We start from the raw sequence: 57,671 nt of genomic DNA, 5'->3' as shown, positions 1-57,671 counted from the left end.
GGCGCCCACGGCACCCACGTTGGCGGCATCGCCGCAGGCAGTCGTGACGGCGGGCCGATGCACGGCGTGGCGTTCGGTGCGCAGATCATCAGCGCCGACAACGGTGACCCGGGCCCGGAAGACGGCATCGTTCGCGGTAACGACGGCGCGGTGTACAAGGCCGGCTGGGACGCATTGATCGCCAGCGGCGCGCGGATCATCAACAACAGTTGGGGCATCGGCATCACCGACCGGTTCGACCTCGGTGGCCGAGATCCGGCTTACCCGCATTTCACCGTCAATGACGCGCAGCTGCAGTTCAACGAAATCCGCACACTGCTCGGCACCAAACCGGGCGGCGCCTACGACGGCGCGATTGCCGCCGCACGTAGCGGCATCGTGACGATCTTCGCCGCCGGCAACGACTACAACCTCAACAATCCGGACGCCATCGCCGGCCTCGGCTATTTCGTCCCGGACATCGCGCCGAACTGGATCACTGTTGCCGCGTTGCAGAAAAACCCGGACCTGGCCAGCGCCAACCCGTACATCATGAGTACGTTCTCGTCGCGCTGCGGCTACACCGCGAGTTTCTGCGTCTCGGCGCCGGGCACGAAGATCTTCAGCGCGATCATCGAAGGCACCAACGCCGACAACCTGACCACCGGTTACAAAAACTACAACGGCACCTCGATGGCCGCGCCGCATGTGGCCGGCTCCATGGCGGTGCTGATGGAACGCTTCCCGTACATGAGCGGTGATCAAGTCGCCACGGTCTTGCGCACCACCGCCACCGACCTCGGAGCACCGGGCATCGACGCCTTGTACGGCTGGGGCATGATCAACTTGCGCAAGGGCATCGACGGCCCGTCGATGTTCGTCACCGAGCAGGACATCCCGGCCGAATTCCGCATCGACGGCGCGTATGGCTCCGGGCAGTTTGTCGCGGATCTGCCGGGCATCGGCGCGATCATCGATCAGGGCAAACCGACCGAACGCGTGTGCACCGACATCACCTGCGGCCTCGACACCTGGCGCAACGACATCTCCGGTCACGGCGGTTTGACCAAGCAAGGCCTCGGCACGCTGGTGCTGACCGGCAACAACACTTACAGCGGCCCGACCCTGGTCAATCAGGGCCGACTGGCCATCAACGGTTCGCTGCAATCGGCGGTGACGGTGAATGACGGCGGTATCCTCGGCGGCAACGGCAACATCGGCACGCTGTCGGTGAACAGCGGCGGTACGGTGGCGCCGGGTAACTCCATCGGCACCATGAACGTGGCCGGTGACGTGACCTTTGCACCGGGTTCGACCTACGCGGTAGAGCTGTCGCCGACCAGCAGCGATCAGATCATCGCCACGGGTAAAGCAGTCATCGAAGGCGCGACGGTGAGCATGTCGCTGGAAAACAGCCCGACACTGTTGACCACCAACCAAGTGCAAAGCCTGCTCGGCACGCGCTACAACATCCTGCAAGCGGCGGGCGGCATCGAAGGGCGCTTCGGTCAGGTGTTGCCGGATTACGCGTTCCTCGGCGGCACGCTGGCGTACTCGGCGGATGGTATCCAGTTGGCGGTCGGGCGCAACGAGGCTTCGTTCGCCAGCGTCGGCCTGACGCCCAACCAGCGCGCCGTCGGTGCGGCGGCTGAACGTCTGGGCGCCGGCAATGCGCTGTTCGAAACCCTGTTACTGTCGCCGAATGCGGCGTCGGCGCAGCAAGCGTTCCAGCAACTGTCCGGCGAGATCCATCCGGCCATTGGCACGATGCTGATCAACGACAGCCGTTACCTGCGCGAAGCCGTGGGCGAGCGTCTGCGTGAGCGTGACCTGTTCAACGCTGGCGCACCGACTGACGACCGTAGCAATGCGTGGGTCAAGGTCTTGGGTTCGTGGGGCAAGAGCGATGGCGGGCATGACAACGCCGACTCCAACAGCTCCATTGGCGGCCTGCTGGCCGGTGTCGACGGCTTGATCGCTGAAGATACCCGTCTCGGTTTCGTTACCGGTTATAGCGACAGCTCGTTGAGCATGGGCAGCGGCACGCATTCGTCGGCTTCGGTCGACAGCTATCACTTGGGTGCGTACCTGGGGCATCAGATCGATGCGCTGCGTCTGACCGTCGGTGGCGCCTATAGCTGGCACCGTGTCGACGTCAAACGTGACCTGCAGTTCGGGGACGTCAGCGGTAAACAAAAGACCAAGCACGATGCCGCAACCACTCAAGTGTTCACCGAAGCCGCCTATGATCTGGGGCTGCAACCGATGAACCTGGAGCCGTTCGCCAACCTGTCCTACGTGCACCTCAATACCGAAAGCTTCACCGAGAAGGGTGACGCCGCGGCATTGAAGGGCGGTGAGGACAACCGCGATGTGGTGTTGTCGACCCTCGGTGTGCGCGCCAAGCGTTCGTTCGCCTTGTCGGATCAGCATCAGCTGGAACTGGGCGCGAGCCTCGGCTGGCAGCACAACCTGAACAACGTCGATGCTGACAGCCACCTGGCGTTTGCCAATGGCAACAGCGCGTTCACCGTGCAGGGCGTGTCGATGGATCGCGATGCAGCGGTGGTCGGTGTGCGGGCAGGTCTGGCGCTCAACCGCGATGTGCGGGTGAACCTGGATTACAACGGCCTGATCGGCTCGAACGAGAAGGACCACGGTGTGGGTCTAACCCTCGACTGGCAGTTCTAAAGCGTACCGGCAGCTCTGCACAGAGCTGCCGGTTTCTGAAGGAAGAGAGAGCACAACATGGGACTGTTCGATTATAAAAATACCGATGGCAAAGCGTTGTACAGCGACGCCATCGCGCTGACGCTGTATGCCTACACGCCGACCGGCAAGCCTCTGCCGGCCACCGCTTGGGCGCCGCTCACGGCGACGGCGCTGGGCTATCAGGGCAAGGTCGGGCCGCAGGGCACGTTCTTCGGCGAGAAGGACGGCTTCACCAGTGCCGAGGCCGAAGTGCTCGGTAAATACGACGCCGCCGGCAGGCTGATCGGCATCGGCGTTGCTTTTCGTGGCACCGGCGGGCTGGGTTACAGCGACACTTTCGGTGACCTGAAAAACAACCTGCTGGCCGCCATCGGGCCGTCGGATTACGCGAGCAACTACGCGAAGAATGCCTTCGACAATTTGCTCAAGGCAGTCGCGGCATTCGCCATTGCCAACGGCATCGCCGCCAAGGACGTGCTGCTTAGCGGCCACAGCCTCGGCGGGCTCGGCGTCAACAGCGTGGCCGAGTTGAGCGCGAGCAACTGGGGCGGCTTCTTCAAGGATGCCAACTACATCACCTTCGCCTCGCCAACCCAAAGCAGCACGGGCAATAACGTGCTGAACATCGGTTTCGAGAACGATCCGGTGTTCCGCGTACTCGATGGCACCACGTTCAGCACTGCTTCGATGGGCAAGCACGACAAGCCGCACGATTCGACCACCGACAACATCGTCAACTTCAACGATAACTACGCGTCCACCGCGCAGAACCTGGTGCCGTTCAGCATCGTCAATCCGCTGAACTGGTCGGCCCACAGCTCGTTGGGCTATGCCGATGGCTTGAATCGAGTCATCGATTCGAAGTTCTACAACCTGACGCATAAAGACTCGACGATCATCGTCTCCAATCTGGAAGAGGCTTCTCGCGGCAAGACCTGGGTCGAAGACCTCGGCCGCAGCGGCGAGCCGCACACCGGCAGCACCTTCATCATCGGCACCCAGAGCAACGACTGGCTCAAGGGCGGGGCGGGCAACGACTTCCTTGAAGGCCTCGGCGGCGATGACCGTTTCCGTGATGACGGCGGCTACAACATCCTGCTCGGTGGCCAGGGCCACAACACCTTCGAACTGCAGAAACCGTTGCAGAACTTCAGCTTCGCCAACGACGGTGACGGCACGCTGTACGTGCGCGACGCCTACGGCGGTATCAGCATGACCCGCGACATCGGCGCGCTGGTGAGCAAGGAGTCGGGTTCGTGGTGGGGCAGCAAGGAAATCACTTGGAGCGTCACGGCCAAAGGCTTGACCAATGGCAACGAACTGACCCAGTACAACCACTCGCTCAGCGGCGATGGCTACGGCAATGCCCTGCACGCCACCGCTGACGGTGACTGGCTGTTCGGCCTCGGTGGCGACGACAAACTGATCAGCGACAAGGGCCACGTAACCTTCGTCGGTGGCGCCGGCAATGACCTGATGAGCGCAGTGGGTGGCAACAACACCTTCCTGTTCAGCGGCGCGTTCGGTTTCGATGCCATTAATGGTTATCAGGGCAACGACAAACTGGTGTTCATGGGCGTTGAAGGCGCGGGGCAGGGCTACGACTACAAGCAGCACGCGGCGCAGGCCGGCAACGATACCGTGCTGAAGATTGGCGACTATGCCGTGACCCTGATCGGGGTGGGAGTGGCTAACATGTCGGACTCGGCGTTCGTTTTCGCCTAAACAGTAATCCTGTAGGAGCTGTCGAGTGAAACGAGGCTGCGATCTTTTGATCTTGCTTTTAAGAGCAAAGTCAAAAGATCGAAGCCTTCGGCAGCTCCTGCAAATGTCGCGTTAAAGAAGTGTTGTATCGAAATGCTCCGGGGCGTCCCCGTGGGGCGCCCTGGCTGTGAGCTATCTCTAACAATTCCAACAAGAGAGAGGCAATAGCAATGGGTGTGTATGACTACAAGAACTTCGGCACAGCCGATTCCAAGGCGTTGTTCAGCGATGCCATGGCGATCACGCTGTATTCCTACCACAACCTCGATAACGGCTTTGCCGCCGGTTATCAGCACAACGGTTTCGGCCTCGGCCTGCCTGCCACGCTGGTCACGGCGCTGCTCGGCGGTACCGATTCCCAGGGGGTGATCCCCGGCATTCCGTGGAACCCCGACTCGGAAAAGCTCGCCCTCGACGCCGTGAAAAAGGCCGGCTGGACGCCGATCACTGCCTCGCAACTGGGCTACGACGGCAAAACCGATGCTCGCGGAACCTTCTTCGGCGAGAAGGCCGGTTACACCACCGCCCAAGTGGAAATCCTCGGCAAGTACGACGCCCAGGGCCATCTCACGGAAATCGGTATTGCCTTTCGCGGCACCAGCGGTCCACGGGAAAACCTGATCATCGACTCCATCGGCGACGTGATCAACGACCTGCTCGCCGCCTTCGGTCCCAAGGATTACGCCAAGAACTACGTCGGCGAAGCCTTCGGCAATCTGCTCAATGATGTGGTGGCGTTCGCCAAGGCCAACGGCCTCAGCGGCAAGGACGTGCTGGTCAGCGGCCACAGCCTCGGTGGTTTGGCGGTCAACAGCATGGCCGACTTGAGCAGCGGCAAGTGGGGCGGTTTCTTCGCCGATTCCAACTACATCGCCTACGCCTCGCCCACCCAGAGCAGCACCGACAAAGTGCTCAACGTCGGCTACGAAAACGACCCGGTGTTCCGCGCCCTCGACGGCTCGACCTTCACCGGTGCTTCGATCGGCGTGCACGATGCGTCCAAAGTATCGGCTACCGACAACATCGTCAGCTTCAACGATCACTACGCCTCGACCGCGTGGAATCTGCTGCCGTACTCGATCCTCAATATTCCCACCTGGATCTCGCACTTGCCGACCGCGTATGGCGACGGCATGAACCGGGTGATCGAATCAAAATTCTACGACCTGACCAGCCGCGACTCGACGATCATCGTCGCCAACCTCTCGGACCCGGCGCGGGCCAACACTTGGGTACAAGACCTCAACCGCAACGCCGAAACCCACAAGGGCAGCACGTTCATCATCGGCAGCGATGCCAATGACCTGATCCAGGGTGGCAGCGGCAACGATTACCTGGAAGGCCGCGCCGGCAACGACACCTTCCGTGACGGCGGCGGCTACAACGTCATCCTTGGCGGGCAGGGCAGCAATACCCTCGACTTGCAAAGCGCGGTGAAGAACTTCGACTTCGCCAATGACGGCGCCGGCAATCTATACATCCGCGATGCCAACGGCGGGATCAGCATCACCCGCGACATCGGCAGCATTGTCACCAAGGAACCGGGCTTTCTTTGGGGGTTGTTCAAGGACGACGTGACCCACAGCGTCACGGCCAGCGGTTTGAAGGTCGGCAACAACGTCACCGCGTACGAATCCAGTGTCAAAGGCACTGGCGGCGCCGATACGTTGAAGGCGCATGCCGGTGGCGACTGGTTGTTCGGCCTGGACGGCAACGATCACCTGATTGGCGGCGCGGGCAATGACGTGTTCGTCGGCGGCACCGGCAACGACCTGATGGAGTCGGGGGGCGGGGCGGATACGTTCCTGTTCAACGGCGCGTTCGGCCAGGACCGGGTGGTCGGCTATACCTCCAATGACAAACTGGTGTTTCTTGGCGTGCAGGGTGTTTTGCCGGCGGAGGACTTCCGCGCCCATGCCGCCTCTGTCGGGCAGGATACGGTGCTGACGTTTGGCAACGATTCGGTGACGCTGGTGGGGGTATCGCTCAATAGCTTGAGTGCTGACGGCGTTGTGATCGCCTGAGGTTGATGGGGCGCCGGTAAGGGCCTCTTCGCCAGCAGGCTGGCTCCCACACTGGATCTGTGTCGTTTATAAATCCCCTGTGGGAGCGAGCCTGCTCGCGAAGAACGATAACTCGGTTTCAAAAGTGACTCGACAGCCACTCCCTGACTCAAACCCCTGCAAAAACAGGAAATGCGGCCTAAAGCCAGCACGTGCACACACGTTCTATAGCTAGCCGCCATTGAGTACAGGAGATTCAAACGTGAAAGGTTTCAAGGGGTATGTCGGCTTCGTCGCACTGGCGCTGTGTTCGGCCAATGCTTGTGCCGATCTGCCTCAAAGCTCGATTCTGAGCCGTTACGGCGTCACCACCGATCAACTACCGAGCCCGCCGGAAAGCGAGACGGTTGAACCGGTCGAAGAGAAGAGCCGTTTTCAGATTCAACCCGAACAACCGTTCGTGACTCTGCGCTTGGGTGACGGCAAGCAGCCGCAAACCACCGGTAATCTGAGCATTGATCGCATGGCGCAGCAGGATCTGGAACGCTGCCGGCGCGTGCAGGGTGAAGTAGTCAAGCGGGGTGGTAAGTACATGCCTTGCGACGGCAGCCTCCCGGGCATGCCTGCTTTCGAATAGCACGAAATTCCTGTGTAGGAGCTGCCGAAGGCTGCGATCTTTTGACGTTGATTTTCAAGATCCGGATCAAAAGATCGCAGCCTTCGGCAACTCCTACACAGTGCACAGGGTGTCAGTCTTCTTCGCGAACGGTCGCCACTTCATCAGCGCGGACCTTCACCTTGGCCCCGGAAATGTCTTCGAACTCATAGAAACCGTCCTTGGTTTTGGTCTTCGGCATGTCTTTGGTCAGATACTGGGTGCCGTTCTGCAGAGTGACCACCGTCGGGGTCGAGCAACCAGCCAGTGCCAGCGCGGCAACGACGGCGAAAGGGATGCCCAGCGACTTGATTTTCATACCCACCTCTAAATCCTCATTCGATGTGATGCCGAGCATTGTCGGCCTTCTAACGCGGTTGGTGCCATCCCCGGGACAAAAGTTCGATGGCCCGGCGAAAAAATGCCATTGATCATTTTCCGTTTGCACCGGGCGGGGCACAGCTGGTATCTGTACGCATAACCAGTATTTGTTCGCCATGGCCCAGAATTCCCGTGACTGCCAATCCCCTTGACGACCCGTTTTATTACCTCAACAACTTCCGGCAAGTGCTTGATTGGCTTGAGCTTCGCTATGCCGATGTGATGAGTGAAACGGAACACACGTTCATTCGCGACTTCAAGGCCTTGCCCCGAGCGTCGCAGGGTTTGCTGGTGCGGATGGTCATGCGCAAGGGCGTGCATTTTCGTGCCGGCAAACTCAATTACGCTGAAATCGGTGACATCGCCGAGGCCGCGCAGCCGTTGCTGGGGCACGGCTGGATCGACGAACACGCGCCGCTGGCCCTCGCCGAATTGTTCGACGTGTTGCTCAAGGCCGAGATCCTGCAAGCGTTTGCAACCTTCATCGAGCAGCCCAAGGGCCGCAAGGATGACTGGCTTCCGCTGCTGCTTGAGCAGTTCAACGACCCTCGCAGCCTGCGCGACTGGGCGCCGCTGCTCGATGATCGCTTGTTCAGCCTGACCATCATGGACCTGTGCGATCGCTTGCGGCTGATGTTCTTCGGCAACCTGTATCAGGACTGGTCGGAATTCGTCCTCGCCGACCTTGGCATCTTCACTTATGAAAAAGTCGAATTCTGCGCCGACTCGCGGGGCCTGCGCAGTCGCGAAGACGTCGACGCCTGCCTGTTCCTGCACAATTGCCAATTGCGTTTCGAGGCCGGCGAGCCGCTGGCAACCATCGTCGAGCAGGTCAGCGCCTTGCACTTCGACAACCCGTGGCTGCAACGCCGGCGTGGCAAGGTGTTGTTCCAGATCGGCCAGTATTGCGAGCGCATCGGCGAATTTGCCCTGGCCCTGAGCATTTACCGCGACTGCGCCTATCCCGGCGCCCGCTTGCGCATGATCCGTGTGCTGGAGCGCAGCGGCGAATACCCATTGGCGCTGGAACTCGCCACGCTGGCCGAGCAGGCGCCGGAAAGCGCTGCCGAGCAGCAGGGCCTGCAACGGATTCTGCCAAGGGTGCGGCGCAAACTTGGTGGCCCGCCACTCAAGCGCACAGCGGCAAAACCGGTCGAGCGGCTGGACCTGCAATTGCCGCGCAGCGATCCCGCGTTGTCCGTGGAGTATTACGTGCAGGCGCATCTGCACGATGACGATGGCCCGGTGCATTACGTGGAAAACAGCCTGATCAACTCGCTGTTCGGCCTGCTGTGCTGGCCGGCGATTTTTGCGCCGTTGCCCGGCGCGTTCTTCCACCCGTTCCAGCGTGGCCCGGTGGACCTGCTCAATGAAGACTTCCAGCAACGCCGCGCCGAGCTGTTTCAGGCGTGCCTGAGCGAACTCGACGACGGTCGCTATGCCGCGACCATTCGCCAGCGCTTTGTCGACAAATGGGGCATTCAGTCGCCGTTCGTGTTCTGGGGCGCCATGAATGAACAACTGCTGGAGCAGGCGTTGGCCTGTCTGCCCGCCGAACATCTCAAACACTGGTTCAACCGTTTGCTACTCGACATCAAGGCCAACCGCGCCGGCATGCCCGACCTGATCCAGTTCTGGCCGCAGCACAAAACCTACCGGATGATTGAAGTGAAAGGCCCCGGCGATCGCCTGCAGGACAATCAATTGCGCTGGCTGGAGTTCTGCCACCAACACCAGATGCCGGTGGCGGTGTGTTATGTGCAATGGGCGGAGCAGAGCGCTTGAGCTACAGCATCGCGGTGCGCGCACTGTGTGAGTTCACCGCCAAGACCGGCGACCTCGACCTGCGCTTCACTCCATCACCCACGGCCCTGGAAGGCATCGCCGGTCACCGCACCGTGGCCTCGCGGCGCAGCGAGAAATATCAAAGCGAAGTGGCGCTGGAAGGCGAATTCCGGCAATTGAAGGTCAAGGGCAGGGCGGATGGCTACGACCCGGCGCAGACCTGCCTGGAAGAAGTCAAAACGTACCGTGGCGACCTGAGCAAGCAACCGGCCAATCATCGCCAGTTGCACTGGGCGCAGGCGAAGATCTACGGCTGGTTGATGTGCCGCAAACTCGAACTCGAGCAGATCAATCTGGCGCTGGTGTACTTCGATATCGTCAGCGAGAAGGAAACCTGCCTGGTCGAGGCCCACAGCGCCGACAGCCTCCAGGCCTTTTTCGAGCAGCAATGCACGCTGTTCCTGCAATGGGCCGAACAGGAAATGGCCCATCGCGAGGCGCGCAATCTGGCCGCGCAACAACTGGCGTTTCCCCATGCGGACTTTCGTCCCGGCCAGCGGCACTTGGCGGAATCAGTGTTCAAGGCCGTCAGCACTGGCCGTTGCCTGATGGCTCAGGCCCCCACCGGCATTGGCAAAACCCTCGGCACGCTGTTCCCGATGCTCAAAGCGCTGGCGCCGCAGCAACTGGACAAGGTGTTCTTCCTCACCGCCAAAACGCCGGGGCGCAAATTGGCGCTGGATGCCAGTCAGGTGTTGTTCGATCAGTCACCAGCCTTGCCCTTGCGCGTGCTGGAAATGGTCGCCCGGGACAAGGCCTGCGAACACCCGGACAAAGCCTGTCACGGCGAATCCTGCCCGTTGGCCCAAGGCTTTTATGATCGCTTGCCCGCCGCGCGGGAAGCGGCCAGTCGAATCCGCCTGCTCGATCAAGCCGCCATGCGCGAGGTCGCTGCGCAACACGCGGTGTGCCCGTATTACCTGAGTCAGGAGATGGCCCGTTGGGTGGACGTGGTGATCGCCGACTACAACTATTACTTCGACTTCAGCGCGTTACTGTTCGGTCTGGCCCAGCTCAATCAATGGAAAGTCGCGGTACTGGCGGACGAGGCGCACAACCTTGTCGAGCGCGGGCGGCAGATGTACAGCGCCAGTCTTGATCAGTTCACCCTGGGCAGCGTGCGCAAAACCGCGCCGGCACCGCTGAAAAACCCGTTGCAACGAATCAACCGTGAATGGAACGCGCTGCATGCGCCGCAACTGGCGGCGTATCAGGCTTACGACAAGGCCCCGGAAAAACTTCTGCACGCGATCTCGCTGTGCTGCGCGGCCATTGGTGATTACCTCAATGACCATCCGCAGGGTCTCGACAGCGCCTTGCAGAACTTCTACTTCGACCTGCTGCAGTTCGCCCGGGTGGCGGAGCTGTACGACGAGCATTACCTGTTCGATATCAGCAAGCGCGACCTCGACCGCAAAAAGCCGCTGTCGCAATTGTGCCTGCGCAACGTGGTGCCGGCCGCGTTCATTGGCCCGCGCCTGAAAGCGGCGCGCAGCAGCGTGCTGTTTTCCGCGACCCTCAGCCCGCGCCACTATTACGCGGATTTGCTCGGCACGCCCGCCGACACCGTGTGGATCGACGTCGAATCGCCGTTTTGCGCCGAGCAGTTGCAGGTGCAGATCGTCAGCCGCATCTCGACACGCTTCAACCATCGTCAGGCCTCGCTGGAGCCGATCGTCGAATTGATCGCGCGGCAGTTCAGCGAACGTCCGGGCAACTACCTGGCGTTTTTCAGCAGCTTCGATTATCTGCAGCAAGTGGCGTCGTTACTGGCTGAGCGTCACCCGCACATTACCCTGTGGCAGCAATCGCGCGGGATGCTCGAAGGGGCGCGGCAGGCCTTTCTCGATCAGTTCACTGCCCACAGTCAGGGCGTCGGCTTTGCCGTATTGGGCGGTGCGTTCGGCGAAGGCATCGATTTACCCGGTGCGCGGCTGATCGGCGCGTTCATTGCCACGCTGGGGCTGGCGCAATTCAATCCGGTCAATGAACAACTCAAAAACCGCATGGCGGCCATTTTCGGCGCCGGTTACGACTACACCTACCTGTACCCCGGCGTACAGAAAGTGGTGCAGGCCGCCGGACGAGTCATCCGGACCCGCGAGGACCGCGGCGTGGTCATGCTGATTGACGACCGCTTTGCCGAGAGCCGGATCAAACAGCTGCTGCCGCGCTGGTGGGCGATCAAGCATGAGATGGCCGCTTCCCAATTCGCTGGATTGCCGCATACTTCTGCTCATGACAATGGCTGGTGAGTGTGATGAGCGAGAAAAACAAGACCGCGGCGATCGAAGAGATGCGTTTTCGTCTATTGATCGATGCGGTGGTCGACTATGCGATCTACATGATCGATCCCGACGGCATCATCACCAGTTGGAACTCCGGCGCCAAACGCTTCAAGGGCTACGAAGAAGCGGAAATCCTCGGCGAACATTTTTCCCGCTTCTATACCGCTGATGATCGCGCCGCCGGCCTGCCGCAACGCGCGCTCGATACCGCGATCCGTGAAGGACGTTTCGAAGGCGAGGGCTGGCGGGTGCGCAAGGACGGCACCAATTTCTGGTCACACGTGGTGATCGATCCGATCATTGATCCCAGCGGCAAGTTGCTCGGTTACGCCAAGATCACCCGCGACCTGACCGACCGCAAGATGGCCGAGGAAACCCTCAAGCAAAGCGAACAGCAGTTCCGCTTGCTGGTGCAGGGCGTCACCGATTATGCGATCTACATGCTCAGCCCCGAAGGCCGGGTCAGCAACTGGAACCAGGGCGCTCAGCGGATCAAGGGCTATCTGCCGGAAGAAATCATCGGCCAGCACTTTTCGATCTTCTATACCCCTGAAGACCGCGAACTCGGCGAGCCGCAACGGGCGCTGGAAATCGCCACCCGCGAAGGCCGCTTCGAGAACAAGAGCTGGCGGATGCGTAAGGATGGCACGCGCTTTCTCGCTCACGTGGTGGTCGATGCGATTCGTGGCGACACCGGCACATTGCTCGGTTTTGCCAAGATCACCCGCGACATTACCGAAGCCCATCAGGCACAGCAGGCGCTGGAGAAAACCCGTGAAGCGCTGTTCCAGGCGCAGAAGATGCAGGCCATCGGCCAACTCAGCGGCGGCGTCGCCCATGACTTCAATAATCTGCTGACAGTGATTCTCGGTAACCTGGAGATCGTGCACAAACGAGTGGGCGACGATCCGAAAATCAGCCGCCTGCTGGAAAACGCCACCCAGGGCGCCTTGCGCGGCGTGTCGCTGACCCAGCGTATGCTGGCGTTCGCCCGCCGTCAGGAGCTGAAGACCGAATCGGTGGATATCGCGCAATTGGTTCAGGGCATCACCGGTTTGCTGCGCAGCTCCCTCGGGCCGGGCATCCGTGTCGACACGCAGTTTCCCGACGATCTCGAACCGGTGCTGGCGGACACCAATCAGTTGGAACTGGCCTTGCTCAATCTGGCGACCAACGCCCGCGACGCGATGCCCGACGGCGGTACGGTAAGCATCACCGCTGAACCGCAAGTGGTGCTTGAGCTGGGGCATTCGGACCTGCTGGCGGGGCGTTACGTCTGCCTCAGCGTCATCGACACCGGGGAGGGCATGGATGAGCACACACTGGCGTCGGCCAGGGATCCGTTTTTCACCACCAAAGGTCTTGGCAAGGGCACCGGGCTGGGTTTGTCGATGGTCCACGGCTTTATGGAACAACTCGGTGGGCGTTTCGTCCTCAAAAGCGAAAAGGCTCAGGGCACCACGGCAGAACTGTGGATTCCGGTGGCTGGCGAGGGTACGGTCAGCAAGCCGTTGCAGCCATACGCCGAGCCCGTGGTGGTGCCAAGACTCAGCGTGCTGGTGGTGGATGACGACTCATTGGTGTTGACCAGCACCAGCCTGCTGCTCGAAGACCTTGGTCATCGGGTGGTCAGTGCGACCTCCGGTGCGCAGGCGCTGGCGCTGTTCGATCAGGGCGAAGTCATCGACCTGATGATCACCGACATGGCCATGCCGAAGATGAGCGGCGCGCAACTGGCCCATGCCGTGCGCGTGCTCAAACCGGATCTGCCGATCATTCTGGCCACCGGTTACGCCGAGCGTCTGGAAGGTTTTGCCGCGCAACTGCCACGGCTGCCCAAGCCATTCACGCAAATGAATCTGGTGGCGATCATTGCCCAATCGATGAAACAAGACGTCGGTCAATCCGTCTGAACTTGCGCACCAACCGGGACTTCTAAAGGCTTTCCCCACCCCGGAGCGTGCATCTTGTGTCTCGCATACTGACCGAGCCAACCGCTGAAGAAACCCTGACCGAACATGACGCCAAAATGTTCGGCTCACCCAAGGAACGGCTGGATTTCTATCGGCGGGAGATCCAGTACGAAACCAGCATCCTCGCCAACCGCACCGACGCCTATCTGGCGGCCCAGTCGTTTCTGGTGATTGCCTTTGCCTCGTGCATGGCCAACCTCAACCCGGAGTGGGGCAAGTTGTTCACCCTGGTGGTGCCACCGTTTCTGGCCCTGCTCGGGCTGCTCAGCTCGCTGAATGCCTGGCCGGGGATTCGTGCCGCGTATGACATCATCGATCACTGGCATTTCAAGCAGAGCCACTTGCTGCACAGCGAGCCGCTGATGGGCCTGGCGTATGACGAATCGCCGCTGTTCAGTGAAATGGAATCGAGCCACAAGGGCTATCGCAAGTCCCTGCTGTTTTCGGTGCGCACGCCGTGGATCTTTGCGACGTTCTGGGTGTTGCTGGGGAGTTATGCGGTGTTTATTCAGGTGACCAATCCGGGGGGGTGATGGCCAAGTTCAGAAAAGCCCGGCTTATGTGGCCGGGCTTTTTTATTCGTCTGGATTGTTGTGGCGCACTTTAGATCGATCCCCCTCACCCCAGCCCTCTCCCCCAAAGGGGCGAGGGGGGAAGGGAGCAGATCTTCGTTGTACTCAAAATCTGCGTTCGACTCGGTATCTCAGGTCAGCGTATCCCGACCATCCACCTCGGTCAGTTCCCTCTCCCTTGGGAGAGGGCTAGGGTGAGGGGCTGTCGGGGTTCACTCGGAAGGGAGGCGATCTCGGTTGCGGTCAAAATCTGCATTCGACTCGGTATCTCAAGTCGGCGTATCCCGACCATCCACCTCGGTCAGTTCCCTCTCCCTTTGGGAGAGCGCTAGGGTGAGGGGCTTTTCTGCCTCACTCCACAGTTTCAAGCTCTCGACGCAACGCCACCGAGTTCTGCGAGGACATCGGGATCGGTGGGAAGTCCTCGTTCAGGACGCACAAATGGTCGATGGCGTCTTCAAACATCGAGTCGGCTTTCTTGCGCAGTGCGCGGTAGCGCTCAAACTGCTCAATGTCCAGATCGGCCACGTCGAGCAGCGCATTGGCTGCGCGGTTGAGGGTGTGGGCGTTATCGAACAATTGACGATTGCGTTCCAGAGCCAGTGCTCTGCAAGCCTTGATTTGCGCAGGAGTCGAGCATTCTTTCATGACCGTGACCTTAATCTTCAAGGATTCCGTTTCATAGGCGTAGCGCCGCAGGGGAACCGAACCTGCCGGGCCCGGCCGGGCATATCCGGCGAGGGGTTATGCTTGTGACTGCCGGCCATTAATCAGGGATCCATTTTTTTACAGAAAAAAATTCGATCAATTGCCTTTAGAAAATCGCGGAGAAGAATCAGGCTTTTCGTTTTTTTCGCCGTTCGTAACGAGCGAGGATCGGTTGCGTGCTGATGCCGTGGAGCAAAATGCTCAGCGCCACCACCGACAAGGTCAGGTCGGTACACAGGCTGGCCAGTGAGTCTGTCAGCCCGTGGTTCAAGGCATAAAACAGATAGAACAGGCTGCCGATCCCGCGAATGCCAAACCAGCCGATCAAAAACCGTTGCCGTCCTTCAAGCAGCGTGCCCCAAGGCATCAGCGCAACGCAGGCCGGACGGATCAGGCAGAACAGCACGCCGCCCACCAGCAACGCCCGCCAATCCCAGTGCGCCACCAGCACCACGCCAAGCAGGGTCACCAGAAACACTTCCATGGCGCGTTCGACCAGACTGCCGAACGACAGCATGTCGCCCATCATGATCCCGGCGGCAACCTGGCTGCTTTCCAGCCGTTCGGTGTCGCCATGCACCGCCTGCTGCGGTTCGACGTTCTGATGGCCGACCACCGGTTGCACCAAGTGTTCGGCGGGCGGCTGCCCGGCGCCGGTGGATTTGACTTCGACCTGACGCAGGCCCAACCCGGCAGCGAATACCGACAGAAAGCCATAGCCGCCAATCGCTTCGGCAACGACGTAGGCCAGGGCAATCAACGACAACGCCAGATAATCATTCGGGCTGAGCGTGCTGTCGTCGTTGTGGATGCGCAGCGACAGGGTTACACGGCCAATGCCACGGCCCATCCAGTACCCGGTCAGCAGTCCTGCGGGCACCGCCCACAACAAGCTGCGCAAGACCCAACCCTGCCACTCGGCGGCAGAGCCATCGCCGTGGATCAACAACAAGCCGAGAATCACGAACGGAAAGGCCACGCCGTCATTGAGCCCGGCCTCACCCGACAGGCCGAAACGCACGCTGTCCACATCCCGCGCATCGTTGACCTGCACCAGCGCCGCCAGCACCGGGTCGGTCGGCGCCAGAATCGCGCCGATCAACAGCGACGGCCCCCACGGCAAACGCAATGCAAAATGCAGCAGCAGACAAACTCCGGCGATGGTCAGCACCATCACCGGCCCGGCGAGGCCAAAGGCGATTCGCCAACGCTTGTCGCGCAGCGGCAGACGCAGCTTCAGGCCGCAGACGAACAGGGAGAAGAGCACCGCAACTTCCGTCAAGTGCTCCATCCACAGCGAGGCGTCTTCCAGGGATAGCTTCAGCAGATCGAGGCCACTGGGGCCGATGCCTATCCCCAGCAGCAAGCAAACCGCCGAGGTGGTCACCGGCATCCACCGCAGATACGACGAGGTCAGTGCCAGGGTCAGCAGGACGGCGCCGAGTACGGCGACCCACACGATAAAACTCATGATCTGCCGCCCTCAAATGTTTGATCTGACGGCAATCGCACCGTGTTCAATGGGCCTTCAGTTGTACTGTAGGCGTTGGCGAAGGCGTCATCACAACATCGGTTTACCACCGGTCACGCCATAGCGCTGGCCGGTGATATAGCTGGCTTCGTCCGAGGCGAGCAGCACATAGATCGGCGCCACTTCCACCGGTTGACCGGGGCGGCCGAGCGGGGTGTTGCCGCCGAAGTTCTGCACTTCTTCATCGGGCATGGTCGAGACGATCAGCGGCGTCCAGATCGGCCCCGGTGCCACACAGTTCACGCGGATTTCCTTCGGCCCAAGCATCTGCGCCAGACCACCGGTGAAATTGGCGATCGCGCCTTTGGTGGTGGCGTAGGCGAGCAGGGTGGGTTTGGGCATGTCCGAGTTGATCGAGCTGGTGTTGATGATCGACGCGCCGGCACGCATGTGTTTGATCGCCGCCTGACACAGCCGGAAAATCGCGGTGATGTTGACGTCGAAGGTCATCACCCATTCGTCGTCGGGGATATCTTCGAAGTTTTCGTGAGTCATCTGGAACGCCGCGTTGTTGACCAGCACATCGATGCGGCCGAAGCGTTCGACGGTCTTGTCGACCAAGGCCTGGCAATGGGCCTTTTGCGCGATATCGCCCGGTAACAGCAGGCACTGGCGCCCGGCCTGTTCGACCCAGCGCGCGGTTTCCTTGGCGTCGTCGTGTTCATCCAGATACGCCACCGCCACATCGGCGCCTTCACGGGCGAACGCAATAGCCACGGCGCGGCCTATGCCGCTGTCGGCGCCCGTGATCAGGGCGATCTTGCCGGCCAGTCGCCCGGAACCGACGTAGCTTTGCTCGCCACAATCAGGATAGGGCTCCATTTTGCGTTGCGAACCGGGTACGGCTTGGGCTTGTGCGGGGAAGGGTGGTTTTGGATAGTCGGTCATCGCGGGTCTCCGAGGTTTCATGGCTGGTATGGGCGGTTGACCCGGTGCGTTTGCCGTGAGTTCGATCGGATTTCCAACGGTTTTCAGACTGAATAAAGAACCTGTGGGAGCTGGCTTGCCAGCGATAGCGGTCTGACATTCAACATTAATGTCGACTGATACATTGTTATCGCTGGCAAGCCAGCTCCCACAGGGTTTAGTGGTGGTTTCAGGTGTTGCGTTTTGCCAGTGCATGCTCCATGCGGGCGATACCTTCTTCGAGCAGCGAGCGCGGGCAGCCGAAGTTCAGGCGTACGAACTGCTGGTGTTGATCGCCGAAGTCCAGACCGGCGCTCAGCCCCACTTTGGCCTGCTCAAGGAAGAACTGCTGCGGGTTGTCCAGATCCAGCGCCGAGCAATCCAGCCACGCCAGATAGGTGCCCTGCGGCACATTGATGGTCACGCCGGGCAAGCGGCTGCGCACCGCTTCAACCAGCCAGTCGCGGTTGGCTTGCAGGTAGGTTTTCAGCTCGGCCAACCACGGCGCACCCTCGCTGTAAGCGACGCGGGTGGCTTCCATGCCCAGCGGGTTGACGCTGTCGACCATGCCGCAACGGGCGTGGTTGACGCGTTCGCGCAGGGCGGCGTTCTGGATGATCATGAACGAGGTCTTGAGACCGGCGATGTTGTAGGCCTTGCTCGCCGACATCAGGGTGATGGTGCGCTCGGCAATCTCCGCGCTCAGCGACGCGGTCGGAATGTGCACGCGACCGTCGAAGCACAACTCGGCGTGGATTTCGTCGGAGATGATCCAGGCGTCCTGCGCCGCACAGATGTCGGCCACGGCTTGCAGCTCGTCACGGCCAAACACTTTGCCGATCGGGTTGTGCGGGTTGCTCAGCAGCAGCGCGCCGCCGCCGTTCAGCGATTCCCGCAACACGTCCAACGGCGTCAGGTAAGTGCCGTCAGCCTGCGCAACGAATTCCAGTTCAACCTTGTTCAACCCCCAGTGCCCCGGCGCATGGCGCAGAGGTGGGTAGTTGGGCACTTGCACCACGACGTTCTGTTGCGGCTGCACCAGCGCTTTCAAAGCCATGTTGAAGCCTGATTCGACGCCGGGCAGGAAAATCAGCTCCTGCGGTTTGACCTTCCAGGAAAATTTGTTCCAGAGGTCGGCGACGATGGCTTCGCGCAAGTTGTCCTGCGCCACGCTGTAGCCCACCAGCGGGTGCAGCAAGCGTTGCTGCAACGCCTCGATCACCACCGGCGGCGCGGCGAAATCCATATCAGCGACCCACATCGGCAACACATCGGCCGAATAGCGGCTCCACTTGGTGCTGCCAGTGTTGTGGCGGTCGAATACCTGATCAAAATCGAAAGTCATGCGCGGTCTCGTGAAGGCGGGAATGGTCCTGCCGGGCATGATAAACCCATGACCCTGCGGGAACACCCAAAACCTTGTGGGAGCTGGCTTGCCAGCGATGGCGTCGGCATATCCAACAATGTAGCTGACTGACCCACCGCGATCGCTGGCAAGCCAGCTCCCACAGGGATTGCGGTTGTTAGCAGGAGTGCCGACAAACGGCCGACGGTCGGTTTTCACACAGATAGTGTGGTCATTGTCTACAGTGAAAAAGTCGGCACACGTTTGCCGCAACCGTGATTGTCCAGATAAAACCCGGCTCAAGTACCGGGTTCCACCTGATCAGGAGTGCACGATGGATCTCAGCCGTCGTCAGTTCTTCAAGGTCGCCGGTATCGGCCTTGCAGGCTCGAGCCTGGGCGCGTTGGGCATGGCCCCGACGCCAGCCTTCGCCGAGCAGGTGCGCCACTTCAAGCTTGCCCACACCCATGAAACCCGCAACACCTGCCCGTATTGCTCGGTCGGGTGCGGCTTGATCATGTACAGCCAGGGCGATGCCGCGAAGAACGTCGCGCAAAGCATCATTCACATCGAGGGCGACGCCGACCACCCGGTCAATCGCGGCACCCTCTGCCCGAAAGGCGCAGGCCTTCTCGACTTCATTCACAGCCCCGGCCGTTTGCTCTACCCGCAAACGCGCAAGCCGGGCAGCAGCGAATGGACGCGGATCAGTTGGGACGAAGCGCTCGACCGCATCGTCGACCTGATGAAAGCCGACCGCGACGCCAACTTCATCGAGAAAAATGCCAACGGGCAAACGGTGAATCGCTGGCTGAGCACCGGGTTCCTCGCGGCGTCGGCGGCGTCCAACGAAGCCGGTTACATCACCCAGAAGGTGATTCGCAGTCTCGGCATGCTGGGGTTCGATAACCAGGCGCGTGTCTGACACGGCCCGACGGTGGCAAGTCTTGCCCCGACGTACGGCCGTGGTGCCATGACCAATACCTGGACCGATATCGCCAACGCGAATCTGATTCTGGTGATGGGTGGCAACGCCGCAGAAGCGCATCCGTGCGGCTTCAAATGGGTGACCGAGGCCAAGGCGCACAACGCTGCGCGGCTGATCGTGGTTGATCCGCGTTTTACCCGGACCGCGTCCGTGGCCGACTATTACGCGCCGATCCGCACCGGCACTGACATCGCCTTCATGGGCGGGTTGATCAATTACCTGCTGACCGAGGACAAGATCCAGCACGAATACGTGCGCAACTACACCGACATGTCGTTCATCGTCAGAGCAGGCTATGGCTTCGAAGACGGGATCTTCAGCGGCTACGACGCGGAGAAACGCAGCTACACCGACAAATCCGGCTGGGGTTACGAGATGGGCGACGACGGTTTCGTCAGAGTCGACCCGACCCTGCAAGACCCGCGCTGCGTCTATCAACTGATGAAGCAGCATTACAGCCGCTACACCATCGACCTCGCCAGCCAGATCTGCGGCATGCCGGTCGATGCCATGCAGAAAATCTGGGAAGAGATCGCCACCTGCTCGACACCGGGCAAGACCATGACGATTCTCTACGCCCTCGGCTGGACGCAGCACTCGATCGGCGCGCAGATCATCCGCAGCGCGGCGATGGTGCAATTGCTGCTGGGCAACGTCGGTATGCCCGGCGGCGGGGTCAACGCCTTGCGCGGCCACTCGAACATTCAGGGCCTGACCGACCTTGGCTTGCTCTCCAATGCGCTGCCGGGCTACCTGACGCTGGGCACCGACGCCGAGCAGGACTACAACGCCTTCATCCACAAACGCACGCAAGTTCCGCTGCGGCCGGGACAATTGTCCTACTGGCAGAACTACAGCAAATTCCACGTCAGCCTGATGAAGTCGTGGTACGGCGCCAATGCCACCGTCGAGAACAATTGGTGCTACGACCATTTGCCAAAACTCGACATCCCCAACTACGACGTTCTGAAAATGTTCGACCTGATGAGCCAGGGCAAGGTCAACGGCTACTTCTGCCAGGGCTTCAACCCGATCGCGGCGCTACCGGACAAGAACCGCGTGATGGGCGCGCTGGCCAAGCTGAAATGGCTGGTGGTGATGGACCCGCTGGCCACCGAAACCTCGGAGTTCTGGCACAACGTCGGGCCTTACAACGACGTGAAAAGCGCCGAAATCCAGACCGAAGTCATTCGCCTGCCAACCACCTGTTTTGCTGAAGAGGATGGCTCACTGGTCAACAGCAGCCGCTGGCTGCAATGGCACTGGAAAGGCGCCGATGGCCCGGGCGAAGCGCAGACCGACATCCGCATCATGAGCGAATTGTTCCTGCGCCTGCGCAAACGTTATCAGGCCGAGGGCGGTAAATTCCCCGATCCACTGCTGAAGCTGACGTGGCCGTACAAGATCCCCGACGAGCCTTCGCCGGAGGAGCTGGCCAAGGAAATCAACGGCAGCGCTGTGGCGGATTTCACCGATGCCGCTGGCGTCGCGGTCAAAGCCGGCTCGCAATTGGCCGGATTCGGCTTGCTCAAGGATGACGGCAGCACCGCGTCTGGCTGCTGGATCTTCGCCGGCAGCTGGACCGAGGCCGGCAACCAGATGGCCCGCCGCGACAACGCCGATCCGTACGGCATGCATCAGCATCAGGGCTGGGCGTGGGCCTGGCCGGCCAACCGGCGGATTCTCTACAACCGCGCTTCGGCGGACGTCGCCGGCAAACCGTGGGACCCGAAAAAACGTCTGGTGTGGTGGAACGGTAAGGCCTGGACCGGCACCGATGTGCCGGACTACAAAGCCGACGTGCCGCCGGAAGCCGGGATGAATCCGTTCATCATGAATCCCGAAGGCGTGGCGCGGTTCTTCGCCGTCGACAAGATGAACGAAGGCCCATTCCCCGAGCACTACGAGCCGTTCGAAACGCCCATCGGCATCAATCCATTGCACCCGCAAAACAAGAAAGCCACCAGCAACCCGGCAGCGCGGATCTTCGATTCGGTCTGGGAAACCCTTGGCGAGGCCAAGGACTTCCCGTATGCCGGCACCAGTTACCGGCTCACCGAGCATTTCCACTTCTGGAGCAAGCATTGCAAGTTGAACGCAATTGCCCAACCCGAGCAGTTCGTGGAAATCGGTGAAGTGCTGGCGAAAGAGAAGGGCATTGCCGCCGGGGATCGCGTGCGCGTCACTTGCAAGCGTGGCTTTATCGAAGCGGTGGCAGTGGTGACGAAACGGATCCGGCCGCTGCAGGTCAACGGCCAGATCGTGCATCAGATCGGCATCCCGCTGCACTGGGGGTTCACCGGCCTGACACGTCACGGTTACCTGACCAACACCCTGGTGCCGTTCCTCGGCGATGGCAATACACAGACCCCGGAATCCAAGTCATTCCTGGTCAACGTGGAGAAACTGTAAATGGCCAGCCAAGACATTATTGCCCGCTCGGCCACCACAACCGTGCCGCCGTCGGTGAGGAATCAGGAGGCGGTGGCCAAGCTGATCGACACCACCAAATGCATCGGCTGCAAGGCCTGTCAGGTGGCCTGCTCGGAATGGAACGAGCTGCGCGACGAGGTCGGCCACAACCACGGCACCTACGACAACCCGCAAGACCTGAGCGCGGAAACCTGGACGTTGATGCGCTTCACCGAGCACGAAACCGACGCCGGTAACCTCGAATGGCTGATCCGCAAGGACGGCTGCATGCACTGTGCCGAGCCCGGTTGCCTGGCGGCGTGCCCGAGTCCCGGCGCAATCATCAAGCATGCCAATGGCATCGTCGATTTCGATCAGGATCACTGCATCGGTTGCGGTTACTGCATCACCGGTTGCCCGTTCAACATTCCGCGCATTTCGCAGAAGGATCACAAAGCCTACAAATGCACCTTGTGCTCGGACCGGGTCGCGGTAGGGCTGGAACCGGCCTGCGTGAAAACCTGCCCGACCGGCGCCATCGTCTTCGGCACCAAGGAAGACATGAAGGAACACGCCGCCGAGCGCATCGTTGACCTGAAAAGTCGTGGCTTCGAAAACGCCGGTCTGTATGACCCGGCCGGTGTCGGCGGTACGCACGTGATGTACGTGCTGCATCACGCCGACACGCCAACCATCTACGCCAACCTGCCGCAGGATCCGGCGATCAGTCCGTTGGTGGGCTTGTGGAAAGGCATCAGCAAACCCTTGGGCCTGCTGGCCATGGGCGCGGCGGTGCTGGCCGGGTTCTTCCACTACGTGCGCATCGGGCCGAACCGGGTTGAAGAGGACGAACATCCAACGCCACCCGACACCTCGGTGCACGTCGTCGATCCGGCGGTGCACACCTTCGATCCACGCGGGGAGGACCGGCCATGAGCAACAAGACGATCCTGCGTTACACCCCCAACCAGCGCACCAATCACTGGCTGGTGGCGATCCTGTTTTTCATGGCTGGGCTGTCCGGGCTGGCGTTGTTTCATCCGTCGCTGTTCTGGTTGACCCACCTGTTCGGCGGCGGGCCGTGGACGCGGATTCTGCATCCGTACATGGGCATCGCCATGTTCGTGTTGTTCCTTGGCCTGGTGTTCAGTTTCTGGCGCAGCAATTTCTTCATCGCCAATGACCGGCGGTGGTTGCGGCGGATCAATCGGGTGATGGTCAACGATGAAGAAAGCGTGCCGCCGGTAGGTAAATACAACGCCGGGCAGAAGCTGCTGTTCTGGACTTTACTCCTGTGCATGCTCGCGTTGCTGTTCACCGGGCTGGTGATCTGGCGGGCCTGGTTCAGTGCGTATTTCGGCATCACCGTGATTCGCTGGGCAATGCTGCTGCATGCGTTGGCCGGGTTTATTCTGGTGCTGAGCATCATCATCCACATCTACGCCGGGCTGTGGATCAAGGGCTCGGTGGACGCAATGATGCACGGCTGGGTCAGCCGCGCCTGGGCGAAGAAACACCATGAACTCTGGTATCGCGAGGTGACCCGCGACGAGCGTCATCCCGACGTGCCGGAGCGACCGATCACCAAAAAGGGCTGACGTTTGCCAACCATTCTTGAACCCGGGGAAATCGAAGCCGCGGCCAGTTCGCCGCCGTTTCTGCATCTGCCACCGCACAACCTGTTTGCGCTGCGCGCCGCTCGACTGGAGCAATTGGCCGAGGGGCATGCACTGGCTGAATACCTGCGGCTGATTGCCGGACTGTGCCGGGTGCAGCAGCAGGTGTTTGACGATCCGCCGCTGACGGCGCCGTTTGATCAGCAACGGATCGAGGCCTGTCAGCAGCATGGTTTGCCGCCATTTGCGGCTGACACGTTGGTGCGTGAAGAGGGTTGGCAGGCTTATCTCGAAGCTTTGCTGCAGCGTTATGAACCTGATGAACAGCCTGCCGTCATTGAGGCGGTGACGACGTTGCGGGTCGCCAGTCCCGGTCAGTTACGTGCATGGGCCGTGGCGTTGGTCAGCGGTCAATATTCGATGGTGCCGGCGCAGTTGGTGCCTTTTCTTGGCGCGGCGCTGCAAGTGGCCTGGAGTCACTGGCTGCTCAGCGCGGCGAATCTGCAACTGAAACCCGGCGACAGCCTCAGCCAATGCCCAGCGTGCGGTTCACCGGCCATGGCGGGTGTGATTCGCCATCGCGGCAAGCACAACGGTTTGCGTTATCTGGTGTGTTCGCTGTGTGCCTGCGAATGGCACGTGGTGCGGGTCAAGTGCGTGTATTGCGAGTCGAGCAAAGGCCTGGATTATCTGAGCCTTGAGGACGATCGCCATGCTGCCAATCAGGCGCCGTTGCGTGCCGAAGTCTGTCCGGGCTGCAACAGCTATCTGAAACTGGTGTATCTGGAGAACGACGCCGATGCCGAGGCGTTGTCAGCGGATCTCAGCACTTTGCTGCTCGATATGCGTCTGGCCCAGGACGGTTATCAGCGGCTGGCGCCGAATCTGTTACTGGCACCGGGAGACGAATGACATCAAGGTCTACACTCTTGTTTTTCACTGCGTAGCCCAGTGATCTGTTTCCAGGAGTGGCTGATGTCCCTGCGGTTACCTTCCATTGATGGTGTGTTGCGTCACCCTGCGTGTGGGCCTTTGCTTGAGCGTCACGGGCGTGAGTCGCTGCTCGCGGGTTTGCGCCAGTTGCTCGATGAACTGCGCCCCGGCGTGTTGAACGGGCAATTGTCAGCCGTGGAAATCAGCCCTGAAGTACTCGCCGGCCGCGTCAGTGAACGCCTGGCCCAGCAACAGCGCAGCCACGTGCGCCGGGTGTTCAACCTGACCGGCACGGTGCTGCACACCAACCTTGGTCGCGCCTTATTGCCAGACGAAGCCATCGACGCGGTGCAAATGGCCGCGCGTTACCCGCTCAATCTGGAATTCGATCTGGCCAGCGGCAAACGCGGTGATCGCGATGATCTGATTGAGGGCCTGATCCGCGAATTGACCGGCGCCGAAGCCGTCACCGTGGTTAACAACAATGCCGCCGCCGTGCTGCTGACGCTCAACAGTCTTGGCGCACGCAAGGAAGGCATCATTTCCCGTGGCGAGCTGATTGAAATCGGCGGCGCCTTCCGCATCCCCGACATCATGGCCCGCGCTGGCGTGCGCCTGCACGAAGTCGGCACGACCAATCGCACCCATGTCCGCGACTATGAAGCGGCGATCAACCCGCGCAGCGGTTTGATCATGCGTGTGCATGCGAGCAACTACAGCATCGAAGGTTTTACCGCCCGCGTGCCGACCGCTGAACTGGCTGAGTTGGCCCATCGTCACGGTTTGCCGCTGCTGGAAGATCTGGGCAGTGGCAGCCTCTTGGATTTGACCCGTTGGGGTTTGCCGGCCGAACCGACAGTGCGTCAGGCGCTGCTGGATGGCGCGGATATCGTCACGTTCAGCGGCGACAAATTGCTCGGTGGCCCGCAGGCCGGGTTGATCGTCGGGCGCAAAGAGCTGATCGCGAAGATCAAGAAGAACCCACTGAAACGCGCGCTGCGGGTGGACAAGTTGACCTTGGCGGCGCTGGAGGCGGTGCTGGGGTTGTATCGCGATCCCGATCGCCTCGCTGAACGTCTGCCGAGTTTGCGTTTGTTGACCCGCCCGCAGGCTGAGATCTTCGCGCAGGCTGCACGGTTGCAACCGGCGCTGGCTGAAGTCTTGGGTTCGCTGTGGCAGGTCAGTGCAGTCGAGGCCCTGGGCATGATCGGTAGCGGCAGCCAACCGGTGGCGCGTTTGCCGAGTGCGGCGCTGTGTTGTCGCCCGCAAGTGTCGAAGCGTCTGCGCGGGCGCTGCCTGTTGAAGCTGGAAGCGGCGCTGCGTGCCTTGCCGATTCCGGTGCTCGGACGGATTGACGACGATGCCCTGTGGCTGGATTTGCGTCAGCTCGACGATGAAGCGGCGTGGCTCGCGCAGTTGCCACAGTTGCAGGTCGATCCGTGATCGTCGGCACGGCGGGGCACATCGACCACGGCAAGACCTCGCTGCTGCAAGCGCTGACCGGACAAACCGGCGACCGCCGCCCGCAGGAGCGCCAACGCGGGATGACCATCGACCTCGGTTATCTCTATGCTGAACTTGAGCCCGGCGCCGGGCTGACCGGGTTTATCGACGTCCCCGGCCACGAGAAATTCACCCACAACATGCTTGCCGGCGCGCAGGGCATTGATCTGGTGTTGCTGGTGGTCGCCGCCGATGACGGCGTGATGCCGCAGACCCGCGAGCATCTGGCGATTGTCCAATTGCTCGGCATCCCGCGCGCGCTGGTGGCGATCACCAAATGTGATCGCGCAGAGGCGGGCAGAGTGGAAGAGGTGCAACGTCAGGTGCTGGATCTGCTTGCCCCGGGGCCGTTTGCCGAGGCGCCGATCCTGACCGTGTCGAGCCTGAGCGGGCAGGGCATTGAGGCGTTGCGCGAGGTGTTGCTGCAGACGCAAAGTGAAGTGCTTGAACGCAGCCGTGAAGGTGGTTTTCGCTTAGCCATCGACCGCGCTTTCAGCGTGGCCGGTGCGGGCATTGTGGTGACCGGGACGGCATTGTCGGGCATGGTGGTTGTCGGCGACAAACTCAGCCTCGGGCCTTCGGGCAAATCGGTGCGGGTGCGCGGCCTGCACGCGCAGAATCAACCCGCCGAACACGCCGTCGCCGGCCAGCGCGTGGCGTTGAACCTGAGCGGTGAACGCCTCGAACTGGCGCAGATCCATCGCGGCCAGTGGCTGCTGAGCGAATGGCTGCACGCGCCGACGCAACGGGTCGACATCGACTTTCATTTATTGCCCGGCGAACGCACCTTCGAACACTTTCACCCGGTGCACGTGCACCTTGGCACGCAAGATGTCATCGCCCGGGTGGCGTTGCTCGAAGGCCCACGCTTGAATCCCGGCGAGCGCATGTTCGCGCAACTGCTGATCAATGCGCCGGTGCACGCGGTGAAGGGGGATCGACTGATCCTGCGCGATCAAAGTGCGCAACGCACCCTCGGTGGCGGACAAGTGCTCGATCCGTTCGCCCCGGCACGACAACGCCGCAGCCCTGAACGTTTGGCGCAACTGCGCGCCCTGAACTCTGACGACAAACTCGAACAACTCTTGCCCGTGCTGCTCAACTACAGCGCTGGCGGCCTCGACCCGCTGCGTCTGGAACGTCAGTTCAATCGCCCGCGCTCAACCTGGGCGTTAGCGGCAAACGTACGCCTGATCGACACCCGCCAAGGCCCGGTGCTGTTCAATGTGCAGCGCTGGGCGCAACTGAAGTTCACCCTGCTGGAACAACTCGCGCAGTTCCATGAACTGGAACCCGACCAGATGGGCCCCGATCGCGATCGCTTGCGCCGCTTCAGTGGCCTGACGCTGGAGCGTTCGACGTTTGTCAGTTTGCTGGATGAATTGCTCGCGGCCGGCTCGATTCAGGCGAGCGGGCCATGGCTGCACCTGCCGGATCATCAGGTGCGCTTGAATGCTGAAGACGAAAGTCTCTGGCTGCAATTAAAGCCGTTGTTCGAACAGAGAGGTTTCGACCCGCCGTGGGTGCGTGATGTGGCCAAATTGCTGGGGCAAGACGATGCCGCTGTGCGCCTGCTGCTGCGCAAACTGGCGCGGCTCGGCCTGATGCATCAAATCGTGCGCGACCTGTTCTTGAGTGACGTGCAACTGCGGCAAATGGCCGACGTGTTGCTCAAACTCGCCAGGGAAAATCCGCAGATCCAGGTGACAAGCTTCCGCGATGCGCTAGGCTTGGGACGCAAACGCTGTATTCAGTACCTCGAATATTTCGACCGCGTCGGCCTGACCCGACGCCTCGGCGAATCCCGCCAGATCCGCCCCGACAGCGCGCTGGCCCATGCCGACGCACAATGAGTTCAAGGAAGGCAATCGCGCCCGGTGGCGCGGCCGGGCTTCAAACCCGGTTGGGGACGGCATCCGTTCCCGGGCAGGTTCGACTCCGGCTGCCTTCCGCCAGTTTTCCCAAAGCAAAAGATCGCAGCCTTCGACAACTCCAGGTCGGTCGATCGTTCCCACGCTCTGCGTGGGAATGCCTCAAGGGACGCTCCGCGTTCCAGTTTGCGAATTTGACGCAGAGCGTCAAGGGCTGCATTCCCACGCAGAGCGTGGGAACGATCATCGAGGGTCGCTACTGCGGCAGCTCCAGATTATCCATCACCCGATTCACCGCCAGCTCGCCGAGCATGATCAGTTGCGCGATGCCCAGCAGCGTTCTGCGTTGCGATGCTGGTATGAGATGGGCGAAGTCATGGGCGATGGTTCTGGCGGAGGCGAGGGTTTCGCTGGCATCGGCCAGTAGTTCCTCGTTTTTGAAGTCTGCGGTGACGGCGTACATCCGGCGGGTTTTACGGGGCGGCGGTGTGGCGCCAGGTGGGCAGAGGTAGTGATCGAGGGCGCGTTCGGCGGCGTCGTTGAGTTTTTTGGAATCGAGGGATTCGTAGGGGGAGGCAAGGTCGGTTTCGGGTGGGTTTAGTGTTAGTTTGATCATGGTGTAGCTCCTTGAGATTTGGAGCCGTCATCCATCGCTGCTAAACGGATAGGGTGGCGGCTGTACGCGGGTTAGCAGACCAGGCTCAAGGATCCCGGCGCACCGAAGTGCCCCACGCAAAGCCGCCATAACATAATGGCGAAACTCGCGTGCCTTGAAATTAGCCGAGCTGCTAAACCCGATCGCTGATCCGTCAGCGACCGCACCACAATAAAACCCACCCCCAAGGCGCACAAGCCGGCGGATTCTGGCGTAGCTGTAGGCAATGGCGCAAGAATGTGTAGCCTCGAAGGCGTGTCTGGAGGTGTCTTTTAAACGCCAGAGTTTAAAAGGCACTTTGTATTGACTTCACGGGCCCCTCCGCGAGCAAGCTCGCTCCCACATTTGAATCACTCCAAGAAGGTTGACCGTGGTGCGTCAGAAGCCCAACGGGTACTGGATCACCACGTAGATGCGGTCAATGTCATCGCCGGCCTGCGCCTCATTGGCCCGGTGTGAAACATGCGAAACCTGCACCGACAAATCCTTCGCCGCGCCCGATTGCACGACGTATTTCAAATCGATATCCCGCTCCCAGTGCTTGCCGCCGTCACCTTGCTGCGGTTGGTAACCGCCGCTGTCAGGATCGAACGGGTTGTAAGCGCCGCCCTTGGGCGCGTGGGTGCCGTCGATGTGGCTGCCGCTGACGTAGCGGGTCATGAACTTCAGGCCTGGGATGCCGAAGGCGCCGAGGTCGAGGTCGTAGCGCGCCTGCCAGGAGCGTTCGTTGGCGCCGTTGAAGTCGGCGTATTTGATCGAGTTGGCGAGGTAGATCGAGTCGCCACCGACGAAATCGAACGGCGTGTCGCCATTGATCTTTTGCCAGCCGAGCAGCACCGCGTGCGCGCCGAAGGTGTATTTGCCGGAAAGGCTGAACGCAGTGTTGTCGATGGCGCCGGCCAGTGCTCGGCCGGTGTCGCGGGTGTGGTAGAGGTTGGCGTCGAGCAGCACGCCGGACTGCTTGAAGTGCAGGTTGCCGTAGTACTGATGCCAGGTGTCGCTCAGGTCCGAGGCGTACAACGCGCCGCCAATCGGGCTGTCGGTGAACAGGTCGGCGCCGAGAAAACTGATCCCGCCCGCTTCAGTATTGGCGCCATAGCCATAGAAATCGCCTTTGCCCGATGAGCTGTCCTGATTCTTGAACGCGGTGAAATGCCCGGCCACCAGATTGACGTGGTCGAACTCGGCGCTGTTGAGCAGGAAACCTGTGGCGTACTCCGGTTGCAAGCGTTTGTCGGAGGTATCGAACACCGGTGTTTCCACGGTCATTTCACCAAAGGCAAGGGTGGTGCGCGAGGCTTTCAATTTGAGCGCGCCGCCTGCGCTGGAGTAGTCGTTTTCGCTGCGGCCATCGCTGTCGACCGGCAGCAGACCGGTCCCGGAATGGCCTTTGCCACCGTCGAGTTTGAGCCCGGCGAAGGCGTGGGCATCGATGCCGAAACCGACTGTGCCTTGGGTGAAACCGGATGAGAAAGTGCCGATAAAGCCCTGAGCCCACTCTTGTTTATAGTTCTTGCCGGACGCTGAGGGCGAACGGTAGTCGTTGCTCAGGTAGAAGTTGCGGCTGAGCACTTCGCTTTTGGCGTCGTCGAAGAAACCGCTGGCGTGGGCGCTGGTGGTCAGACCGCAGAGCAGCGCGAGCAGGGTGAAACGCGAGGGGGCGCAGTCGATCATGGTCAGTGGCCAGCGGCAATGAAGGTGACCGCGATGATCGAGTGTTTGCAGGGCTGGGGATTGAGTGGGTGTGCTGAATTGCTGTGGTTGTCAGGTCAATAGGTTGTGATAGTGCTGACGCCATCGCTGGCAAGCCAGCTCCCACAGGGGGCTATGGTGTACCCACCGATCTTGGCATCACACAAAAAAATGTGGGAGCGAGCCTGCTCGCTCCCACAGGGTTTTGGGGTGAATGAGGATTTTGTGGCGGCAGCAGAACCTGTGGGAGCTGGCTTGCCAGCGATAGCGGTGTGTCAGGCAACATTTTTGTTGGCTGACACACCTTTTCACCGCGTTAAGACAGCGGCGGCGTGCGTGGCGGGATCTGGCGTTTGCTGCCGGTCGATTCAAACGCAGCGGCGAAACGCAGCAGATTCGAGTCGTCGTAGGCGCGGCCAGCGAAAGTCAAACCGACCGGCATGCCGATGTCGGCCATCACGCCCATCGGTACGGTGACGGTCGGTACGCCGAGGTGGCGGATCGCGAGGTTGCCGTTGGCCACCCAGATGCCGTTGCTCCAGGCGATGTCTGCCGACTCCGGATTGACGTCCGCGTCCGCCGGGCCAACGTCTGCGACCGTCGGGAACAGCACGGCGTCGAGGCCCAGCTTATCCATCCAGTCTTCGAGGTCGATGCGCCGGGTCTGTTCGAGGCCGCGCAGGCCGTCGGGCACGGTGCTGATTTCATTCCACGGCGTGATGCCGCGCTCGGCCATGCGCACGTATTCATCCATGCCGGCAGCCAGATCGCCTTCACGGTTGGGCAGGGTGCCCGGATCGTGCGGGAAGATTTTCGGCCCGTCGACGTCGACCAGACGATTGAGTTTCGGATCGCCGTTGGCTTGCAGGAAGTCGTCGAACGCCCACGCGGTCAGATCCCACAGCTCATGGTGCAAGAACTCTTTCGAGACCAGACCACGGGTGAATACGGTTGGCGCGCCGGGGCGGTCGCCTTCGCAGTTGGAGACCAGCGGGAAATCGGTTTCGATGACTTCCGCACCGGCGGCTTCCAGAGCCTGACGCGCCTGCTTCCACAAGTCGATCACGGAGGCGCGGGTGTTGATGCGTTGGCCGGTCGGGCCACCGATGCCCGGGGCTTCGCTGGTGCCGGCTTCAGGGTCGGCATTGATGAACATACGCGGCACGGCGAAACGCTTGCCGGCCAGCGCTTTGGCGTCGGCGGCCAGATCGGCGTAAGCGGCGGGGCGCACTTCGCTGACGCTCGGGATCGGCACCCACGGTTGCAGACGCCAGAGGTCGCCACGGGTGTCCGGGTCTTCGGCCACGACGATGTCGAGGACTTCGAGCAGATCGGCCATGGTCCGCGCGTAAGGCACGACCACGTCCATGGTCGGCGTCAACGGCCAGTTGCCGCGCACCGAGATCACCCCGCGCGACGGCGTGTAGGCGCACAAACCATTGTTCGACGCCGGGCCACGCCCGCTCGACCAGGTTTCTTCAGCCAGGCCGAACGCGGCGAAACTCGCTGCGGTGGCGGTGCCGGCACCGTTCGAAGAGCCGGAGGCAAACGGCGCGGTGAGGTAGTTGGCGTTGTAAGGACTTTCGGCGCGGCCGTAGACGCCGCGTTGCATGCCGCCATTGGCCATCGGCGGCATATTGGTTTTGCCCAGGCATATTGCCCCGGCGGCGCGTAGACGTTCGATGGTGAAGGCATCGCGATAAGCGATCAGATCGGCGAAAGCCGGGCTGCCGGAGGCGGCGGTCAGGCCCTTGACCAGATAGCTGTCTTTCGCGGTGTAAGGAATGCCGTCGAGCGGGCCGAGGGTTTCACCTTTGGCACGGCGGGCATCGGAGGCCCGGGCTTCGTTCAGCGCTTCAGGGTTGCGCACGACCACGGCATTCAGCGCGGTGGGGGTGTCGGCGCCGTCGTAGGCATCGATGCGGGCCAGATACGCCTGCACCAGTTCGACTGCGCTGGTCTGCCCGGACTCGAGCGCGGCGCGCAGTTGGGCAATGGAAACTTCGGTGACTTCGATCATGCGCTCACCGCTGTTTGAATTTGGGTGTTTTTCCTGGAGTGGGTGTTCATATCGGTTCTCGTTGCACAGCTATAAGCGACAAGGTTAAGACTGGCGCCTATTTAACACCAAGCGGCGTGCGGAGTAATCGGCGGGATTGATCTCCAACCGATTTTCTACCCGACTGGCCCCCCCCCGGGGGATCTGCGACGAATGCAGAATTCGTGTCCGCTGAAGATCCATGTGGGAGCTGGCTTGCCAGCGATGAGGCCTGCACATTCGATAATGATGTTCCTGAACTATCGCCATCGCTGGCAAGCCAGCTCCCACAGGGATTTATGGAGTTCTCAGAAGGCAGGCATGACCTTGGCCGATCACAGCACCCCGTACTCCCGCGCCGTTCGATCCACTGCAATCCGCGTCTTGTCGATCAACTCATCCAGCTCCGTGCGCGTGGCAATCAACGCCGGGGCCATGATCATCCGACCCAATGTCGAGCGAATGATCAAGCCTTCCTCAAAGCCGATCGTGCGGCAACGCCAGGCAATGTCGTTTTCATTGATAAAGCGCTTGCGGCTGGCCTTGTCTTCAGCGAACTGCAGAGCCGCCACCAGGCCAACGCCCTGAATCTCACCCACCAACGGGTGATTGCCAAACACTTCGCGCAGGCAGTTCTGCAGATAAGGCCCAGTGTCGGTTTTCACCTGATTCACCACGCCCTCATCGCGCAGGGCCTTGAGGTTGGCAATCGCCACGGCGGCCGCGACCGGGTGGCCGGAATAGGTCAGGCCGTGGGCAAACACGCCACCTTTTTCCACCAGCGCCTCGGCCATGCGCCGCGACAGAATCAACCCGCCCATGGGGATGTAACCGGAGGTCAGGCCTTTGGCGATCGACAGCGTGTCGGGCTCAAAACCGAACGCCTGATGGGCGAACCATTCACCGGTACGGCCAAAACCGCCAATCACTTCGTCAGCACACAGCAGCACATCGTATTGACGGCAGATGCGCTGAATCTCTGGCCAGTAAGTCGCCGGCGGAATAATCATGCCGCCCGCACCCTGGAACGGCTCGGCGACGAACGCGGCAACCTTGTCGGCGCCCAGCTCGAGAATCTTGTCTTCCAGTTGTCGCGCGGCAAGCAGGCCGAATTCTTCCGGACTCAGGTTGCCTTCATGGGCAAACCAGTACGGCTCATCGATGTGCGCCACATCAGGAATGGTGCCACCCATCTCATGCATGAACTTCATCCCGCCCAACGCCGTCGCCGCCAGGGTCGAGCCGTGGTAACCGTTCCAGCGGCCGATCATGATTTTCTTCTCGGGCTTGCCCATCACCTGCCAGAACTTGCGCACGGTGCGGATCAGCACTTCGTTGGCTTCGGAGCCGGAGTTGGTGTAGATCGCGTGGCTGTAGTGTTTGGGCAGCAGGCTGAAGAGCAGTTCGGACAGCTCGATCACCGCCGGATGAGTGGTGTGGAAGAACATGTTGTAGTAGGGCAGTTGTTCCAGCTGCGCGGTCGCGGCAGCGGCGAGATCCTTGCGCCCGTAACCGAGGTTGGTGCACCACAGACCGGACATGCCGTCCAGGTAACGATTGCCGTCGTTGTCCCATAACGCCAGACGATCGCCGCTGACCATCACTCGCGGGCCTTCCTCGTTGAGGGCCTTCTGATCAACGAACGCGTGGATGTGGTGAGCGGCGTCAGAAGCTTGGTAATCGCGGGTACTGCGGGTCGAATCGAATTCGGCGGACATGGCGGATCTCCAGAGCAAAGGGCAAGTGGGTGCGCTCGTCGCAGCGCGGCACGGATAAAGTTTTGTCATCTAAAAATATTTTTGTAAAGAAAATATTTGTCGATGAAAAAAGATATCCGTAGGCTGAGGGCCATTGGCAAGGATCATCAGAGGCAACATGAGCGGACTCAGAGAGCGGCAGAAGGAACAGCGCCGGCAGGTGATTGCCGAGGCGGCGCTCGAGTTGTTCAAACGCAATGGCTTTGCGGCCACCACGCTGGACCAGATCGCCGTGCAGGCGGGGGTTTCTGCGCCCACCGTGGTCAACTATTTCGGCGGCAAGCAGGAGATTCTGCTGGCCTTGCTCAAGCAACCCGACGAGCAAGCCATGCGCGAGGCGCGGGCGAATCTGGACGAGAACAGCGATCCGCTGGAGGCGTTGTGCGAGTTCGAAGGCTTGATGACCGATTACCAGCTACAAGCGATGCCGGCTTCGCTGTGGCGGGAACTGGCGCCGTTTCTGCTGACCGGTGAGTTGGCCGAGGCGATGAGCCCGTGGAATGCCGCGGTGATCGAAGAGACGAAAGCGCTGCTCCTGCATTTCCAGCAGGTCGGCAAAGTGCGCGAATCGATCGATCTCGACGTGGTGGCGACGCTGTTCAACCAGTACGCGAACATGGCGTTTATTCGCCTGGCCACGCAGGAATTGCCAGACCGCACCGCGCACGCCATGCACATGCGCGGGGTTCTGAATCTGTTGTGTCACGGCATGTTGGAGCGCTAAGGCAAAAGACGATGTGCCGGAAGTGAACTAGGCTCACAGCGGTTCATCGATGGCCCACCCAGGAGCGCCGACATGGAAGACAAACCGCTGATAGCGTTTCAGAGTTCCAGAGCGTTGCTTGACGTACTCATACGCGCGGGTCTGATCACCATTCTGGTGCTGTTCTGCTACGACATTTTCCATCCGTTTCTGAATGTCATGCTCTGGGCGCTGATCCTGGCCGTCACGCTGTATCCGCTGAATCAGCTGCTGGGTGCAAAACTCGGTAATCGCTACGGCTGGGCGGCAATCATTCTGGTGCTGGTGGGCCTGGTGATTCTGATGCTGCCGTTGAGCCTGCTGGGTGCTTCGATCGCCGATTCGATCAAGGGCAGCATGCACACGTTCGAGGCGGGGCAGTTCGAAATACCGCCGCCACCGGCCAGTATCGAAGACTGGCCGCTGATTGGCGCGCCGCTTTACGGCATCTGGATGCACGCTTCGCAAGACCTGAGCTGGGCGTTTCAGGAATTGGCGCCGCACCTCAAGGACTGGAGCAAAGTGGTGTTGCATCAAGCTGCCGGCGTCGGCGCAGGCATCGTGGTGTTTGTGATTGCCTTGATCGTCGCCGGGTTGATCATGCACCACGGCGAGCGCGGCCACCGGACAGCGGTGGCTATCACCACACGCATTTCCGGCCCCGTGCGTGGCCCGCAGATCGCCGAACTGTGCACGGCAACCATCCGCGCCGTGGCGCAGGGCGTGGTTGGCATCGCGTTTATTCAGATGTTGCTGGTGGGCGTGGCGTTGGTGGTCATGGGCGTACCGGCTGCCGGCATTCTCGCTTTGATGGTGTTGCTGCTGGGCATCACCCAATTGCCGGTGTTGCTGATCACGCTGCCCATCGTGATTTATGTCTTCGCCGTGGACGGGGTCAGCGCCAGCACAATTATCTTTGCGGTGTGGATGGCGATTGCCGGGCTTGCCGACAACGTGCTCAAACCGATGCTGCTGGGACGCGGCGTCGCGGTGCCGATGCCGGTCGTACTGATCGGCGCGCTCGGGGGCATGGTCACCAGCGGCATTATCGGTTTGTTCACCGGGCCGGTGATTCTGGCGGTTGGCTATGAATTGTTCATCGGCTGGGTGTATCAACCGGCCGATATCACCGAGCTTCTGGAGAGCCAGCGCAAAGAAAACCTGCCGTGACACTCACCCCAATCGCTGACGCATTGGCGTACACCTGAGCGGACGTCTAGGCTGGTCAGTCAGTCGCCCTTCGGGCGCAACGCCCACGCAGGGACAGGAGCGGAACCGATGAAAGCCCCAGCCAGTATCGTCTGCCTGATGTTCACACTGGTTCTCGCGCCGGGAGCCCGCGCTGAAGACCCACCGGCCGCGCCGCCTCCGGAGGCCACCGACGATGCGCCGCTGATCAACCCGCACGTGGTCGACAAGCTCATCGATATGGGCAACTACCTGCGCAGCCTGCCGAAATTCCAGGTCGATGCCGAAGTCTCGCGCGACACGGTTCTGGAATCCGGGCAGAAGATCAAGACCGAGTCCGCCAATACCCTGAAAGTGGTCGGCCACGATCGTTTGTATGCGAAAAGCGAAGGCGATGTGCGCACCCGCGAGTTTTTCTATAACGGCAAAAAACTCACCCAGTATTCGCCGTACCTGAAGTACTACACCACTGTCGACGCCCCGGCCACCGTGGCGGAAACCCTGCACAAGGTCGAGAACTTCTACGGTGTGCAGGTACCGATGGAGGATCTGTTTCTGTTCGGCAGTGATCAGGCGCAGATCGACGCCTTGAAAGCCGCGCTGTATGTCGGCCCGTCGATCATCAAGGGCCAGCTCTGCGACCATTTGGCGTTTCGCCAGGAGGGCATCGACTGGCAATTGTGGCTGACCCGTTCCGATAAACCCTTGCCGTGCAAACTGGTGATCACCACCACGGACGAGAAGAGCTTTCCCGAGTACAGCGCGGTGTATCGGTGGAACCTCAAGCCGACCATCCCGGATACGCAGTTCACCTTCAAACCGGGCAAAGGCGATGTGGCAATTGCGTTTAAACAGGCCAGCGATCAGGGAGGGCAGTGACATGAGCAAGTCGATGACGTGGAGTCTGTTGTTGTCGCTGGCCGCCGCCACACTGCTGACCGCCGGTTATGTCGCCGAAGCCGATGCCCGGGGGCAACGCGCCCAAGGACATGCCCGCGCCAACGTCAACCGCGCCCCGGCGCCGAATGCGCAACGGGCGCAGCGGATCAATGCGCCGCAGCGCACCAACAATGTCAGTGCCGGCAATCGGGTCAATTCGGGCAATCGGGTCAATGCCGGCAACAACGTGGGTAACCGCACGAACGTCAATAACGGCAACCGCAACGTCATCATCGACAACAGTCGCGATGTCGATATTGATGTCGACGGCCATGGCCGTTATGGCTACGACGATCACTACCATCCGGTGGCGGCCGCAGTGGCGGTAACGGCAACCGTCGCGGCCACTGCGGCGGTGGTAGGGGCGATCTTTACCCCGGCGCAAATGCCCAGCAGTTGCGTGCAGGTGATTCAGTACAACGTCGCCTACATGCAATGCGGCTCGACCTGGTACCAGCCGCAGTATCAGGGCAGTGATGTGACGTATGTGGTGGTCAACGCGCCTTGACTGAGCGGCTTAAGGCTTTCGGTACACACCCTTGTATCTGCGCGAGCATGTCACGCCCGCCACGTCATAGCCTTTGAAAATCGGCAACAACTTCTCCACTGGCCCGCGCATCGCCCGTGCTTCAGATGGCACAAACCCGGCGAGTGCCGGGTTTGTGGTTGTTGCGCGGAGTCAGTCAATCCTTGGATGCTGCTGCGCCAGTTCCTTGCGCTTGGCTTCCAGCGCGGCGATTTCGGCGTCGATGTCTTCGATTTTCTGCTCGATGTTGTCGTGATGTTCCTGTAGCAGTTCCTTGGCTTCCTCAAGGTCCGAGGCTGCCGGCGCGGCGCCACGCAACGGTTTGTTCGCGGTTTCTTTCATCGTCACACCAGTGACCAGACCGACCACGGCGATGACCATCAGGTAATACGCCGGCATGTACAGATTATTGGTGCTCTCGACCAGCCAGGCGACCACGGTCGGGGTCAGGCCGGCAATCAATACCGAGACGTTGAACGCAGCGGCCAGTGCGCTATAGCGAATGTGCGTGGGGAACATCGCTGGCAGGGTGGAGGCCATGACCCCGATAAAGAAGTTCAGCAGCACGGCCAGCATCAGCAGGCCGGCGAAGATCAAACCGATCTTGCCGCTGTTGATCAGCATGAACGCCGGAATGGCCAGAATGAACAAACCGATGCTGCCAACCACGATGAAAGGCTTGCGGCCGATCTTGTCGCTGATAAAGCCAATCGCCGGTTGTACGAAGAGCATGCCGACCATGATCGCGATGATGATCAGCACGCCACGGTTTTCGCTGTAATGCAGGTTGTGCGACAGGTAACTCGGCATGTAGGTGAGCAGCATGTAGTAGGTGACGTTGGTCACCGCCACCACGCCGATGCAGGTCATCAAGCTGCGCCAGTGTTTGGTCGCGACCTCCTTGAACGAGACTTTCGGGCCACCGGCCAAGCCTTCGCGGTCACCTTGCTCAAGCTTTTCGACGTGCTGCTGGAACGCCGGGGTTTCTTCCAGGGCGTGACGCAGATAGAGGCCGATCATGCCCAGCGGCAACGCAAGGAAGAACGGCAGACGCCAGCCCCATTCCTCGAACTTCGCTTCGCCCAGGGTCGTCGAGATCAACACGACAACGCCGGCGCCGAGGACGAAACCGGCAATCGAGCCGAAATCCAGCCAACTGCCGAGGAAGCCGCGCTTGCGGTCCGGCGCATATTCGGCGACGAAGATCGACGCGCCGGTGTATTCACCGCCTACCGAGAAGCCCTGAGCCATTTTCGCCAACAACAGCAGGATCGGCGCCCAGATGCCGATCGAGGCATAGGACGGAATCAGGCCAATGGCGAAAGTGCTCAGCGACATGATCACGATGGTCGCGGCGAGGACTTTCTGTCGCCCGTATTTGTCGCCCAAGGCGCCGAAGAACAAGCCGCCCAGCGGTCGGATCAGGAAGGGCACCGAGAACGTCGCCAGCGCGGCGATCATCTGGGTGCCGGGGTCGGCGCCGGGGAAGAACACTTTGCCGAGCACATAGGCGACGAAGCCGTAGACACCAAAGTCGAACCATTCCATGGCATTGCCCAGCGCGGCAGCGGTGATCGCCTTGCGCATCTTGGCGTCGTCGACAATGGTGATGTCGTTCAGGCCGATCGGCTTGACGGTTTTCTTGCGTGATTTCATCCGGGTCTTCTCTTTGCTGATCCATCGTGCCGCGTAGATGCCATCTTTTTGATGGCGCGTACTCTTTGGCTCAGATACATGAGGACACGAAATAATTCACTGCCCGGCGCTTTTTTTCCTGACGCATCTGTGTAGGAGCTGCCGAAGGCTGCGAGTGATCGTTCCCACGCTCTGCGTGGGAATGCAGCCGGGGACGCTCCGCGTCCCAACAAGATCGCAGCCTTCGGCAGCTCCTACAGGGGAATGTAGTTACCGGCGCAGGGTTGCGTAGGATTTGCCAAGGTCGCTGGCCCAGCCATCCAGCACCACTTTGACGTCGTCGGCGGTCAACACCTGCTTGTCGTTCTCCAGCGGCACGCCGGTGCCTTTGCGTACCACTTCGGCAATCACTTCGCCGGTCGAACCGTCCTCGAACGACACCTCGGTGGCGACTTGGCTGTCCTGATCGCGAATACCGGCCGCCGTGCTCACGCCGGCAGCGACGAGGGTGACCGGCAGCCACTCATAAAAGCGCAAACCCTGTGTGCTGGTCGCCACTTGAGTGATGGCGGGGCGCACCACCAGGGTGTTCGGCCCCGGTTGGTTGACCAGATGCATGACTTTACCCAACTCCAGCCGCAGCGCCGCATCGTAGTAGTCAGTGACGCCGGACAGTGTGCTCAGCGGAATCCGCGGCGTCGGCTCGGCACTTGGGTAAAACTGGCTTGGCGCCAGGTAAACCTGGGTGTATCGGCCCCGGGCGAGCGCCGGGCTGACCCACGCCAGCACAGACTCGCCGGACGGCGACTGGCGCTCGGTCAACACGCTGTAGTCACGCAGAAAGCCGCTGTGCTCGACCTTGTTATTGGTGCAGGCCGCCAGGCTCAGGGTGGCGGCGAGGGCCAGCGACAGCGAACGCGTGCGGGTCATTAACGGGTTTCCTTGTGAGGTTGCGTGGCGATGCTGTCCGAGCACTCGATGTGCAACTGGCCGTGGGTCATGATCCATTGGATGAGGTCGGCAGCGGCAATGCTGTGGACGTACTCGACCCAGTGCGCATTGGTCGGGCTGAACTGCTCGAAATAGCGGCGCAGGACGATCCGGCTCTGATCGCTGGACACGCCCAGGCACGACTCCTGAAACACAATCGGCGTATCAGGGCCGAGTGCGGCGGTGCGCTGGCTGAGGATCAAGGGCCGGTTGCTGCTGTGCCCCTCGGCGCAGTGGTTGTCGTTCAATAGCTTCATGCGAACCCCCTGGATTGGAATGGCCGCAGAATGCCAGCGCGGTTTTGCCGGAGGATGTCCGCTTGATGTCTGGCGCGTAGAAATGTTGCTCGATTGAAATAAATGACCCGGGCGGCGAAATGGCTTTAGATTGGCGTTTTTTCGCCGCATGGATCTGTAACTGTGAGCAGACTGCTGTTCGTCGACGACGACGTGGAAATCCTCGCGCTGCTGAAGAAGTTCTTCGTGCAGCACGCCTATGAAGTCGACGTGGCGTCCCACGGCGAAGCCATGTGGGCGGCAATCGCGCAGAACCGTCCGGACACGATCATTCTTGATCTGATGATGCCCGGCGAAAGCGGCCTGAGCCTGTGCCAGAAGGTGCGCGCGCAATTGGGCATTCCGATCATCATGCTCACCGCCATGGCCGAACTGAGTGATCGCATTGTCGGGCTGGAACTGGGCGCCGACGATTACCTGACCAAACCATTTGCCCCGCAGGAACTGCTCGCTCGCGTACGTGCCTTGCAGCGTCGCGCCGCTGAACAGCGCAGCCCGGTGGAGCCGTCGCGCCCGGTGATTGCGTTCGCCGGTTGGCGTCTGGACATCACCTGCCGCGAACTGCGCTCCCCGGAAAACGTGATGATTCCGCTGTCCGGCGGCGAGTTCGATTTGCTCGTGGTGTTCCTCGATCATCCGCAGCGAATCCTTACCCGCGAGCAGTTGATCGACCTGACTCACGGCCATGGCCATGACGCCATTGATCGCAGCATCGATGTGCAAGTCAGCCGCTTGCGGCGCAAGATCGAGCCGGACAGCAAGCGCCCGGACCTGATTCGAACCGTGCGCAACGGTGGTTATCTGTTCACCGCCAAGGTCAGTCGCTCGTGATCCGCCGACTATGGCGTGGCGACACCCTGCGCCGACGCATCGCCCTGACCATCATTGCCGCGATGGTCGCCTCGCTGGCGTTGAATGCACTGTTCGTGCAAGTCGCCGGGATCTGGGCGCGGCCACCGATTGAGCGCACCGGCCTGCTGGAGCAGATCGCCGCGACCTCGCGGGTGATCGAAGCCGCCCCGGCCAGCCTGCGCCCGCAACTGGCCACGGCAGCGAGCAGCGCCATGCTGCAGGTGTCGTGGCAAGCACAACGCGCCGACTTCGACCTGCCCAGTGACGGGCTTCGCCTGCCAGCGAGCCGGGTGCCGGTGCTGCAGCAACTGCTGGGCAAAGATCGAAAAATCGAGGTGTTCAGCCCAGGCGACTGGCCGAACGGCAGTCCTCAGGCGCATTACGCCGCCGTCGTGCAATTGGTCGACGGCAGCTGGTTGTCATTTGTCCCGCCGGAGCGCAGTTGGGGCCTGGAGTTTGGCGCGCGTATCGCGATCGTTATCGCTTTGGGATTGATTGCCACGTTGCTGGTCGCCTGGGTTGCCACCCGCCAATTGGCCAACCCCTTGCAGCGCTTCGCCCGCGCTGCCAGACGATTCGGCACCGACCTGCGCGCACCGCCGATCAAGCTCGAAGGCCCTGACGAAATCCGTCAGGCGATTATCGCCTTCAACACCATGCAGGCGCAGATCCAGCACTTCATCGCCGAGCGCACGCACATACTCGCGTCGATCTCCCACGATCTGCGCGCACCGCTGACGCGCATGCGCTTGCGCAGCGAGTTCATGGAAGACCTCGATCACCAGGGCAAACTGATTCGCGACGTTGAAGAGATGCAATCGATGATCAACGCCGCGCTGGCGTTCTTCCGCGAAGACACGCACCGCGAGCAGACCACAGCGTTCGATCTGTCAGAGTTGCTGCAGACCATCGTCGACGATTACCGCGATCAGCACATCAATGTCGACTTCGAAGGTCCAGCGCATCTGGTGTACGAAGGACGACCGCTGGGTATCAAGCGGGTGGTCGTCAATCTGCTGGAGAATGCGCTGAAATATGCGCAGTGTCCGGGCATTGCATTGAGACGTGATGAGCATGCGATCTGCATCGAGGTCAGCGACGAAGGCCCCGGTATTCCCGAGTCGGCGTTGGAGCAGGTGTTCGATCCGTTCTTTCGTCTGGAAGCTTCGCGCAATCGCGATACCGGCGGCGTGGGCCTGGGTCTTTCCGCCGCGCGAGCGATCGTCCGTGAGCAGGGCGGTGAATTGACGCTGAGCAATCGCAAGAGCGCAGGGCTGATCGCGAAAGTCGAGTTGCCTGTGTGAAATTTATTCTGTAGATTTTCATGAAATTATAAGAAACAAATTTCATGAGGCCGCGAATGTTTCAGCAATCCAGCCAGCACGTCGACAGCTATTACGCCCACAGTTGCGCCGATCTTCTGAGCCAGCGCGCTGTTCTAGAAGGTGAGCATGATGCCGACGTGGTGATCATCGGCGCTGGATTCAGCGGCCTGCACACGGCGTTGCGTCTGGCCTTGGCAGGCAAACGCGTGATCGTGCTGGAAGCCAGTCGCGTGGCCTGGGCGGCCTCGGGGCGTAATGGCGGGCAGGCGATTCTTGGCTGGTCGTGCGATATGCCACCGCTGGAAGCTGCGCTGGGCCATGAACGGGCCAGGCGGCTTTGGGACGGCATGCGTTGGGCTGCCGACGAGCTGCGCGAATTGCCGGGGCGCCATGGTTTCGATTGCGACTATCGGCCGGGGCATTTGTGGACCTCGGTGATGCCGCGCCGGGTCAGCCTGCTCAGCGAATGGCAACACGAGGCGAGCCACAAGTGGGGCCACGATGGGTTGCAGTTGATTGCTCGTGAACAACTGCCCGAGTGGGTGGCCACTGATCGCTATCAGGCCGGGCTTTACGACCCTGAAGGCGCACACCTCAATCCGCTGAAACTGGCGTTAGGCCTGGCGGCCGCCATCGAGCGGGCCGGCGGGCGAATCCATGAACAAAGCAAGGCGCTGAGTTATCAGGCGCAGGGCGGCGGTTTTCGGGTCAACACCGCGCGCGGTATGGTTCGCGCCGATGTGCTGGTGCTGGCGTGCAACGCTTATCTCGATGAACTCGACCCGCAACTGTCCAGCTGCATTCTGCCGGTGGGCACTTATCAGGTCGCCACTGCACCGCTTGCGCCTGAACAGGCCAATGCGCTGTTGCCGCGCAATGTGTGCGTGACCGACAACCAATTCGTCCTCGATTACTTTCGTCGCACGCCGGATAACCGCCTGTTGTTCGGCGGCGGCTGCACCTATCTAGGCGGTATGCCCAAGGACATTGCGGCGGCGACGCGGCCGTTTCTGGAACGGGTGTTCCCGCAGCTCAAAGGTGTCGGCATCGAGTTTGCCTGGGGCGGGCATATCGACCTGACAATCAATCGCACGCCGGACGTGGGCGGCGAGGGAAACCGTTATTGGCTGCAAGGCTACTCGGGCCACGGCGTCCTGCCGACGCTGGCCGCCGCGCGCGCGGTGTCCGATGCGATTCTCGGCGATGGCGATGAATTGGCGTTGTACCAGGGCCTGAGCAATGGCCGCTTCCCCGGCGGCAAGCACTTCGCGGCGCCGCTGGAGGCGATCGGCAAGGCCTGGTATCGACTGCGCGACAGTATTTGATGAAACATCTTTCGGAATTGCAGCCATGAACAAGCAAGAAGAAATCGCCGCGCTGGCGATCCTCATCCATGACCTGCGCAAGCACAAGAAATGGACCCTGAAGGAGCTGGCCGACAAGATCGGCCGTTCGGTCGGGTTTCTGTCGCAGGTCGAGCGCGGCTTGTCGCGGCCCACTGTCGCGGACTTGACCGCGATCAGCGAAACCTTCGGCGTGCCGACCACCTATTTCTACAGCCTGCCCAAACCCAAGGAATTGCCATGGGTGACGCGCCCGGACGAGCGCCGCACGCTGTATTACGCCAACGGCATCACCGACATTCTGGTGTCGCCGCAGATGCGCGCCTCGTTCTCCATGCTCGAAAGCCATCTGGAAGCCGGTGCGAGCAGCGGTGATCGCCATCTGACTGACAGCTCGGAGCAGGGCGGCTACGTCCTCGAAGGCGAACTGACGCTGTGGCTGGGCGACAACGAAGAACCGACCACGTTGAAAGCCGGCGACAGCTTTCAGTTCGACAGTCATACCCGCTGCCGCTATGGCAACCTCACCGAGCAGTTGACTCGCGTGCTCTGGGTCTACACCTGATCACAACAAAGGATGAACACGATGGACGCTGTCTGCGCTGACCTGCTCGCCGAAGTGCGTGCGTTTCGCCAACGTTACCCCGAGGTGCGTTATGTCGACCTGATTTCCCTGGACATTCCCGGGCACTTTTACGGCAAGCGTTATCCGGTAGACATGCTCGAAAAAGTCGCCGCCGGCAGCGTGCTGAAACTGCCGCAGAACTGCGTATTGCTGGGTGTGCAGGGTGGTTTATTTGAGATTGGCGATTACTGCTTCAACGACGGCGACCCGGATGCCGTGCGCCGCCTCGTGCCGGGCACCTTGAAGCCGGTGACCTGGGAGGCGCAGCCGCTGGGGCAGATGTTGATCACGTCGGACGGCACCGAAAAACCGATCGAATTCGAACCGCGTGAAGTGCTCGCACAGGTGCTCAGGCGTTTGGCGCGCAAAGGCATTCACCCGGTGGTGGCGTTCGAGCTGGAGTTCTACCTGTTCGATAAAAAGCTGCGCGACGGTCTGCCGCAATTCCCCCGCGACGACCTGACCGACGATGTCGATGATCAACCGAACCTGCACATCGAACGTCTCTCACGTTTCGCGCCGGTGCTGGATGAAATGGTCGAAGCGACGCGGGCGCAGGGCATCGACGCCACGGTGATTACCGCGGAACTTGGGCCCGGACAGTTTGAAATCAACTTCGGCCATCTCGACGACGGTTTGCGTGCGGCGGATTGGGCGGCGTTGTTCTGCCGCAGCACGCGCGGCGTCGCGCTTAAACACGGTTATCGCGCGAGTTTCATGGCCAAGCCGTACTTGCAGCATCCGGGCAGCGGCATGCATGTGCATGTCAGTTTGTACGACGCAGCCGGTAATAATCTGTTGGCGGCCAATGAGCAGCAGCCGCTACGCCATGCGGTCGCCGGGTGCCTGGAATTGCTGCCGCACAGCATGCCGATCTTCGCGCCAAACCAGAACTCGATGCGCCGCTTGGGCGGCACGGTGAACACTGCGAGCAAAGCCAGTTGGGGCTTTGAGGATCGCGATGCGTGCCTGCGCATCCCCGAGTCGGACGCGAAGAACCTGCGGGTTGAATATCGCCTGGCGGGCGCGGATGCCAATCCGTATCTGGTGCTGGCGGCGATTCTAGTGGGGCTGGAGCATGGGCTGGCGTCGGGCAAAGAACCGATCGCACCGCTGAACGAAGACCGCAGCAGCGGGATTGATTTTCCCAAGGAGATGTTCGAGGCCGTGCGTGCGATGCAGCATCAGCCGCAGTTGCGTGAGGGTCTGGGCGCGGAGTTTGTTGATGTGTATTGCGAGAATAAACGCCAGGATCATTTGGCGTTTATGCAGGAGATTGGGGCGCGGGAGTATCGGTGGTATTTGTGACACCTGCAAAGCAGTCAGCCTTGAACGGGGCAGGCGCCGAGACTCCACTATACTGCCCCGCGACATCATGGAAGCTTCGTAACAGGGACGGCGATATCGATCATGAACTACAGACGACTGGGACGATCGGGACTCAAGGTTTCCGCGATTGCGATGGGAACCGCGCAATGCAACTGGTGGGTCGACGAGCCTACCTCACGCCGCTTGTTCGATACCTATGTCGAAGCGGGCGGTAACCTGATCGACACGGCGGATGTCTACCCGGTTCTGGGTGACGGTGTCGGTGGCAAGGATTCGGAGGAGTTCGTCGGGCGCTGGTTGAAAACCACGGCCAGACGCAACCAGGTATTGCTGGCAACGAAGGTGTCCGGGCGCATGGGGCCCGGGCCCAATGACGAGGGGCTTTCCTGGCGGCACATCGTCAAGGCTGTGGAGGGTTCACTGGAGCGTTTGCAAGTCGACTGCATCGATTTGTATCAGGCCCATGATGACTACGATGATGTTCCGGTCGAAGAAACCTTGCGCGCCTTCGAACATCTGGTGCAGCGGGGGATGGTGCGTTACGTCGGTTGCTCCAACTTCAAGGCCTGGCGCCTGATGAAATCACTGGCGATCAGCGAGCGCAACGCACTGGTCGGCTACGTCAGTGTTCAAGAACGCTACAACCTGCTCGAACGGCGTCGTGTCGAAACCGAACTGCAGCCATTGTGCGTGGAAGAGGGCGTCGGACTCTTGCCGTACAACCCGCTCGCCAAGGGCTTTTTGTCTGGCCTGTACCACCCGCAGGCAGGATTGCCGGGTTCTCCGCGCGCGCCGGGTGTACAGAGAGACTACTTCAACGAGCGCAACTGGCAGATCCTTGAATCACTGCGCCGGATTGCCCGGGACTGCGACAGTTCCTGTACGCAAGTCGCACTCGCCTGGTTGCTGGCGCAACCTGCGGTGGTGGCACCCGTGGTGGGGGCCAGTACTGTCGAGCAATTGCGCGAGATCATGGCGGCGCCACAACTGCACCTGCCGGCCGCCGATGTCAGTCATCTAAACCAGATCAGCCAGCCGCCGGTTCAATAGCCATCAAGCACTGCTTGCCGGCCGTCCGGTGCGCAAGCCCAGTCTGACTTGCCGCAGGTAATCCTGGCGATTGTAAGGGTTGGCCAGGGTGCGCTCCCGGCGAGGCGCAGTACCCGCGACCGGCGTATACGTGGCCAGTTGGCTTTCCATAAAACCAAGGCCGCTGGTGACATCGGGTATCTGGTGCTGCAACTTGTAGATTCGCGTGGTGACGATCGAGCCTTCGATCCGCGCGGTCTCTGCATCTAGCGTGGTGCCATGGATTGTGGCCCCGGCCTTGGCCAGCAAACCATGAACCGCGCTGCTCAAGGCCGCCGGCACTTCGATGTTGAACTGGCTGCGCGGCTCGCAGACCGCGGTGCCGGCGCGGCTGATCGCTGCAGCCAGTACCAGCGGTGTGAGGTGTCGAAAATCAGCCGCAGTGCTTGAGGGCGATGCATAGTCGACGGTGGTCAATATCACCTCGCAATCGTGAACCATCCAGCCGCACGGGCCTTCCTTGAGACTCTCGAAGACCGATTCTTCGATCGCTTTGTAGAAGCTCGTCGGCATCAGCCCGGCATGGGCTTGACGAATGAACGTGAGTCCCGATCCTGCCGCCCCGGGACTGACACGAATACCGACGGTGGCGAGAAACGGATTGTCGGGCTCATCGATTGATTCCTGGGCCTGACCAGACGCTTGCAAGGTTTCAACGCAGATCGCCGAGCTTTCCTCGAAGACCGCCTCGATGGCGTACTCCTCTTGCAGCGTGGCCTGGATGATTTCCTTTTGCACCTCGCCGTACAGCGAAACGAACATTTGCCCCGCCGGGTTTCGGCGCAAATCGATCAGCGGATCCTGTTCGGCCAGCAGGCTCAATGCTTCCCAGAGGGCTTTTGTCTGCGCTGGCAAAGCGGCAGAAACATGGGTTTCGATCGCCGGCGGGGTAAAAGTGTGCGCGGCTGTGTTGCGTTCTCTGCACGCGCCGATCCGATCGCCGATGCGCACGCCTTCAAGCCCGGTGATGCAAGCGATCTGGCCTGCGCGGGCGAGGGTTGCCGGTTGCAGACCGCCGCTTTCGGAGACTTGAATGGCGGTGATCCGGCTGGTGCCTTGCGGCGTCTCGATCGATTGGCGGACGTGCAGCGTGCCAGCCTGGACACAGACATGAAAACGCCGGTGCCCGCCCCAGCCCCGGTCGATCTTGAATACCGAGGCGAGCACAGGCGCCTCGGCATCGTGACATCTGGCCGGGGCCAACCGTGTGAGCGTCTCGATCATCTGTGCGACGCCAACACCGGTAATGGCTGACCCGGCAAACACCGGATTGACCAAGCCTCTGCCCAGTTGCTCGCGCACCGCTTGCTCAAGGCGCGAACTGTCGATTGTTTGCGCCGCCGTCACATAGTCGTGCAACAACGTCTCATCGTGTTCGCACAGCACGTCCAGCCACTGTGACGTGACCTCGGCTGACGCCTGATCAATGCGTTCGACCGTGGCCTGCGCCGTGCCGGCGTCTCGCACAGTGCACAAGGCCAACGGGCGACTCTTGAGCTGTAGCTGGAGAGCCTCCAGGGTGCGCAGGAAATCGGCGCCTTTACGATCAACCTTGTTGATGAAGAACACATGAGGTATCGCCATTCGTTGCAGGGCGTTGACCAGCACCCGGGTTTGCGCCTGAACCCCCTCGACGGCCGAAACCACGACGACGGCGAGGTCGAGCAAGGCGAGGGTACGCTCCACCTCGGCAATGAAATCCGGGTGTCCGGGGGTGTCCAGCAGATTGATCAGCAGGTGGTTGAGCTCGAACGAGGCCACGGCGGATTTGATCGTGATGCCGCGCTCGCGTTCCAGCAGCAGGCTGTCGGTGCAGGTGTTGCCCGAATCCACACTGCCCAGGCGCAAACGCGCACCGGCATCGAACAGGATCCGTTCGGTCAGGCTGGTCTTGCCGGCATCGACGTGCGCGAGGATTCCCAGATTAAGGGACTTCATGGTTGATCGCTCCTGATCATACGGCTGACGAGGCGGGTGTCGGCCGGTCGAACTCCATTCGAATGCGCTGTCCTACGGCGGATACATCCAGTTACCACCGGTGACGGTTGTTTAAACTAGTTGAGGTTTGTAGGGGCGTCAATTCACCACGGATTGTTGCAATTTGTTTCTACTAGCGCTTTCAACGCTGAAGGTGCCGAAATCGCGAGGCGCGACGGCGGGTAACTTTCCGTGCATCGTCGCGCATCGCAAAAAAACATGATCGGGTTATTTTTCATTTAAACCATTGATACACGTTGAAAAACGCCGCCGGAACTAACTAGAAGGTTCGTTTGGCCCTGGCGCGTGCCTTTCACAAACTTCCTTGACGTATCTTCGGACGACAGCTAAATCTTACGTCGCTGCAATTTGCAGCAAACTTTAAATCACATGGAGACAGTGAAATGATCAAATATCAAAGCGTACAAAATCGGATGCTGTCAGCGCTGTTCATCCTCTGAGAAGCAGTAACTTCTATTTCGGCCGCATTGAAAGATTCGGCCGTGAATGAAGTAACGGAATCGCATGGATTCGCCATGCATACTTTAAAAAAGGAGCTTCAACATGATTAAGTTCAATAGCGTACAGAACCGAATCCTTTCGGCACTGTTCATCCTCTGATTGTCCGCTGTACACAAGATACCGGTGTCTTGTGAGGTACGGCCGAAGCATTGCTTCGGCCGTATTTAATCTCGACAGCGCAGTTTCTACATGTCATTAGGGAAAGTGATATGCACAGCAAATTGGACGATGCGTTTTCGCGCGCCGTGTTTTTCTATGATGACTCAGGCGCCCATCCGACGAATTGGTCGCGCTCCGTGTGTGCGGGGCTGGCGGAGCAGAACTTTGATGAGGTGCCTTACCGGGTGCCTCAACTGCTTGAGCCCTCAACGCTGATTGAAGTGGCGCAGCGCCACGCAATCGGTGTCGACGAACTGGAGTTTTTTTCTTACCCGATGGATGGCCCGGTGACCAAGGTCAAGTGGTTGGCCGACATGCTGGAATGGGCCCCACCGGTGCAGAAATTGAGCCTCGCACAGTGTCTGGCCGCCAGTTGCAGGTACCGTTACGCCAATCAGGTATTGACCAGAATACCTTACGAGGCACTGTTTCCCGACCAGCGTGTGACATTTCATCTGACCCGGTTTGCCATTCAGAACCGTCTTGAAATGACCACTTCGCATCAGCAGGACTTCACTGCGCTCAAGGCATTGCTACAGGCTCAATGTATGCCACCGTCCAGGGTTCTGGACGTTTGCTCGCAGGCGATTGTCTGGAAACTGAAAGGCGATTCCATCGATGATGAGTTGAACAAATGGTTCATCGACGCTGGCGAAAAGGCCGCCCGGCAGATTGCCTCGAGCGACGCGCCGGTGGATCTGGTTTCGCTGTCATCGTTCTATCGCGGACTGGCCATGGTGCCGGCAGCCCGGGGCGATGTGGCAACCACGCGGCAATACATGCTGCTGGCCGAAGAATATGCCGATGCGGTCATCCGTGGAGAAAAAGGCGCGAGTATCCCGGCAAGGGAAGCGCGCAAGACTGTTTACGAATCCAAGCTCAAGGAAATGCTTTATGTCGCCCGCGACATCGAGAGCGCTCGCCAGGTGGCCGACGAGTTGATCGCCTACGATCCGCACTGGAGCATTTCCTACCACGAGGCTGCCGAGATCGAAGTCAAGGATCAGCAGTGGCAGCGTGCGTTGCAACGTTACCAGCAAGCTTACGATATCGGTTTTCCACGCGTGACGTATTCGCAGTACATGATCGGTGCCTGTCATCAGCAAATGGGTAACTTCGATCAGGCACTGGTGGCATTCAAAGACACCTTGTCGCTGGACACGACCAATATATCCGCAGGCGTCGCCGGTTATGAGGTCGCCTTACAGCACCTTCCAGAACAATTGCCTTTCTTCACGTCCTGCATCGACCGTTGGCAAGCTGACGGTATATTGCCCGACGAATATCGAGGGTTAGTCCAATGAGCGCTGCACTCGACAAGATCAAGATAGTGGCTGTGGATCATATTCAACTGGACGTCGCTGACATTGAAGAGAGTCGCGATTTCTATGCACGCGTGTTTGGCTTCGAAGTCAAGGAAGTGGGCATTCGCGCATTTACCCGCTGGATGACGATCGGTGCCAATGAAACACTTTACTTATGCATGCATGAATATGCAGAAGGCCGTGGCGTAAAAAACGACGGACTGGAAATTACCCACTTCGGGATTTTAGTGGAAGACTTCGATCGGGTGCTGACGCAACTTCGCGATCACGGCGTCAAGTTGCTGCCGGACTATGAAGTTCAATACCATTCTTCACGTTCCGTTTATTTTATTGATCCTAACGGTTACAAGGTCGAAATCTCCGAGAAGTACGGCGGCGGTATCGAAAGTGCCAGGCACACCTCATGCTGAACGGACCCGGAACGGCGTATGCGCTGCACCTGCAAAGCACCTGGTACAAAAACAACCAGGCGCTGCGCAGCCACAGACCCTGGCGCGAAACCTCGCACAAGGACTGGCAGGCTCCTCCTGCTTTTCAACGCACGGTTTCCTGCGACGAGAGGGTATGGAGCATTCCCGGCAGGATCGCTGATGACCGGATTCTGTTCGGCTGCTGGGACAACAGCTTGCAGTGCGTACGTTTGAGTGACGGCGAGCCGCAGTGGCGGTTTGCGACTCAGGGACCGGTCTACAGCTCGCCTGCCGTGTCGGCGGACGGCAGTTTCGTCGTGGGCTGCGAGGACCATCTGCTACGTCGCATCACCTGTGACGGCGAATGCCTGTGGACGTTTCATGCGCAAGGGCCGTTTCACGCCAGCCCGACCATCGACTCCGCCAGACATATCGTCTACGCCGGCAGCTACGACCATACGCTCTACGCCGTCGACCACGCTTCGGGCACGTTGCTGTGGAAGCAATCCTTCGACGAGCGGGTTGAGGATGACCTCTATAGCTCGCCGGCACTGGACGGGAACGGCAATGTCATCGTCGGCACAGACAATGTGCTGATGTGCTTCAGTCCCGAAGGCGAGGAGCGCTGGAGAATTACCGAAACCAGCCGGTTTGAAGGCACTGCTGCGATCGATCATGCCTCGGGGCGCGGGATCATCGGCACCGAAGTCGACGGCAAGATCATTGTCTTCGATGCTGCCAACGGTAGCGTGCTGCAGCAATTTCACACCGACGGTTTCGTGGTGTCCTGTCCGAGTCTGTCACCGGAAGGTGTGGCGTACGTCGGCAGCAATGACGGTCACGTGTACGGCATCGATCTGCACAGCCTGAAAATGTTGTGGCGGGTCAATCTCGCCTGCGAATTCCGTTACACACCCTTTACCGTGCTGCCAAGCGGCGACGCGTTGTTCGTCGGCACCGACGAGCGTTTGCACTGCCTGGCGCAACATAGCGGACAAACCTTGTGGCAACTGGAGCACGACACGGGATTTCATTCCTCGCCGTTGCTCACTGATGATGGGCACCTGGTGATTGGCTCGCACCGTAACGCTGTACATTTTTATCAATGGATCCGCTAGCGTGGATCGAACCCCGGCAGTAAACAGGAGTGTTGGATGAGTCACGAACTGCAAGTCGAGACGCTCTTCGACGAATGGGCCATCGAGGATGGCGCGGTGGACATGGCGCGCGAGCATTGGGCGCGGGTCGAGCCGGTATTGTCCGCGCTTGAATCGTCTACAGGTCGCTACCTGGAGATCGGTCCGGGCAACGGATATGCCCTGGAGTACATGGCTCGCTCGAAGTTTGCCAACGGCTATTGCCGGGCTGTGGAGCTCAGTCAGGAAATGGCGCGCATGTGCAGAACCAGAGTCCAGGATTGCAACAATGTCGACATCGATGTCGAGAGTTTCATGAACTGGCGCCCACCGGCGGGCATGCAGTTTGAGCTGATTTTTTCCATGGAGGTGTTCTATTACTTTGAAGACGTCACCGCCGCTATCGAAAAAGCTGCCAGCCTGCTGGCGCCCGGTGGCGAGCTGATTGTCATGGTGGACTATTACGAAGAAAGCGAAGAGTCGCAGGGATGGGAGCAAGAACTGGAGGTCAAGCTGACACGCTGGTCACGCAACCGATTCCTCGAAGCCTTCAAAGCAGCTGGCCTGCAAGCCGTCAGCCAGGAGGAAAAACGTGGTGGCGTGCGGGAGAATGGCGTAACGCTCTGCACCCGAGGCACAAAAGCCTCGACAGGCGTAGCCGCGTGACGCAGTGCAAAAAACCATTGCGACAGTCGCCAGGTGTAGCGGATGAGCGATGCGCTTTGCAGGGAAGGCGTCGGTGATTTCCCATCTGGATCACGTCGTCTACCCCGTGTCGCAAGGCCTGTTCGATGAGGTCATCGGTCAGTTCACCCGTGCAGGCTTCACGGCGCATACGCGACAAGTGCGTCACGATGATGGCCGCGTCAGCGCATTTTTCCGGTTGAGCGGCGGGTATCTGGAGTTCTGCACGGGCAATGCGGCGGGGAGCGTTCGAGGCTGTTCAATCTGGCTGTCTTCAACGGATCTGGTGGCACATCTGGCGTGCCTTTTGCCGTCGCAGCGCGCAGCCCTGGCTCTGACGGCCAAGGCTCCGGCGGGGGAGACGGCGCCGGCCTGGCTGATCGCCAACTTACCCGCCGGTGATACGGGCGATGTCAGTGTGTCGCTCATCGAGTACGTGCGCGGTATTGGTGGCGACCTTGCCACTCAAGTCTCGGATAACGGTTTGTTTGCGCTCGGCGGGGTGTCATTGCTCTGTGCCCGGCCGAAGCAGGAACAACACCATTACTTCACTCACCTGGATGACCGGGTCAGCATCGCAATGGAGCCGGGACGCTTGATGATTGGCCAGCAGCGTCTGGCCTTTCTTGATCGTCAGGCGTTACCCGGCAACGCGTCGACCGCTCTGAAGGCGGTGCCGTGTCTGGTGCACCTGATCACGGTCGACGTCGATCGGACGAAGGCGTTGCTGCAGGCGGCCGGTTTCAAATTGCAAGAAGTACTCGGTCTCGGCCTGTTGGCCCAATCGAGTCTGGTGCCCGCGGTTTGCCTGGTGATCGACGACGGTTTGTCTGTGCAAGCCCATCACGATCAACTGCTGGCTCGCCGCGGCTGAGTACGCCAACATACAGGGATCGCCACCGTTGCATGCTGGCGTGTTGACTGAAGTGAAGGATGCGGGATTTCAAGGATAGGTATGTCAAAAGCAATCGAGCTGTGTGGTATCAGCAAGGTTTACGAGGTTTACCGGGCCCGTGACGACCAGTCGCGCAGCCTGCTGCGTTACTTTCGTCGCGAGAAGACGTACGTGCCGGCTGTTACGGATGTTTCTTTCTCCATAGACGCGGGTGAAGTGGTCGGCTTTCTCGGCGGTAATGGCGCGGGCAAGACCACCACGCTGAAAATGCTCTCGGGTATCGTGCGACCGAGCGGCGGGCATCTTTCGGTATTGGGCCATGACCCGTTCAAGCGGCGCGCGGAGTTCCTCAAGTCGATTGCCCTGGTGATGGGGCAAAAGCAGCAACTCACATGGGACCTGCCGGCGCTGGAGTCCTTTCATCTTCATGGTGCGCTGTACGACATTGCGCCTGTCGAATGCAGGCGCCGGATCGATGAGCTGTGCCAGTTGCTGTCGGCCGGTGACATCATTCGGCGTCCAGTCAGGAAGCTGTCGCTGGGCGAGCGGATGAAATGTGAGCTCATCCTGTCACTGCTGCATCGCCCGAGTATCCTGTTTCTCGACGAGCCGACCATCGGCCTCGACCTGGAGATGCAGGTCGCCATCCGCAAATTCCTCCTTGAGTACAACCGCGAGTCCGGCGCCACGATTATTCTCACCTCCCATTACATGGCGGACATCGAGGCATTGGCCAACCGCGTCATTGTGCTGGACCAGGGACGCGTGGTGTTCGATGGCGCACGTCAGGCACTGGTCAAGGCACACGTCAATGAACGCCAGGTCAGCTTGCGCTTTTCCTCGCAAGTGGGCAGCGACGAACTGAGCGTTTACGGCACTCTGCTCAGCCTGGACAGTGAAAGTGCCGAGTTGTTGGTGCCTGAAGAGCAATTCGCCGGCACCGTGGAGCAACTGCTGGCGAACTTTCCGGTGACAGACATCTCGATCCAGACGCCCTCCCTGGAGCAGGCGTTTCCGCGCCTGCTGCTGCCAAAGGAGCACGCGTAATGGTTGCTCTGGCTTCGTGGCCCGGCATTGCCGGACGCCTGCTGCGCACAAGCGTGCTGGTAACCGTGGTCTACCGGGCGCAGTTGTTTGTCTGGTTGATCAGCGGCGTCGCACCGTTGTTCATGATGATGATCTGGTGGGAGCTGTCACGAGACAAGGTCATCGGCGGTTATGCGCCCAGTGATTTCGTGGCGTATTTCCTCGGCATCTATCTGGTCAGACAGCTGACTGCCGTATGGGTCATCTTCGTTCTGAACGACGAAATCCGCCAAGGTACGCTGTCCGGCCGACTGCTGAAACCGGTCGCACCTTTCTGGTTTCACGTGGCAGAGCATTTGGGGCAGATGGTGGTGCGCGCACCGATCGTCATCACCGTGTTCTGTGTCGGGGCCTCGTTGTTTGCCATCGACCTGGCAGCTGTGGCCTGGCGATTACCGTTGTTCCTCGTCTCGCTGGTGCTGGCCTGGATCATTATTTTCCACATCTATTACTGCGTCGGCCTGCTTGCGTTCTGGATGGCCAATTCGCTGGCACTGGATGCAATGGTCTGGTCGATGTACACGGTGCTGGGCGGCATGCTGATTCCGGTTGACCTGTTTCCCGAAGCGACCCGTCATCTGGTGGCGCTGCTGCCGTTTTCCGCCTCACTGGATTTTCCGGTCAAGGTGCTGATCGGCAAGGCCGCCGACGGCGATCTGCTGCTGGGGTTTGCGGTGCAACTGTTCTGGGTGGTGCTGCTGGTGGGGCTGCGTCGGGGGCTGTGGCGCCAAGGGTTGAAGCGTTTTTCGGGGGCCGGCATATGAACCTGCGACCGTTGAAAGTGCTGCTGGCCCTGATCAGGCATTCGATGCTTGCGGAACTGGAGTTTCGTATCAATGCCGTCACCAATGCCCTGAACACGGTGGTCGGGATGCTCCTGGCGCTGTACTTCCTTGATGCCATGTTCAGCGAAGTCGGAAGTCTGGGCGGCTGGAACCTGCATCAGGTACTGGCGCTGTTCGGCGTGGCTCTGGTGCTGGAAGGTTTGCTTGAGGTCTGGCTGTTTCCGAGCCTGCATGCGTTGTCGGAGCAAGTGCGCACCGGGGATCTGGACTACATGCTGGTGCGCCCGGTCGACAGCCAGTTTCTGGTGTCATGCTCGAAAATCAGCCTTTGGGAACTGCCTCGCGTATTGATCGGGCTCGCGGTCGTTGTGTATGCGATGCACAGCGAAAGTGCGCTAGGGCTGGGCAATCTCGCGGCGTTTCTGGGGTTGATGGCGGCAGGGGTGGCGATCTTCTACTCGTTGTTCCTGATTACCTGCACCTTGTCGATCTGGTTTGTGAAGATTGGTGATGTCTGGATCATCAGTTACACGCTCATGGAGATCGCGCGGTTTCCGGTTACGGCGTTTCCGCAGACGGTCCGCATGGTCCTGACGTTTCTGGTCCCGGTGTATTTCGTTTCCAATGTCCCGGTAGCGGCGGCGATGGGCATGGTCGGCTGGCAGGAAGTCATGGGCGCGCTGCTTTTTGCCGTCGCGTTTGTTTGTCTGTCACGGGTGTTCTGGCTGTTTGCGCTGCGCTCTTACAGCAGTGCCAGCAGCTAGCACTTGAGAAACCGCGCAACTGGATGCGCGGCAATGAGGATCGTCTACACAGGGAAGTCTTCGATGAGTCGTTATTCCGGGCCTGTTTTCGACGCGCATGTGCATACCGAATTTGCGCGAACTGACAGTCTGCAAGCATTCAAGGCGCTGCAGGCACGCTTCGACATCCGCGCATCCGTAACGGATTCGCATAACCCCGGTTGCGATGCCGGGCAGTTGCAGGCGCTGGGCGTGGCCAGGTGCGCGGTCATCGCTCAACCTGAGTGGTCGCCAGAGTCGCTGGCGCAGGGACTGGCGCGCGGCATCTATGGGGCCATCAAAATCAATCTGGGATTTATGCATGTGCATGCTGACGATCCCAGGCTCATGCCGCTGTATGCTCTGGCGCGTGCGTTTGATGTTCCTGTGCTATTCCACAGTGGCGACACTGGCTGGCATCGCTCCAAGCTCAAGTATGCCCACCCACTCAGCCTGGACGAGGTCATCGTGGACCACCCGGACGTGAACTTCGTTCTGGTTCACAGCGGTAACCCGTGGTTTACCGATGCCGCTGTGCTGGCGGCGAAAAACCACAATGTCTGGCTCGAACTCAGCTCGATCATCGAAGGATCGCTAAACGACGTTTCGCAAGCCACGCTTGGCCGATTGATGGTCGAACCGATCCGCTGGATGCTCGATTACACCGGCAAACCGGAGCGGTTCCTCTTCGGTTCGGGCTGGCCCAGCGTCGACTACCCTGGCTACGTGGCCGCGTGCGCCAGTGCCATCGACGAGCAGTATCACCGGCAAGTGTTCTTTGACAACGCCGCACGACTGTTCAAGTGGCCGGGCGAAGGGGAGCCGACATGCGACGCGCGCTCCTGAAAAAAACCAGGCAAAAAAACTTTCGTGCTCCGGTGTTTCGCGGTTACCTGAAAAACAA

At 60.5% G+C, this 57,671-nt stretch carries 46 protein-coding genes and 1 tRNA gene (1 of these 47 running past the window's edge); 34 read left to right on the top strand and 13 right to left on the bottom strand.

Annotated elements, in window-relative coordinates; all coding sequences use genetic code 11:
* From M9827_RS09380 to M9827_RS09365, 4 genes are all read left to right on the top strand, one after another.
* A protein-coding gene (locus M9827_RS09380) for an autotransporter serine protease (protein ID WP_250605204.1) crosses the window boundary here: on the top strand, positions 1 to 2,670 show its 3' portion. Its footprint begins 408 nt before the window's first position; the window shows 2,670 of its 3,078 coding nt (coding positions 409-3,078); its start codon lies beyond the left edge, outside the window; the stop codon is at positions 2,668 to 2,670.
* Positions 2,671 to 2,727: 57 nt separating this feature from the next.
* Positions 2,728 to 4,416 (top strand): polyurethane esterase, encoded by a 1,689-nt coding sequence (locus M9827_RS09375; RefSeq protein ID WP_250605203.1) that lies wholly within the window; start codon positions 2,728 to 2,730, stop codon positions 4,414 to 4,416.
* A 209-nt stretch (positions 4,417 to 4,625) separates the two neighbouring features.
* A complete protein-coding gene (locus tag M9827_RS09370) occupies positions 4,626 to 6,479 on the top strand; it encodes a polyurethane esterase (protein ID WP_250605202.1) in 1,854 nt (617 codons plus the stop codon).
* A 241-nt stretch (positions 6,480 to 6,720) separates the two neighbouring features.
* On the top strand, positions 6,721 to 7,095 hold the full coding sequence (locus M9827_RS09365) for a hypothetical protein (protein ID WP_250605201.1): 375 nt from the start codon (positions 6,721 to 6,723) through the stop codon (positions 7,093 to 7,095).
* A 112-nt stretch (positions 7,096 to 7,207) separates the two neighbouring features.
* Here M9827_RS09365 and M9827_RS09360 read toward each other — a convergent pair whose 3' ends face one another.
* Positions 7,208 to 7,432 (bottom strand): YgdI/YgdR family lipoprotein, encoded by a 225-nt coding sequence (locus M9827_RS09360; protein WP_077572987.1) that lies wholly within the window; start codon positions 7,430 to 7,432, stop codon positions 7,208 to 7,210.
* A gap of 194 nt (positions 7,433 to 7,626) precedes the next feature.
* Here M9827_RS09360 and M9827_RS09355 point away from each other — a divergent pair, with 194 nt between their 5' ends.
* Genes M9827_RS09355 through M9827_RS09340 form a run of 4 tightly spaced genes read left to right on the top strand, consistent with a single transcriptional unit; the run spans position 7,627 to position 14,133 of the window.
* Complete coding sequence (locus M9827_RS09355; protein WP_250605200.1) at positions 7,627 to 9,279, top strand: VRR-NUC domain-containing protein; 1,653 nt, start codon at positions 7,627 to 7,629, stop codon at positions 9,277 to 9,279.
* Positions 9,276 to 11,594, top strand: a complete 2,319-nt coding sequence (locus M9827_RS09350) for an ATP-dependent DNA helicase (RefSeq protein WP_250605199.1) — start codon at positions 9,276 to 9,278, stop codon at positions 11,592 to 11,594. The genes M9827_RS09355 and M9827_RS09350 overlap by 4 nt, the downstream gene beginning before the upstream one ends.
* Before the next feature lie 5 nt (positions 11,595 to 11,599).
* Positions 11,600 to 13,540: a hybrid sensor histidine kinase/response regulator gene (locus M9827_RS09345; RefSeq protein WP_250605198.1), complete on the top strand. Its 1,941-nt coding sequence runs from the start codon at positions 11,600 to 11,602 to the stop codon at positions 13,538 to 13,540.
* A gap of 56 nt (positions 13,541 to 13,596) precedes the next feature.
* A complete protein-coding gene (locus M9827_RS09340) occupies positions 13,597 to 14,133 on the top strand; it encodes a hypothetical protein (protein ID WP_016983364.1) in 537 nt (178 codons plus the stop codon).
* Positions 14,134 to 14,523: 390 nt separating this feature from the next.
* Here the strand turns inward: M9827_RS09340 and M9827_RS09335 are convergent, their stop codons facing one another.
* From M9827_RS09335 to M9827_RS09320, 4 genes are all read right to left on the bottom strand, one after another.
* Complete coding sequence (locus M9827_RS09335; protein WP_141125586.1) at positions 14,524 to 14,820, bottom strand: hypothetical protein; 297 nt, start codon at positions 14,818 to 14,820, stop codon at positions 14,524 to 14,526.
* Positions 14,821 to 15,007: 187 nt separating this feature from the next.
* Positions 15,008 to 16,351: a cation:proton antiporter gene (locus M9827_RS09330; RefSeq protein ID WP_250605197.1), complete on the bottom strand. Its 1,344-nt coding sequence runs from the start codon at positions 16,349 to 16,351 to the stop codon at positions 15,008 to 15,010.
* 90 nt (positions 16,352 to 16,441) lie between these two features.
* Positions 16,442 to 17,299: a glucose 1-dehydrogenase gene (locus M9827_RS09325; RefSeq protein WP_250605196.1), complete on the bottom strand. Its 858-nt coding sequence runs from the start codon at positions 17,297 to 17,299 to the stop codon at positions 16,442 to 16,444.
* 208 nt (positions 17,300 to 17,507) lie between these two features.
* On the bottom strand, positions 17,508 to 18,662 hold the full coding sequence (locus M9827_RS09320; protein WP_250605195.1) for a MalY/PatB family protein: 1,155 nt from the start codon (positions 18,660 to 18,662) through the stop codon (positions 17,508 to 17,510).
* 334 nt (positions 18,663 to 18,996) lie between these two features.
* Between M9827_RS09320 and fdnG the strand changes: the two genes are divergently transcribed.
* The 7 genes from fdnG (at position 18,997) to M9827_RS09285 (ending at position 28,069) form a co-directional block, all read left to right on the top strand.
* The gene (fdnG, locus tag M9827_RS09315) at positions 18,997 to 22,062 is read left to right on the top strand and encodes a formate dehydrogenase-N subunit alpha (protein WP_250605194.1); all 3,066 of its coding nucleotides are present in this window, start codon (positions 18,997 to 18,999) and stop codon (positions 22,060 to 22,062) included.
* Positions 22,063 to 22,998, top strand: a complete 936-nt coding sequence (fdxH, locus tag M9827_RS09310; protein WP_008082738.1) for a formate dehydrogenase subunit beta — start codon at positions 22,063 to 22,065, stop codon at positions 22,996 to 22,998. It begins immediately after the preceding gene.
* The gene (locus M9827_RS09305) at positions 22,995 to 23,660 is read left to right on the top strand and encodes a formate dehydrogenase subunit gamma (RefSeq protein ID WP_250605193.1); all 666 of its coding nucleotides are present in this window, start codon (positions 22,995 to 22,997) and stop codon (positions 23,658 to 23,660) included. The genes fdxH and M9827_RS09305 overlap by 4 nt, the downstream gene beginning before the upstream one ends.
* A gap of 3 nt (positions 23,661 to 23,663) precedes the next feature.
* The gene (gene fdhE, locus M9827_RS09300) at positions 23,664 to 24,590 is read left to right on the top strand and encodes a formate dehydrogenase accessory protein FdhE (protein ID WP_250605192.1); all 927 of its coding nucleotides are present in this window, start codon (positions 23,664 to 23,666) and stop codon (positions 24,588 to 24,590) included.
* 60 nt (positions 24,591 to 24,650) lie between these two features.
* Entirely contained in the window at positions 24,651 to 26,054 is a 1,404-nt protein-coding gene (selA, locus tag M9827_RS09295) for an L-seryl-tRNA(Sec) selenium transferase (RefSeq protein ID WP_250605470.1), read from the top strand.
* Positions 26,051 to 27,967, top strand: a complete 1,917-nt coding sequence (selB, locus tag M9827_RS09290) for a selenocysteine-specific translation elongation factor (protein ID WP_250605469.1) — start codon at positions 26,051 to 26,053, stop codon at positions 27,965 to 27,967. The genes selA and selB overlap by 4 nt, the downstream gene beginning before the upstream one ends.
* Positions 27,968 to 27,973: 6 nt before the next feature.
* A tRNA-Sec gene (locus M9827_RS09285) sits at positions 27,974 to 28,069 on the top strand.
* A gap of 172 nt (positions 28,070 to 28,241) precedes the next feature.
* Here M9827_RS09285 and M9827_RS09280 read toward each other — a convergent pair.
* The 4 genes from M9827_RS09280 to M9827_RS09265 all read right to left on the bottom strand — a co-directional run bounded on the left by M9827_RS09280 (position 28,242) and on the right by M9827_RS09265 (position 34,088).
* A complete protein-coding gene (locus M9827_RS09280) occupies positions 28,242 to 28,601 on the bottom strand; it encodes a DUF6124 family protein (protein WP_250605191.1) in 360 nt (119 codons plus the stop codon).
* Between the two features lie 417 nt (positions 28,602 to 29,018).
* Complete coding sequence (locus M9827_RS09275) at positions 29,019 to 30,314, bottom strand: OprD family porin (RefSeq protein WP_250605190.1); 1,296 nt, start codon at positions 30,312 to 30,314, stop codon at positions 29,019 to 29,021.
* A 334-nt stretch (positions 30,315 to 30,648) separates the two neighbouring features.
* Positions 30,649 to 32,352, bottom strand: coding sequence for an amidase (locus M9827_RS09270; RefSeq protein ID WP_250605189.1), 1,704 nt, complete (start codon positions 32,350 to 32,352; stop codon positions 30,649 to 30,651).
* A gap of 353 nt (positions 32,353 to 32,705) precedes the next feature.
* Positions 32,706 to 34,088 (bottom strand): aspartate aminotransferase family protein, encoded by a 1,383-nt coding sequence (locus M9827_RS09265; protein ID WP_250605188.1) that lies wholly within the window; start codon positions 34,086 to 34,088, stop codon positions 32,706 to 32,708.
* A gap of 157 nt (positions 34,089 to 34,245) precedes the next feature.
* Between M9827_RS09265 and M9827_RS09260 the strand changes: the two genes are divergently transcribed.
* From M9827_RS09260 to M9827_RS09245, 4 genes are all read left to right on the top strand, one after another.
* Positions 34,246 to 34,851, top strand: a complete 606-nt coding sequence (locus tag M9827_RS09260) for a TetR/AcrR family transcriptional regulator (protein ID WP_250605187.1) — start codon at positions 34,246 to 34,248, stop codon at positions 34,849 to 34,851.
* A gap of 72 nt (positions 34,852 to 34,923) precedes the next feature.
* Positions 34,924 to 36,039 carry an AI-2E family transporter gene (locus M9827_RS09255; RefSeq protein WP_250605186.1) on the top strand — a complete coding sequence of 372 codons (1,116 nt, stop codon included), beginning with the start codon at positions 34,924 to 34,926 and terminating at the stop codon, positions 36,037 to 36,039.
* Positions 36,040 to 36,147: 108 nt separating this feature from the next.
* On the top strand, positions 36,148 to 36,936 hold the full coding sequence (locus tag M9827_RS09250; RefSeq protein WP_250605185.1) for a DUF2092 domain-containing protein: 789 nt from the start codon (positions 36,148 to 36,150) through the stop codon (positions 36,934 to 36,936).
* A 1-nt stretch (position 36,937) separates the two neighbouring features.
* Positions 36,938 to 37,504, top strand: a complete 567-nt coding sequence (locus M9827_RS09245; RefSeq protein ID WP_250605184.1) for a hypothetical protein — start codon at positions 36,938 to 36,940, stop codon at positions 37,502 to 37,504.
* 171 nt (positions 37,505 to 37,675) lie between these two features.
* On the opposite strand, the gene proP is transcribed toward M9827_RS09245, so the two are convergent.
* From proP to M9827_RS09230, 3 genes are all read right to left on the bottom strand, one after another.
* Complete coding sequence (gene proP, locus M9827_RS09240; RefSeq protein ID WP_250605183.1) at positions 37,676 to 39,178, bottom strand: glycine betaine/L-proline transporter ProP; 1,503 nt, start codon at positions 39,176 to 39,178, stop codon at positions 37,676 to 37,678.
* Positions 39,179 to 39,427: 249 nt separating this feature from the next.
* A complete protein-coding gene (locus M9827_RS09235) occupies positions 39,428 to 40,087 on the bottom strand; it encodes a DUF3313 domain-containing protein (RefSeq protein WP_250605182.1) in 660 nt (219 codons plus the stop codon).
* A complete protein-coding gene (locus M9827_RS09230) occupies positions 40,087 to 40,404 on the bottom strand; it encodes a hypothetical protein (RefSeq protein WP_250605181.1) in 318 nt (105 codons plus the stop codon). Before M9827_RS09230 ends, M9827_RS09235 begins: the two co-directional genes overlap by 1 nt.
* A gap of 162 nt (positions 40,405 to 40,566) precedes the next feature.
* On the opposite strand from M9827_RS09230, the gene M9827_RS09225 reads away from it, so the two are divergent.
* The 6 genes from M9827_RS09225 (at position 40,567) to M9827_RS09200 (ending at position 46,967) form a co-directional block, all read left to right on the top strand.
* Positions 40,567 to 41,274: a response regulator gene (locus M9827_RS09225; RefSeq protein ID WP_250605180.1), complete on the top strand. Its 708-nt coding sequence runs from the start codon at positions 40,567 to 40,569 to the stop codon at positions 41,272 to 41,274.
* On the top strand, positions 41,271 to 42,599 hold the full coding sequence (locus tag M9827_RS09220; RefSeq protein WP_250605179.1) for an ATP-binding protein: 1,329 nt from the start codon (positions 41,271 to 41,273) through the stop codon (positions 42,597 to 42,599). The genes M9827_RS09225 and M9827_RS09220 overlap by 4 nt, the downstream gene beginning before the upstream one ends.
* A 56-nt stretch (positions 42,600 to 42,655) precedes the next feature.
* Positions 42,656 to 43,945, top strand: coding sequence for an NAD(P)/FAD-dependent oxidoreductase (locus M9827_RS09215; protein WP_250605178.1), 1,290 nt, complete (start codon positions 42,656 to 42,658; stop codon positions 43,943 to 43,945).
* A 25-nt stretch (positions 43,946 to 43,970) separates the two neighbouring features.
* On the top strand, positions 43,971 to 44,528 hold the full coding sequence (locus tag M9827_RS09210) for a helix-turn-helix domain-containing protein (RefSeq protein WP_250605177.1): 558 nt from the start codon (positions 43,971 to 43,973) through the stop codon (positions 44,526 to 44,528).
* A 21-nt stretch (positions 44,529 to 44,549) separates the two neighbouring features.
* Entirely contained in the window at positions 44,550 to 45,896 is a 1,347-nt protein-coding gene (locus tag M9827_RS09205; RefSeq protein ID WP_250605176.1) for a glutamine synthetase family protein, read from the top strand.
* Between the two features lie 102 nt (positions 45,897 to 45,998).
* A complete protein-coding gene (locus M9827_RS09200; protein WP_250605175.1) occupies positions 45,999 to 46,967 on the top strand; it encodes an aldo/keto reductase in 969 nt (322 codons plus the stop codon).
* A 3-nt stretch (positions 46,968 to 46,970) separates the two neighbouring features.
* On the opposite strand, the gene M9827_RS09195 is transcribed toward M9827_RS09200, so the two are convergent.
* Positions 46,971 to 48,944 carry a GTP-binding protein gene (locus M9827_RS09195; protein ID WP_250605174.1) on the bottom strand — a complete coding sequence of 658 codons (1,974 nt, stop codon included), beginning with the start codon at positions 48,942 to 48,944 and terminating at the stop codon, positions 46,971 to 46,973.
* Positions 48,945 to 49,654: 710 nt separating this feature from the next.
* Between M9827_RS09195 and M9827_RS09190 the strand changes: the two genes are divergently transcribed.
* From M9827_RS09190 to M9827_RS09150, 9 genes are all read left to right on the top strand, one after another.
* Complete coding sequence (locus M9827_RS09190; protein ID WP_250605173.1) at positions 49,655 to 50,968, top strand: tetratricopeptide repeat protein; 1,314 nt, start codon at positions 49,655 to 49,657, stop codon at positions 50,966 to 50,968.
* Positions 50,965 to 51,399, top strand: coding sequence for a VOC family protein (locus M9827_RS09185; RefSeq protein WP_095049038.1), 435 nt, complete (start codon positions 50,965 to 50,967; stop codon positions 51,397 to 51,399). The genes M9827_RS09190 and M9827_RS09185 overlap by 4 nt, the downstream gene beginning before the upstream one ends.
* Positions 51,393 to 52,517 carry a PQQ-binding-like beta-propeller repeat protein gene (locus tag M9827_RS09180; protein ID WP_250605172.1) on the top strand — a complete coding sequence of 375 codons (1,125 nt, stop codon included), beginning with the start codon at positions 51,393 to 51,395 and terminating at the stop codon, positions 52,515 to 52,517. The genes M9827_RS09185 and M9827_RS09180 overlap by 7 nt, the downstream gene beginning before the upstream one ends.
* Positions 52,518 to 52,553: 36 nt before the next feature.
* On the top strand, positions 52,554 to 53,201 hold the full coding sequence (locus M9827_RS09175) for a class I SAM-dependent methyltransferase (protein WP_250605171.1): 648 nt from the start codon (positions 52,554 to 52,556) through the stop codon (positions 53,199 to 53,201).
* A 49-nt stretch (positions 53,202 to 53,250) separates the two neighbouring features.
* Positions 53,251 to 54,093 carry a hypothetical protein gene (locus M9827_RS09170; RefSeq protein WP_250605170.1) on the top strand — a complete coding sequence of 281 codons (843 nt, stop codon included), beginning with the start codon at positions 53,251 to 53,253 and terminating at the stop codon, positions 54,091 to 54,093.
* A gap of 81 nt (positions 54,094 to 54,174) precedes the next feature.
* Positions 54,175 to 55,161: an ABC transporter ATP-binding protein gene (locus M9827_RS09165; RefSeq protein ID WP_250605169.1), complete on the top strand. Its 987-nt coding sequence runs from the start codon at positions 54,175 to 54,177 to the stop codon at positions 55,159 to 55,161.
* The gene (locus M9827_RS09160) at positions 55,161 to 55,964 is read left to right on the top strand and encodes an ABC transporter permease (protein ID WP_250605168.1); all 804 of its coding nucleotides are present in this window, start codon (positions 55,161 to 55,163) and stop codon (positions 55,962 to 55,964) included. Before M9827_RS09165 ends, M9827_RS09160 begins: the two co-directional genes overlap by 1 nt.
* On the top strand, positions 55,961 to 56,749 hold the full coding sequence (locus M9827_RS09155; RefSeq protein WP_250605167.1) for an ABC transporter permease: 789 nt from the start codon (positions 55,961 to 55,963) through the stop codon (positions 56,747 to 56,749). Before M9827_RS09160 ends, M9827_RS09155 begins: the two co-directional genes overlap by 4 nt.
* A gap of 63 nt (positions 56,750 to 56,812) precedes the next feature.
* Positions 56,813 to 57,613, top strand: coding sequence for an amidohydrolase family protein (locus tag M9827_RS09150; protein ID WP_250605166.1), 801 nt, complete (start codon positions 56,813 to 56,815; stop codon positions 57,611 to 57,613).
* Positions 57,614 to 57,671: the final 58 nt, after the last annotated feature.

This window comes from Pseudomonas sp. AKS31, assembly GCF_023634765.1.
Lineage (GTDB): Bacteria > Pseudomonadota > Gammaproteobacteria > Pseudomonadales > Pseudomonadaceae > Aquipseudomonas.
The sequence above is the reverse complement of the archived record's forward strand: the minus strand, read 5'-3'. Positions and strand labels throughout refer to the sequence as shown.

Coding starts and splice junctions, on each gene's coding strand:
- M9827_RS09305 (WP_250605193.1), top strand. CDS start 22,995: ATGAGCAACAAGACGATCCTGCGTTACACCCCCAACCAGCGCACCAAT.
- M9827_RS09265 (WP_250605188.1), bottom strand. CDS start 34,088: ATGTCCGCCGAATTCGATTCGACCCGCAGTACCCGCGATTACCAAGCT.
- M9827_RS09360 (WP_077572987.1), bottom strand. CDS start 7,432: ATGAAAATCAAGTCGCTGGGCATCCCTTTCGCCGTCGTTGCCGCGCTG.
- proP (WP_250605183.1), bottom strand. CDS start 39,178: ATGAAATCACGCAAGAAAACCGTCAAGCCGATCGGCCTGAACGACATC.
- M9827_RS09205 (WP_250605176.1), top strand. CDS start 44,550: ATGGACGCTGTCTGCGCTGACCTGCTCGCCGAAGTGCGTGCGTTTCGC.
- M9827_RS09160 (WP_250605168.1), top strand. CDS start 55,161: ATGGTTGCTCTGGCTTCGTGGCCCGGCATTGCCGGACGCCTGCTGCGC.
- M9827_RS09180 (WP_250605172.1), top strand. CDS start 51,393: ATGCTGAACGGACCCGGAACGGCGTATGCGCTGCACCTGCAAAGCACC.
- M9827_RS09245 (WP_250605184.1), top strand. CDS start 36,938: ATGAGCAAGTCGATGACGTGGAGTCTGTTGTTGTCGCTGGCCGCCGCC.
- M9827_RS09275 (WP_250605190.1), bottom strand. CDS start 30,314: ATGATCGACTGCGCCCCCTCGCGTTTCACCCTGCTCGCGCTGCTCTGC.
- M9827_RS09230 (WP_250605181.1), bottom strand. CDS start 40,404: ATGAAGCTATTGAACGACAACCACTGCGCCGAGGGGCACAGCAGCAAC.
- M9827_RS09335 (WP_141125586.1), bottom strand. CDS start 14,820: ATGAAAGAATGCTCGACTCCTGCGCAAATCAAGGCTTGCAGAGCACTG.
- M9827_RS09280 (WP_250605191.1), bottom strand. CDS start 28,601: ATGATCAAACTAACACTAAACCCACCCGAAACCGACCTTGCCTCCCCC.
- M9827_RS09235 (WP_250605182.1), bottom strand. CDS start 40,087: ATGACCCGCACGCGTTCGCTGTCGCTGGCCCTCGCCGCCACCCTGAGC.
- M9827_RS09370 (WP_250605202.1), top strand. CDS start 4,626: ATGGGTGTGTATGACTACAAGAACTTCGGCACAGCCGATTCCAAGGCG.
- M9827_RS09255 (WP_250605186.1), top strand. CDS start 34,924: ATGGAAGACAAACCGCTGATAGCGTTTCAGAGTTCCAGAGCGTTGCTT.
- fdxH (WP_008082738.1), top strand. CDS start 22,063: ATGGCCAGCCAAGACATTATTGCCCGCTCGGCCACCACAACCGTGCCG.
- M9827_RS09195 (WP_250605174.1), bottom strand. CDS start 48,944: ATGAAGTCCCTTAATCTGGGAATCCTCGCGCACGTCGATGCCGGCAAG.
- M9827_RS09215 (WP_250605178.1), top strand. CDS start 42,656: ATGTTTCAGCAATCCAGCCAGCACGTCGACAGCTATTACGCCCACAGT.
- M9827_RS09150 (WP_250605166.1), top strand. CDS start 56,813: ATGAGTCGTTATTCCGGGCCTGTTTTCGACGCGCATGTGCATACCGAA.
- M9827_RS09170 (WP_250605170.1), top strand. CDS start 53,251: ATGCGCTTTGCAGGGAAGGCGTCGGTGATTTCCCATCTGGATCACGTC.
- M9827_RS09200 (WP_250605175.1), top strand. CDS start 45,999: ATGAACTACAGACGACTGGGACGATCGGGACTCAAGGTTTCCGCGATT.
- M9827_RS09325 (WP_250605196.1), bottom strand. CDS start 17,299: ATGACCGACTATCCAAAACCACCCTTCCCCGCACAAGCCCAAGCCGTA.
- M9827_RS09155 (WP_250605167.1), top strand. CDS start 55,961: ATGAACCTGCGACCGTTGAAAGTGCTGCTGGCCCTGATCAGGCATTCG.
- M9827_RS09165 (WP_250605169.1), top strand. CDS start 54,175: ATGTCAAAAGCAATCGAGCTGTGTGGTATCAGCAAGGTTTACGAGGTT.
- M9827_RS09270 (WP_250605189.1), bottom strand. CDS start 32,352: ATGATCGAAGTCACCGAAGTTTCCATTGCCCAACTGCGCGCCGCGCTC.
- M9827_RS09330 (WP_250605197.1), bottom strand. CDS start 16,351: ATGAGTTTTATCGTGTGGGTCGCCGTACTCGGCGCCGTCCTGCTGACC.
- M9827_RS09210 (WP_250605177.1), top strand. CDS start 43,971: ATGAACAAGCAAGAAGAAATCGCCGCGCTGGCGATCCTCATCCATGAC.
- M9827_RS09375 (WP_250605203.1), top strand. CDS start 2,728: ATGGGACTGTTCGATTATAAAAATACCGATGGCAAAGCGTTGTACAGC.
- M9827_RS09185 (WP_095049038.1), top strand. CDS start 50,965: ATGAGCGCTGCACTCGACAAGATCAAGATAGTGGCTGTGGATCATATT.
- M9827_RS09260 (WP_250605187.1), top strand. CDS start 34,246: ATGAGCGGACTCAGAGAGCGGCAGAAGGAACAGCGCCGGCAGGTGATT.
- M9827_RS09250 (WP_250605185.1), top strand. CDS start 36,148: ATGAAAGCCCCAGCCAGTATCGTCTGCCTGATGTTCACACTGGTTCTC.
- M9827_RS09345 (WP_250605198.1), top strand. CDS start 11,600: ATGAGCGAGAAAAACAAGACCGCGGCGATCGAAGAGATGCGTTTTCGT.
- M9827_RS09320 (WP_250605195.1), bottom strand. CDS start 18,662: ATGACTTTCGATTTTGATCAGGTATTCGACCGCCACAACACTGGCAGC.
- M9827_RS09175 (WP_250605171.1), top strand. CDS start 52,554: ATGAGTCACGAACTGCAAGTCGAGACGCTCTTCGACGAATGGGCCATC.